General features: G+C 37.5%; 56 protein-coding genes and 3 pseudogenes (2 of these 59 only partly in view). 7 read left to right on the top strand and 52 right to left on the bottom strand.

Going from position 1 to position 57,671, the window contains the following annotated elements; genetic code table 11:
* Both murB and IGL80_RS03365 read right to left on the bottom strand, forming a co-directional pair.
* Positions 1-68, bottom strand: the start of a protein-coding gene (murB, locus tag IGL80_RS03370) for a UDP-N-acetylmuramate dehydrogenase (protein ID WP_430598546.1). It extends 820 nt beyond the left edge of the window; 68 of the gene's 888 nt are visible here — the first part of the coding sequence; the start codon lies at positions 66-68; its stop codon lies beyond the left edge, outside the window.
* 86 nt (positions 69-154) lie between these two features.
* Positions 155-1,069, bottom strand: a complete 915-nt coding sequence (locus IGL80_RS03365; RefSeq protein ID WP_002359452.1) for a Gfo/Idh/MocA family protein — start codon at positions 1,067-1,069, stop codon at positions 155-157.
* A gap of 206 nt (positions 1,070-1,275) precedes the next feature.
* On the opposite strand from IGL80_RS03365, the gene IGL80_RS03360 reads away from it, so the two are divergent.
* The 3 genes from IGL80_RS03360 to IGL80_RS03350 all read left to right on the top strand — a co-directional run bounded on the left by IGL80_RS03360 (position 1,276) and on the right by IGL80_RS03350 (position 3,309).
* Positions 1,276-2,031: an exodeoxyribonuclease III gene (locus IGL80_RS03360; RefSeq protein WP_002367205.1), complete on the top strand. Its 756-nt coding sequence runs from the start codon at positions 1,276-1,278 to the stop codon at positions 2,029-2,031.
* 33 nt (positions 2,032-2,064) lie between these two features.
* Positions 2,065-2,598, top strand: a complete 534-nt coding sequence (locus IGL80_RS03355; protein WP_002356400.1) for a 3'-5' exonuclease — start codon at positions 2,065-2,067, stop codon at positions 2,596-2,598.
* A 120-nt stretch (positions 2,599-2,718) separates the two neighbouring features.
* Positions 2,719-3,309 (top strand): hypothetical protein, encoded by a 591-nt coding sequence (locus IGL80_RS03350; protein WP_010708031.1) that lies wholly within the window; start codon positions 2,719-2,721, stop codon positions 3,307-3,309.
* A 99-nt stretch (positions 3,310-3,408) separates the two neighbouring features.
* Here the strand turns inward: IGL80_RS03350 and IGL80_RS03345 are convergent, their stop codons facing one another.
* The 7 genes from IGL80_RS03345 to IGL80_RS03315 form a co-directional block, all read right to left on the bottom strand.
* Entirely contained in the window at positions 3,409-5,091 is a 1,683-nt protein-coding gene (locus IGL80_RS03345; RefSeq protein ID WP_002359449.1) for an FAD-dependent oxidoreductase, read from the bottom strand.
* Between the two features lie 96 nt (positions 5,092-5,187).
* A complete protein-coding gene (ahpC, locus tag IGL80_RS03340; RefSeq protein ID WP_002356396.1) occupies positions 5,188-5,751 on the bottom strand; it encodes an alkyl hydroperoxide reductase subunit C in 564 nt (187 codons plus the stop codon).
* A 240-nt stretch (positions 5,752-5,991) separates the two neighbouring features.
* Positions 5,992-6,681, bottom strand: coding sequence for an O-methyltransferase (locus IGL80_RS03335; RefSeq protein WP_002381418.1), 690 nt, complete (start codon positions 6,679-6,681; stop codon positions 5,992-5,994).
* A gap of 751 nt (positions 6,682-7,432) precedes the next feature.
* Complete coding sequence (locus IGL80_RS03330) at positions 7,433-8,650, bottom strand: tyrosine-type recombinase/integrase (protein ID WP_001291561.1); 1,218 nt, start codon at positions 8,648-8,650, stop codon at positions 7,433-7,435.
* Positions 8,651-8,731: 81 nt separating this feature from the next.
* Positions 8,732-8,935: an excisionase gene (locus IGL80_RS03325; protein WP_000814511.1), complete on the bottom strand. Its 204-nt coding sequence runs from the start codon at positions 8,933-8,935 to the stop codon at positions 8,732-8,734.
* Positions 8,936-9,395: 460 nt separating this feature from the next.
* On the bottom strand, positions 9,396-9,626 hold the full coding sequence (locus tag IGL80_RS03320; protein ID WP_000857133.1) for a helix-turn-helix domain-containing protein: 231 nt from the start codon (positions 9,624-9,626) through the stop codon (positions 9,396-9,398).
* Positions 9,623-10,045, bottom strand: coding sequence for a sigma-70 family RNA polymerase sigma factor (locus IGL80_RS03315; protein ID WP_000804885.1), 423 nt, complete (start codon positions 10,043-10,045; stop codon positions 9,623-9,625). The genes IGL80_RS03320 and IGL80_RS03315 overlap by 4 nt, the downstream gene beginning before the upstream one ends.
* A gap of 504 nt (positions 10,046-10,549) precedes the next feature.
* Between IGL80_RS03315 and IGL80_RS03310 the strand changes: the two genes are divergently transcribed.
* Entirely contained in the window at positions 10,550-10,903 is a 354-nt protein-coding gene (locus IGL80_RS03310) for a helix-turn-helix transcriptional regulator (RefSeq protein ID WP_001227347.1), read from the top strand.
* Between the two features lie 59 nt (positions 10,904-10,962).
* On the opposite strand, the gene IGL80_RS03305 is transcribed toward IGL80_RS03310, so the two are convergent.
* From IGL80_RS03305 to IGL80_RS03220, 18 genes and pseudogenes are all read right to left on the bottom strand, one after another.
* The gene (locus IGL80_RS03305; RefSeq protein ID WP_080120191.1) at positions 10,963-11,118 is read right to left on the bottom strand and encodes a cysteine-rich KTR domain-containing protein; all 156 of its coding nucleotides are present in this window, start codon (positions 11,116-11,118) and stop codon (positions 10,963-10,965) included.
* Positions 11,097-12,275 (bottom strand): MobV family relaxase, encoded by a 1,179-nt coding sequence (gene mobV, locus IGL80_RS03300; RefSeq protein ID WP_025193416.1) that lies wholly within the window; start codon positions 12,273-12,275, stop codon positions 11,097-11,099. The genes IGL80_RS03305 and mobV overlap by 22 nt, the downstream gene beginning before the upstream one ends.
* 563 nt (positions 12,276-12,838) lie before the next feature.
* The gene (tet(L), locus tag IGL80_RS03295; protein WP_001574277.1) at positions 12,839-14,215 is read right to left on the bottom strand and encodes a tetracycline efflux MFS transporter Tet(L); all 1,377 of its coding nucleotides are present in this window, start codon (positions 14,213-14,215) and stop codon (positions 12,839-12,841) included.
* 34 nt (positions 14,216-14,249) lie between these two features.
* Positions 14,250-14,312 (bottom strand): annotated as a pseudogene (locus tag IGL80_RS03290) (tetracycline resistance efflux system leader peptide).
* Positions 14,313-14,409: 97 nt separating this feature from the next.
* Entirely contained in the window at positions 14,410-16,329 is a 1,920-nt protein-coding gene (tet(M), locus tag IGL80_RS03285; protein ID WP_001574275.1) for a tetracycline resistance ribosomal protection protein Tet(M), read from the bottom strand.
* A 15-nt stretch (positions 16,330-16,344) separates the two neighbouring features.
* Positions 16,345-16,392 (bottom strand): annotated as a pseudogene (locus IGL80_RS03280) (hypothetical protein); the annotation flags it as partial.
* Between the two features lie 313 nt (positions 16,393-16,705).
* Positions 16,706-17,638 carry a conjugal transfer protein gene (locus IGL80_RS03275; protein ID WP_001224319.1) on the bottom strand — a complete coding sequence of 311 codons (933 nt, stop codon included), beginning with the start codon at positions 17,636-17,638 and terminating at the stop codon, positions 16,706-16,708.
* Entirely contained in the window at positions 17,635-18,636 is a 1,002-nt protein-coding gene (locus IGL80_RS03270; RefSeq protein ID WP_000769868.1) for a lysozyme family protein, read from the bottom strand. Before IGL80_RS03270 ends, IGL80_RS03275 begins: the two co-directional genes overlap by 4 nt.
* Positions 18,633-20,810 (bottom strand): CD3337/EF1877 family mobilome membrane protein, encoded by a 2,178-nt coding sequence (locus tag IGL80_RS03265; RefSeq protein ID WP_000804748.1) that lies wholly within the window; start codon positions 20,808-20,810, stop codon positions 18,633-18,635. Before IGL80_RS03265 ends, IGL80_RS03270 begins: the two co-directional genes overlap by 4 nt.
* A gap of 2 nt (positions 20,811-20,812) precedes the next feature.
* Complete coding sequence (locus IGL80_RS03260; RefSeq protein ID WP_000331160.1) at positions 20,813-23,260, bottom strand: ATP-binding protein; 2,448 nt, start codon at positions 23,258-23,260, stop codon at positions 20,813-20,815.
* On the bottom strand, positions 23,244-23,636 hold the full coding sequence (locus IGL80_RS03255) for a conjugal transfer protein (protein WP_000723888.1): 393 nt from the start codon (positions 23,634-23,636) through the stop codon (positions 23,244-23,246). The genes IGL80_RS03260 and IGL80_RS03255 overlap by 17 nt, the downstream gene beginning before the upstream one ends.
* A gap of 88 nt (positions 23,637-23,724) precedes the next feature.
* On the bottom strand, positions 23,725-24,222 hold the full coding sequence (locus tag IGL80_RS03250) for an antirestriction protein ArdA (protein WP_000342539.1): 498 nt from the start codon (positions 24,220-24,222) through the stop codon (positions 23,725-23,727).
* A gap of 116 nt (positions 24,223-24,338) precedes the next feature.
* Positions 24,339-24,563, bottom strand: a complete 225-nt coding sequence (locus IGL80_RS03245) for a hypothetical protein (RefSeq protein ID WP_032509114.1) — start codon at positions 24,561-24,563, stop codon at positions 24,339-24,341.
* Between the two features lie 103 nt (positions 24,564-24,666).
* Positions 24,667-26,577 carry a group II intron reverse transcriptase/maturase gene (gene ltrA, locus IGL80_RS03240; RefSeq protein WP_002286940.1) on the bottom strand — a complete coding sequence of 637 codons (1,911 nt, stop codon included), beginning with the start codon at positions 26,575-26,577 and terminating at the stop codon, positions 24,667-24,669.
* Between the two features lie 783 nt (positions 26,578-27,360).
* A complete protein-coding gene (gene mobT / locus IGL80_RS03235; protein ID WP_000398284.1) occupies positions 27,361-28,566 on the bottom strand; it encodes a MobT family relaxase in 1,206 nt (401 codons plus the stop codon).
* Positions 28,567-28,743: 177 nt separating this feature from the next.
* Positions 28,744-30,129, bottom strand: coding sequence for an FtsK/SpoIIIE domain-containing protein (locus IGL80_RS03230; protein ID WP_000813488.1), 1,386 nt, complete (start codon positions 30,127-30,129; stop codon positions 28,744-28,746).
* A gap of 28 nt (positions 30,130-30,157) precedes the next feature.
* Positions 30,158-30,544 (bottom strand): YdcP family protein, encoded by a 387-nt coding sequence (locus IGL80_RS03225; protein WP_000985015.1) that lies wholly within the window; start codon positions 30,542-30,544, stop codon positions 30,158-30,160.
* A gap of 15 nt (positions 30,545-30,559) precedes the next feature.
* The gene (locus IGL80_RS03220) at positions 30,560-30,874 is read right to left on the bottom strand and encodes a YdcP family protein (RefSeq protein WP_000420682.1); all 315 of its coding nucleotides are present in this window, start codon (positions 30,872-30,874) and stop codon (positions 30,560-30,562) included.
* A gap of 417 nt (positions 30,875-31,291) precedes the next feature.
* On the opposite strand from IGL80_RS03220, the pseudogene IGL80_RS03215 reads away from it, so the two are divergent.
* A pseudogene (locus tag IGL80_RS03215) lies at positions 31,292-32,694 on the top strand (IS3 family transposase).
* Positions 32,695-32,768: 74 nt separating this feature from the next.
* On the opposite strand, the gene IGL80_RS03210 reads toward IGL80_RS03215, so the two are convergent.
* The 11 genes from IGL80_RS03210 to IGL80_RS03160 all read right to left on the bottom strand — a co-directional run bounded on the left by IGL80_RS03210 (position 32,769) and on the right by IGL80_RS03160 (position 44,285).
* Positions 32,769-33,773: a lipoate--protein ligase gene (locus IGL80_RS03210; protein ID WP_002356394.1), complete on the bottom strand. Its 1,005-nt coding sequence runs from the start codon at positions 33,771-33,773 to the stop codon at positions 32,769-32,771.
* A 32-nt stretch (positions 33,774-33,805) separates the two neighbouring features.
* The gene (locus tag IGL80_RS03205; protein ID WP_002356393.1) at positions 33,806-34,546 is read right to left on the bottom strand and encodes an MBL fold metallo-hydrolase; all 741 of its coding nucleotides are present in this window, start codon (positions 34,544-34,546) and stop codon (positions 33,806-33,808) included.
* Between the two features lie 145 nt (positions 34,547-34,691).
* The gene (locus tag IGL80_RS03200) at positions 34,692-35,483 is read right to left on the bottom strand and encodes a DUF975 family protein (protein ID WP_002356392.1); all 792 of its coding nucleotides are present in this window, start codon (positions 35,481-35,483) and stop codon (positions 34,692-34,694) included.
* 20 nt (positions 35,484-35,503) lie between these two features.
* Positions 35,504-36,586: a M42 family metallopeptidase gene (locus tag IGL80_RS03195; protein ID WP_002359448.1), complete on the bottom strand. Its 1,083-nt coding sequence runs from the start codon at positions 36,584-36,586 to the stop codon at positions 35,504-35,506.
* Positions 36,587-36,798: 212 nt separating this feature from the next.
* Positions 36,799-38,073 (bottom strand): D-alanyl-lipoteichoic acid biosynthesis protein DltD, encoded by a 1,275-nt coding sequence (gene dltD, locus IGL80_RS03190; protein ID WP_002359447.1) that lies wholly within the window; start codon positions 38,071-38,073, stop codon positions 36,799-36,801.
* Positions 38,073-38,309: a D-alanine--poly(phosphoribitol) ligase subunit DltC gene (gene dltC, locus IGL80_RS03185; RefSeq protein ID WP_002356389.1), complete on the bottom strand. Its 237-nt coding sequence runs from the start codon at positions 38,307-38,309 to the stop codon at positions 38,073-38,075. The genes dltD and dltC overlap by 1 nt, the downstream gene beginning before the upstream one ends.
* Positions 38,310-38,341: 32 nt before the next feature.
* Positions 38,342-39,547 carry a D-alanyl-lipoteichoic acid biosynthesis protein DltB gene (gene dltB, locus IGL80_RS03180; protein ID WP_002382500.1) on the bottom strand — a complete coding sequence of 402 codons (1,206 nt, stop codon included), beginning with the start codon at positions 39,545-39,547 and terminating at the stop codon, positions 38,342-38,344.
* Positions 39,544-41,064: a D-alanine--poly(phosphoribitol) ligase subunit DltA gene (gene dltA / locus IGL80_RS03175; RefSeq protein ID WP_002359445.1), complete on the bottom strand. Its 1,521-nt coding sequence runs from the start codon at positions 41,062-41,064 to the stop codon at positions 39,544-39,546. Before dltA ends, dltB begins: the two co-directional genes overlap by 4 nt.
* A gap of 14 nt (positions 41,065-41,078) precedes the next feature.
* Positions 41,079-41,228 carry a teichoic acid D-Ala incorporation-associated protein DltX gene (locus tag IGL80_RS03170; protein WP_002356384.1) on the bottom strand — a complete coding sequence of 50 codons (150 nt, stop codon included), beginning with the start codon at positions 41,226-41,228 and terminating at the stop codon, positions 41,079-41,081.
* A gap of 203 nt (positions 41,229-41,431) precedes the next feature.
* On the bottom strand, positions 41,432-43,528 hold the full coding sequence (locus IGL80_RS03165; RefSeq protein WP_002404416.1) for an ABC transporter permease: 2,097 nt from the start codon (positions 43,526-43,528) through the stop codon (positions 41,432-41,434).
* Positions 43,518-44,285, bottom strand: a complete 768-nt coding sequence (locus tag IGL80_RS03160) for an ABC transporter ATP-binding protein (RefSeq protein ID WP_085366652.1) — start codon at positions 44,283-44,285, stop codon at positions 43,518-43,520. The genes IGL80_RS03165 and IGL80_RS03160 overlap by 11 nt, the downstream gene beginning before the upstream one ends.
* Positions 44,286-44,690: 405 nt before the next feature.
* Here IGL80_RS03160 and nrdD point away from each other — a divergent pair, with 405 nt between their 5' ends.
* Together nrdD and nrdG are read left to right on the top strand one after the other, a co-directional pair.
* Positions 44,691-46,874 carry an anaerobic ribonucleoside-triphosphate reductase gene (nrdD, locus tag IGL80_RS03155; protein ID WP_430598485.1) on the top strand — a complete coding sequence of 728 codons (2,184 nt, stop codon included), beginning with the start codon at positions 44,691-44,693 and terminating at the stop codon, positions 46,872-46,874.
* 32 nt (positions 46,875-46,906) lie between these two features.
* Positions 46,907-47,503: an anaerobic ribonucleoside-triphosphate reductase activating protein gene (gene nrdG / locus IGL80_RS03150; protein ID WP_002356379.1), complete on the top strand. Its 597-nt coding sequence runs from the start codon at positions 46,907-46,909 to the stop codon at positions 47,501-47,503.
* Positions 47,504-47,547: 44 nt separating this feature from the next.
* Here the strand turns inward: nrdG and dinB are convergent, their stop codons facing one another.
* The 14 genes from dinB to IGL80_RS03080 all read right to left on the bottom strand — a co-directional run.
* Entirely contained in the window at positions 47,548-48,663 is a 1,116-nt protein-coding gene (gene dinB, locus IGL80_RS03145; protein WP_301337053.1) for a DNA polymerase IV, read from the bottom strand.
* Between the two features lie 128 nt (positions 48,664-48,791).
* Positions 48,792-49,550 carry an ABC transporter permease gene (locus tag IGL80_RS03140; RefSeq protein WP_002356377.1) on the bottom strand — a complete coding sequence of 253 codons (759 nt, stop codon included), beginning with the start codon at positions 49,548-49,550 and terminating at the stop codon, positions 48,792-48,794.
* Positions 49,534-50,196 carry an ABC transporter ATP-binding protein gene (locus tag IGL80_RS03135; RefSeq protein ID WP_002359439.1) on the bottom strand — a complete coding sequence of 221 codons (663 nt, stop codon included), beginning with the start codon at positions 50,194-50,196 and terminating at the stop codon, positions 49,534-49,536. Before IGL80_RS03135 ends, IGL80_RS03140 begins: the two co-directional genes overlap by 17 nt.
* A 14-nt stretch (positions 50,197-50,210) precedes the next feature.
* On the bottom strand, positions 50,211-51,083 hold the full coding sequence (rsmI, locus tag IGL80_RS03130) for a 16S rRNA (cytidine(1402)-2'-O)-methyltransferase (RefSeq protein WP_002359438.1): 873 nt from the start codon (positions 51,081-51,083) through the stop codon (positions 50,211-50,213).
* 111 nt (positions 51,084-51,194) lie between these two features.
* Complete coding sequence (locus tag IGL80_RS03125) at positions 51,195-51,542, bottom strand: DNA replication initiation control protein YabA (RefSeq protein WP_002356372.1); 348 nt, start codon at positions 51,540-51,542, stop codon at positions 51,195-51,197.
* Positions 51,535-52,374, bottom strand: a complete 840-nt coding sequence (locus IGL80_RS03120) for a PSP1 domain-containing protein (RefSeq protein WP_002356371.1) — start codon at positions 52,372-52,374, stop codon at positions 51,535-51,537. The genes IGL80_RS03125 and IGL80_RS03120 overlap by 8 nt, the downstream gene beginning before the upstream one ends.
* 116 nt (positions 52,375-52,490) lie before the next feature.
* A complete protein-coding gene (holB, locus tag IGL80_RS03115) occupies positions 52,491-53,441 on the bottom strand; it encodes a DNA polymerase III subunit delta' (RefSeq protein WP_002404418.1) in 951 nt (316 codons plus the stop codon).
* A gap of 1 nt (position 53,442) precedes the next feature.
* Positions 53,443-53,772, bottom strand: a complete 330-nt coding sequence (locus IGL80_RS03110) for a cyclic-di-AMP receptor (protein WP_002356367.1) — start codon at positions 53,770-53,772, stop codon at positions 53,443-53,445.
* 19 nt (positions 53,773-53,791) lie between these two features.
* The gene (tmk, locus tag IGL80_RS03105; protein WP_002356366.1) at positions 53,792-54,430 is read right to left on the bottom strand and encodes a dTMP kinase; all 639 of its coding nucleotides are present in this window, start codon (positions 54,428-54,430) and stop codon (positions 53,792-53,794) included.
* Positions 54,431-54,638: 208 nt separating this feature from the next.
* Positions 54,639-55,235 (bottom strand): recombination mediator RecR, encoded by a 597-nt coding sequence (recR, locus tag IGL80_RS03100; RefSeq protein ID WP_002356363.1) that lies wholly within the window; start codon positions 55,233-55,235, stop codon positions 54,639-54,641.
* Between the two features lie 179 nt (positions 55,236-55,414).
* A complete protein-coding gene (locus tag IGL80_RS03095) occupies positions 55,415-55,837 on the bottom strand; it encodes a hypothetical protein (protein ID WP_002359435.1) in 423 nt (140 codons plus the stop codon).
* Between the two features lie 31 nt (positions 55,838-55,868).
* Positions 55,869-56,552 carry a thiaminase II gene (tenA, locus tag IGL80_RS03090; protein ID WP_002359434.1) on the bottom strand — a complete coding sequence of 228 codons (684 nt, stop codon included), beginning with the start codon at positions 56,550-56,552 and terminating at the stop codon, positions 55,869-55,871.
* An 11-nt stretch (positions 56,553-56,563) separates the two neighbouring features.
* Positions 56,564-57,217, bottom strand: coding sequence for a CbiQ family ECF transporter T component (locus IGL80_RS03085; protein ID WP_002359432.1), 654 nt, complete (start codon positions 57,215-57,217; stop codon positions 56,564-56,566).
* Positions 57,208-57,671 carry the 3' portion of an ABC transporter ATP-binding protein gene (locus tag IGL80_RS03080; protein WP_002356358.1) on the bottom strand. 895 nt of this gene lie beyond the right edge of the window, so the window shows 464 of its 1,359 coding nt (coding positions 896-1,359); its start codon lies off the right edge, out of view — the gene reads right to left on this strand; it ends in the stop codon at positions 57,208-57,210. Before IGL80_RS03080 ends, IGL80_RS03085 begins: the two co-directional genes overlap by 10 nt.

The following is a 57,671-nucleotide window of genomic DNA, read 5'->3' as shown; positions in this document are numbered from 1 at the left end:
TTGGTAAAGGTTACGTTTTTTAATGGTTCATCTACTAATAAAGTAATTTCGTTTAATGTTTCTAACATAGCTTTAGTGTTCACGAAAGTTAGTCCTTTCTTTTCAAAATATCTGTCTTATTCTAGCATGATAGAAAGAAAGTTGCTAGTCCTCTTTAAAGAACATGCCGTTGTTGTTGGCGTAGCATTTCTTCACATAACGCATGACTTTCATAGACTTTTTCTTGCTTTAACTCTTGCTCTTGCGGTTTTTGAATGGCCTGAATGAAAGCAGTAACCATTTGGTAAAAACCTCTTTTTTCCAATGTTGGCGTCCAATCCCCCATCTCTTTTACTTGGTATTCTTCTTCTGTTTGGATGGTCAAATGCGTTAAATTTTCCAAGCGATAAGTACCTGTGGGGCTGGTGACTTCAAAAGTTTCTGTATTGGCCCCAGAGTGTAAATCCATAGAACAAACAATTGTTGTCTGTTCGGTTTCTAATTGTAAAATTGCTCGTTTTAAATGACCGTTTTCTTCCACTAATTTTGACTGCACCACGTGGAGCGGTCCTTCCGCTAAATAAACGGCGGTATCAACGACATGTAAAAATAAATCATACATCATAAAACTTGTTTCTCTCGTTGTATTGATGCGGTTCTTTTTAATAAAAATTGTTTGTTTTTCAGGAATATTTTTCAATACTTCCGTATAAGGGGCAAAACGACGATTGAAGCCAACCATCAGGCGCAGATTTTTGGCTGCTGCCAATGCTTGTAATTCTTTGACTTCAGCAAGCTCTTCACTTAAAGGTTTGTCCACAAAGACGTGAATACCAGCCTGTAATAATTGGCGAACGACTGCACCATGCACTTTTGTGGCTACATGGACAAAACAAGCATCAATCTTTGCTTCAATCAATTCTTCTATGGTCCCAACGGTTTCTGTAAAGCCATACTGATCAGCGATTTTTTGTCGTGTTTCTGGGTTTCTAGTTGCTAATACAAACTCTGCCAAGTGGCGGCATTCACTATAAGTTGGCAAATACGCTTTTTGTGCAATATTTCCTAAACCAATGACTCCAATTTTCATTCGTTTGTCCTCATTTCTGCTCTTTTTACTATTTTATCATAGACTACTTCTTTCCAAAAATCAGTCATTTTCTCTTTTTCTTTTCAAGTATTTAAAACTTCTTTAAAAAGTATTAGAATAGAAGAAAGCACCAAGCGACCTTTTCTTTGGTTCTGGTTTGCACTGAAACGAGCAAAAGCGTTTCTTATTTGAAAGGAGTTTCAACAATGAAATGTATTTCTTGGAATGTCAACGGCTTACGAGCGGTTGTTAAAAAGAATTTTATGGATGTTTTTAATGAATTGGATGCAGATTTTTTCTGTTTACAAGAAACAAAATTACAAGCTGGACAAATTGATTTAGAACTTCCTGGCTATCATCAGTATTGGAATTACGCCGAAAAAAAAGGCTATTCTGGCACAGCAATTTTCGCTAAAGAAGAAGCGTTAAGTGTTCGCTATGGCTTAGGTATCGAGGCTCACGATCAAGAAGGCCGCGTGATCACTTTAGAATATCCAGAATTTTTCATGGTCACTTGCTACACACCAAACTCACAAGCTGAACTAAAGCGTTTAGCTTATCGAATGACATGGGAAGATGCTTTTCGTGCCTATTTAAACGAATTAAATCAAGAAAAACCCGTCATTCTTTGCGGTGATTTAAACGTAGCTCATCAAAAGATTGATTTAAAAAATTGGAAAACCAATCAAAAAAATGCGGGGTTCACGCCTGAAGAACGGCAAAAATTTACTGAGTTATTAGACAGTGGTTTCACTGATACATTCCGTTATTTTTATCCAGAAGCTGAGGGCATCTACTCATGGTGGAGTTATCGCTTTAATGCACGAAAAAATAACGCAGGTTGGCGGATTGACTATTTCGTTGTGTCAGAATCCTTGAATGAACGTTTAGTCAGTGCTAAAATCCATACAGATATTCTTGGTAGTGATCATTGTCCAGTGGAAGTTGTACTTGATTTTTAAGTGTTACTCAACGCGTTGAAAGGAGTTTTTTTAATGAACTTTTACGCTTTTGACTTTGAAACAGCTAGTTATGATAAACATAGTGCCTGTTCCATTGCAATTGTTAAAGTAGAAAATAGTCGGATTGTGGATGAATTTTACACGTTAATCAAACCAGAAACACCTTTTTTCTGGCGGAATACGCAAATTCACGGCATTCATGAATCAGATGTTGTCAATGCGCCCAAATTCCCTGAAGTATGGCAACAAATTCAGCATTGTTTTCAACCAAATCGGTTAGTGGTCGCTCACAATGCAAGTTTCGATTGTAGTGTTTTGGCTGGCTGTTTAGATTACTATGGCTTAGAACAACCTAATTACCTTTCTTTATGTACAGTCAAAACGAGTCGCAAACTGTTTCCTGAATTTCCTAATCATAAATTAAATACCGTTTGTGAAAACCTCAATATCACTTTAAATAATCATCATGATGCTTTAGAAGATAGCCGAGCTTGTGCCGAAATTCTTTTACAGCAAGAACAACGATTTGGGGTTGAACCTTTAAAAAAATTAGTATTGGTGAAATAATCCAGTTCTTGTTTCCAGCGAAGGCGTTATCTCTTTCAGTGGCTAGTTGGCAGGAGATAACGTCTTTTCTTTTACATAACTTTTCCTCTAGACCAAAAATTTTTCAGAAAGGACGCGATGATGTATTCGATTCTTTACTTATTCACAGACTCTCTCAAAAATGCGTGGCGCTCAAAAAACCAATTTAGTACGTTGATTCTTATCTTTATTATTAGTTTTCTGACTTTTTCTGCTCTATTATTGACTTTGTTGTTTTCTCGATGGCTTTCACAAATGATTCTTCTTGATAATTATGCAGTGATTCCTCCCTTGACAATTTTCAGAGGTTTGGCTGGAATCAGCGCTGGAACACTCTTTTTCTTCCTGATTAGTTATATTTGCCGAACTTTCTTCCTAACTTTTTTAGAGCAAAAAAACGACTTACTGATCTTAGCTCTTTTAGGTACGACAAAATTACAAATTTTAATTAGCTATGCCTTACAACCCATCTATTATTTGATTTTTATTTTGCCTTTAGCTGCTTTTCTAGCCAATAAGCTCATTCAACAGTTTATCCATGATTTTTTCAGCGAGGTACCTGGTTTAATGCATATCGATAGCTACATGCAAGGTATCTTTTTACCACTAACAGGAAGCCTATTGTTCATTTGCTGTTGTGTCTTTTTAATTCTTTTTAGGAAACTCAATCGCCTAATCAAAAGAGATACTTGACTAACTATGCGAAAAAAGTGAGAAATACGTCATCTCGACGTATTTCTCACTTTTTTGAATGACTTAGGTTCTTTAGGCTAATTACTTTTTCCGCCTCTTTTAAGCCAAGGCTTCAATAATTTCGGTCATTGTTTTTGAACCAAAAATCATTTGTTCTCCATCAATCAGCATTGCTGGAACGCTCATAATTTTCTTTTCTTTTTTCAACTCTGGAAATAGACTAATGTCCACCATTTCTGCTTCCACATGAGGATTAATTGATGCAATATGTTGGCAAGCGGCCACGACATCGGGACAGAAATGACATGTTAGTGAAACAAAGATTTCTATTTTTCTTTTTGGCAATGCAAGTATGTTCTTTTGCAGACTTGCTTCTAACGGCTGCCCCTCGCTGCCGACATTATAAACCGCCAAAACCAACGAGTTTACTTCATGGCCACTAGGAATACCACTAAATTTAATTCCTGTATAGTTTCCTGCCGTATCTAAGAGCACAACGCTAGGCATTTTTTCAATCCCATACAGCAATTCTTTGGCTGGCTCAGTATCTTTCAAAATCGTTTCTAAAGTAATCTTCTGATCCAGACTTGCAAATTCTGTTAAGAATGACTGAAGTTCCAATGATTTTTCATCACTTGCATCCAAAAACTGAAGCAATGTCACTTTTTTGGTTAGTTTAGCGAAAATACCGCTTAATTGTTGGCGCATACTTTCTGGGAACCACTGATGCTTACCAGTAACTTTCGCTGGCTGTTTTTCTTTTGGTTGCTGACTGCTTGTTTCAGGGGCAGATTGATTAGCTAATCGTTCAGTCATTCGCTTCGTTACAATCGATTGGCCCGCCTGTGTTTTTTGTTCTGTCACGTAACGTTGCGCATGAGTGGCGGCAATTGCACCGTCTGCAACCGCCGTCACAATTTGACGTAATTCTTTTATTCGTAAATCTCCTGCTGCATAAACTCCGGGAATATTGGTTTCCATATTTTCAGTTGTTGGCACATACCCACGGTCTAAGGCAATTTTTCCTTCAAAAATTTCTGTACTTGGTTTATTTCCAGCAAAAACAAACAGACCAAATGTACTGTCTTTTGGCGCTTCATAAACCGTTTCTTCTCCCGTCTGGTTATTGACAAACACAGCTTTTCGGACAAAATCATCTCCCGTAATTTCTTTCACTTCTGTGTTATAAACAATCTTAATTTTCGGGTGATTTTTAGCCGCCTCCGCAGTTAATTTTGCACATGTAAAATCAGGTTCTCGGATAATCATCGTTACTGATTTACCGTAACGTGTCAAATAAACGGCCTCTTCCGCTGCTGCATAACCGCCACCAATCACAAAAATATCTAGGCCTTGGAAAAACTCCCCATCACAAGTAGAACAATAGGCCACGCCGCGTCCTGTAAATTCACTTTCACCAGGGAAACCAATTTTACGAGCAGAGGCCCCTGTCGCAATCAATACTGCATATGCTTGGTAGGTTTGACTCGCCGATTGAACAGTTTTTATCGTTTGACTAAAATCAACATCAATAATCTCGTCTTTTGTAAAAGCTACACCGAAGTCTTGTGCTTGAATGCGCATTTCTTCCATTAGTTCTGGACCTGTTGTGTGACGAATCGCTGGATAGTTCACAATTTCAGAAGTCGTCGTTACTTGTCCACCAATTTTGTCTTTTTCAATAATTAAGGTATCCATCATTGCGCGACCTGCATAGATACCTGCAGATAAAGCAGCTGAGCCGCCACCAATAATAATCAAATCGTAGATTTCTTCTGTCACTTGCTTCTCCTCTTTCTTCTGTGTTTCAGAAAAAGAGCTGAACAAAACATTTTCTCTGTTTTATCCAACTCTTTGACCTCTATTTACAAAGCGAATTTAAATTTTACCAACTAAATCTAAGCTTGGCGCAATTGTTTCTTCTCCTGGTTGCCAATTGGCTGGACAAACTTTATCACCATGTTCTGCTACAAATTGAGAAGCTTCTAATTTACGAACAAGTTCTTCAGCATTACGACCAATACCCATGTCGTTGATTTCATAAGATTTGATCTCACCTTCTGGACTCACAATAAATGAAGCACGGTAAGCCATTCCAGAAGCTTCATCTAAAACGCCAAAGAAACGAGCAAGTTGACCGTTGGGATCGGCTAACATTGGATATTTAATTTTTCCAATCGTTTCTGTAGCGTCAGCCCATGCTTTATGCACATAATGACTATCTTCTGAAACAGAGTAAACCTCACAATTTAATTCCTGTAAATGCGCATAATGCTCTTGCATATCCCCTAATTCCGTAGGACACACGAAAGAAAAATCAGCTGGATAAAAGAAGAAAATACTCCATTTTCCTAAAATATCTTCTGTTGATACTCGTGTAAATTCACCATCGTGATAGGCATCACATTCAAAGTCAAAAAGTTTTTGATTAATTAAATTCATTGTCGTTCCTCCTCTGTTTTTTTACTCTTTAAGGATAACAGTTTATAATTATTCCGTCAATAGAATAATTATAAACAAATGAGGTTCTATTAGCGTATAATATTGTCCTATTGAGAATTTTATGATTATCATTCTCAATTAGAAATAGCGAGATAACTTTTTAAATAACATAAAAAAGAAAGCGAATCATTAAAAGAACTTGCTTTTTAATGATTCGCTTTCTTTTTGTGAAGACATTCTTTAACTATCTAAAATAATCGTTTCTTTCTCTTTGGTAATTAAAATAACTCCATCACCAAGAGGAACTAAAGTAGAAGTTAAATCAGGGTGAGCCATGACTACATCTAAAAATTGGTTTAATTTACGATGAATCGCTCGATTTTTTTTCGGTACTTCCTCAGCAGGGTCTAAAATTGTCCCAGCTTGAAATACATCATCCACCATCAAAACGCCGCCAACTGGTAGCAACCGTAAACATTCAGGTAAAAATTCAATGTATTTTGATTTGGCACTATCCATAAAAATAAAGTCATAAGGTCCTTCCAACGTTGGTAGAATCTCAGCTGCTTGTCCTTCTAAAAGAGTGACCTTTTCTTCTAAGTCTAGGCGTTGGTAGGTTTTCTTCGCTTTTTTTATCATTACGTCAAAACGATCAATCGTGGTCACGTGACCATCTTCACCGACAAATTGGGCCATCAAGCTTGAAGAAAAACCAATTGCTGCCCCGATTTCTAAAATATTTTTGGGCTTTAGTTGTCCTAGCAAAAATTGTAGAAAAACTACTGTTTCGTGCGGAATAATCGGCACCCCTGCTTCATTGGCTTCCGCCTCCACTGCACCTAATTCTCCGGGAAGTTTCTTTTGTTTTGTACGCATATACTCAACCAATTCTGGTTTAACGACTGGTCGATGCATCATTTCGTTTCTCATCACTTTCGCTCCTTTTCGTCCCTTTATTATACGAAGTCCTTGTTCCTCTGTAAAGGATTGAAATAGGATTCTTAGTATTTGTTTGAAAATAACATGCACATTCTTAACTTCCTAGCTAAGTGCGGATTACTTCTTGTAAGCACATTTTTTCTTTGTTTCTGCTATTTTTTATTAAGTTTTATTCAGAAAACGTCAAAAAGTAGCCCTCAAGAACATACCTATTGATTTTTTCTCGTTATTTCTTATAAAAATATTTCTACATATGTTAATATTTTCCCTTAAATCACTATTAATTCTTGCTATTTCAAGCCCCAAAACAAGCCTATAACCTTGCTAAAATAAGAAACGTCAATTTTTACTACTTTGTCTGTAAAAATTTGATATCACAAAAGAAAGGAAATCTTGTATACTCTTTACAGATAGTGATTTATAGTGAAGCACATAACCAAATTCCCGGACTTGACTTGGTTCAAGTACATATGCAGGCGAGCTATTTGATAGTTCCCTGATAAAAATCGTTTCGACGATTTTGCACATAGCACTACCTTTCTAAAAGCTAAAAATTATTTTTAGCTAGAAACAAAGTATAAATTTCTAATTATCTTTTTATATTTTCTTAAATGCTCGTAAAGCCTTATTCTATGTGCTTTCGAGTATTTTTACTGTAGGAAGATACTTCACGTTTCTTTGCATATTTCCTCATGTCTTAGCTGTCAGAAGTGGTAAATAAGTAGTAAATTCATTTGTACTACTAAGCAACAAGACGCTCCTGTTGCTTCTCTTTATTCAAGCGTTTCATTTCTGCCATTGCAGAATCGAATGTTGCATGTGCGTAATAGTTCAGCGTCATGGCTATATTAGCATGTCCCATAATGTACTGTAATGCCTTTGGATTCATTCCTGCATTTGCATAGTTGGTACAGAATGTATGTCGCAAACTATGTGGAGTGATGTGTGGCAATTTATCCTCGTTATACTTATTGTATTTCTTAACAAGACCTTTCATCATGCCGTTGTAATCACTTGCCACTTTTGGATAGTTCTTTCTATTAAGAAAGAGGAAATCACTATATCCATCAATCTCAACACGCTTATCATTCTTTCGATTCGCTAACACTCGCTTAAATGCTTGATAGGCTTCTTCAACCATAGGAACTTGACGTTCGCCACTTTTGGTCTTTGGTGTTTCAATGTAGTACCCAATTTCAGTATCTCTCAATAGCTGATGGTCTATATTGACAAGACGATTCTCAAAATCTAAATCTGGAAGTGTCAAACCACCAAACTCTGAAATACGAAGACCTGTTTTTAAGAGTATCAGAATTTCATCATAATTTTTGCTGTAGGTTTTATCAGCTTTTGCAAAGGCTAACAGTTTTTCTTCCTGTTCTTCTGTTAGTACGGTCTTAGGGACAGTATCATCATCAAGAACTGCTTTCAGTTGAAAGTCAAATGGATTCTTCCGAACACAATCATCTTGTATAGCAATATAGAATGAAGCCTTTAAAGAACGTTTGTAGTTATTGATGGTTTGATAAGCATAACCATTTTCACTCATTCTAATAGCCCATTCTTTAGCGTCTGATGGCTTAATACTGTCAATACTTCTTACACCTAACTTGTCTTTCTTCAAAATATCCATAAGATATTTGCGTCCAGTTTCAGTGTTTTTTCTAACCTTTGGTCTTTGAGCGTTCTGTTTTGCGTAAAGCTGGCAGAGTGTCATTTTCTTTCCTACAACATCAATACCATCATGAATGTCTTTCTGTAACTCTGCGATTTTCTCTCTAAGTGAGATACAATCACGCTTTCCTGCTGGTACTCGGTCTGTAGCCACAAGTTTCCACGAGTAAACAAATTGCGGTTCTCCAAATGAATCTATATATTTGTATAAGTATCTTCCGTCTTTTCGTTGGCTCTCTCCAGTCTTTAAGATTCGACCTTTATTGTCACGTCTTTTTTCTGACATGGCATTTGCTCCTTTCCTTTATGGAAAGAGCCTTGATACGACTTAATACTATTTTATCATATACAAGACCCTTTGGCGACGCTAGATTGCGTCCAATGTATCTATAATTTTTTCAAATTGTTTTCGTTTAATCTGAATACGATTGCCATTCATAATCAGCCAATTTGCATTTTTATTTTCCTCTGCCAAGCGTCGTAGCTTGTTTTCGCCAATACGAAAATATTTTGACGCTTCTTCAATGGTTAGGGTATAACGTTCCCAAATAGGAATGTCAGTCTGCTTCATAAAATCCTCCTTTCCAAATCACTTATTTGGATTTCATAAAAGTTGTTTTACCAGCAATCGAACAGCTTTAGCAAAGCTCACGGGAGTTCCACCCCTGCATGGTTCTCATGTAGCCATACTCATTGCCTGCGACGGTTTTATCACGCTCGGACTATTGACTGTATGGGAGTATCATTATCACGATAAGAATGTCGTTGCAGGCAATCCTGCTAAAGATTGCTTCTCGGATCACTAACATGAATCGCTCGCTATCTTTATAAGATAGGTCATGGCGGTTAGTTCCGTTGGCTCTTTTCTTATCGAAACGTATTCGATTACTTTTATTCAGTTTTCAAAGAACAATGGCTCGTTAGCCTATCAAAACACATTGAAAGCTCAATATGCTTTGGTGGAATAACAAACCTCCCTGTTCGGGAAGCGTGGAATGGTTTAGCACGCTTCCACGAAAGGAGAGAGGATATTACTTAATTTCAAATGACAAAATCTTTGTAATCAGTCTGGTTTCCATTCTTCCACGTAAGACTTCATCAACGACCATACTTTGATTGCCATATTCATCTTTCATAAGTCGTAGGGAACGCTTCGTTATGTACCCTCTGTAATGATGTAGAATCTGGTTAATCGCTTCGGTATCGCCATCTGTTGCCTTTACAATGAGAGGAAAGGGAATCATAGGATATTGTGTTTTCATTCTTCAAATTCCTCCATAAACTTTTTAATTAAGGCTAGTCCACTGGTTCTATGCCGATAGACAGTAGAACGGTTCAATTTCAACAGGTCTGCAATTTCTGAATCGCTCATGTCCATAAAGTAAAACAGCAGTAGAATTTCACGTTTCTTGTCTGGCAACTCACGTAATGCTTCACTCAACAAATCATTTTCAACGCCTACTGATAACCCATTGAGTGTAAAAATCTGAAAGTCAGTTGAATAGTTATCTGTTGTCGCAAACTGGCTAACAAGATAATCGCCAACATCCGAAAAGGACACCTCACGCTTTGCAATCCTTGAAAGATAAAGCATATAATTCTTTCGCTCGTCTTCCATAGCACGTTTACAGATATAGTCAAACTGATTTTCTATTGTGGTCTGAAAAGAAGATGGTTTCATGTTTCTCACCCCCTTTCTGTCTAGGAAAGGAAGTGAGCCTTGCTCGTTTATCTCCTTTCACTCTTAGTCCCAATGTGAAAGGGGGATTTGTTGCATTACTGATAAATAAACTTTGTAAAAAAGTTCTGAATAGCCAAAAAAGCATATAAACAGATTTATTTCTCTGTTTACATGCTTCTGTTATTCTATCTATATGATTTATAAAACCACATTGGTGGACGTACTTATCTATTGCAGATAGACGACTTTTTTTGACAAGAACCCAATGTAAGGAAATTTATTGTATATGATGTACTTCATGGCGACGTTGACCTCCAACAAACCGCCATTTGGAAGTAATATACAATATTTTAACAGCGTAAATAGCACTACCATATAACGGTTTTTTTTATTGGCGTTTAGTAGTGCTTTTTATTAAATATAAACCTATAAACCATATAACACGTTTTTCTATACCTGTTTTTAATTCAGTAGGAACAATAAAATGTATAGAGGTGGTCTACTATGCGTAAAAAAGAAGATAAATATGATTTTAGAGCCTTTGGTTTAGCCATTAAAGAAGCTCGATTGAAACGAGGTTTAACTCGTGAACAAGTGGGAGCATTGATTGAAATTGACCCACGGTACTTAACTAATATTGAAAATAAAGGGCAACACCCCAGCATACAAGTTCTTTATGACCTTGTATCGTTACTTCATGTTTCCGTTGATGAATTTTTCTTACCTGCTAATAACTTGGTAAAAAGCACCCGACGATTACAGATAGAGAAATACATGGATAGCTTTACAGACAAAGAACTATCCTTAATGGAATCTTTAGCCAGCGGTATCAACGAAGCAAGAAACATCGAAGACTAATTAAAAGAATCCATACATAACGGAAAGAGCCGATAAAATGAGATTGTATTAATCTCATTTTATCGGCTCTGCGTCTTTGCGTCTGGCTCTGTAATCACAGTTACTTTGAACTGCTTTATTTCAATTAAATTTTCTTGTCTGCATTTCGGACAATAGAGGGGGAATTTTTTTAATTCAGTATCTTCCCTTATCTTTAATCGTGTTTTTCTTGGAATTGTGCTGTTTTATCCTTTACCTTGTCTACAAACCCCTTAAAAACGTTTTTAAAGGCTTTTAAGCCGTCTGTACGTTCCTTAAGGAATTCCTTAGTGCTTTCATAGATTAAACTCACATCACGCTTTAAATCGCTTATTTTAGACTTTAAAGACTTGTTTTCTTCAAGCAACTCATTATAATCATTTACATTTTCATTAAATCGCTCTACAAGACCACTATATTTTTCTTTAACTTGCCCATGTTCTTTACTTAATTTTTTATATTCTCTCGCCATATCAGTACTCATGAGATTTCTAACATGCTGTTTTAACCTATCGTTATCTCTCGCAGCAGTCACTAAGTTTTTATAATCACGCTCCGATATAACAACATTTTTGGTTGGTTTCTTTTCTGTTTTCATTATTTCTTTTCCCAAACCAAACATGGACTTTTCACCCGTTGGCACTTCAACACTTTTCATGTGTCGTTTCGCTGGTACTTCTAAATCTGATTTAACTTTATCGCTATAAGCAGTCCATTCATCTTTTTTAACTGCTAAATTTTTTTCTAGAAAATCAATCTCTTTTTCCAAAGTTTGTTTTTTAAATTTAGCTGTCTCAATATGTTTACGGTCAGAGCCACGTTCACCACGCTTCAACTCAAAACCCTGTTTTTTCATATGCTCGGGGAATTTATCTTGTAGCCATAACAGTTCTTGACGATTAAACACATTTTTTCCTTGCAGTTTTCCATCACGCATAGGCACAACACCTAAATGCATGTGAGGGGTTTGCTCATCATTATGAACTGTTGCATAAGCAATATTTTGCTTGCCATATCGTTCGGAAAATAATTTATAACTTTCCTCAAAAAATCGTTTTTGTTCTCCTGGATCCAGTTGCTCAAAAAAATCTCGGTCAGATGTTACTAGCAACTCATTTACAAGAACAGCATCTTTCCTCGTTTTTCTTGTACCTGTTTTTTGTGATTCAATAATTTCTTTGACACGTTCGTTGTAATCAATATTTTTATCATTTTTCAAATCATAATTTTCACGTGTTCGCTCATGGTCAATATCATCATTCGTTCTACTTTTTCGCTCTCTTTGATTATGAAATTGCATGCCTTTTAGTCCAGCTGATTTCACTTTTTGCATTCTACAAACTGCATAACTCATATGTAAATCGCTCCTTTTTAGGTGGCACAAATGTGAGGCATTTTCGCTCTTTCCGGCAACCACTTCCAAGTAAAGTATAACACACTATACTTTATATTCATAAAGTGTGTGCTCTGCGAGGCTGTCGGCAGTGCCGACCAAAACCATAAAACCTTTAAGACCTTTCTTTTTTTTACGAGAAAAAAGAAACAAAAAAACCTGCCCTCTGCCACCTCAGCAAAGGGGGGTTTTGCTCTCGTGCTCGTTTAAAAATCAGCAAGGGACAGGTAGTATTTTTTGAGAAGATCACTCAAAAAATCTCCACCTTTAAACCCTTGCCAATTTTTATTTTGTCCGTTTTGTCTAGCTTACCGAAAGCCAGACTCAGCAAGAATAAAATTTTTATTGTCTTTCGGTTTTCTAGTGTAACGGACAAAACCACTCAAAATAAAAAAGATACAAGAGAGGTCTCTCGTATCTTTTATTCAGCAATCGCGCCCTTTAATGGAACAAAAAGATTTGAATTCCTGTTATAAAAAAAGGATCAATTTTGAACTCTCTCCCAAAGTTGATCCCTTAACGATTTAGAAATCCCTTTGAGAATGTTTATATACATTCAAGGTAACCAGCCAACTAATGACAATGATTCCTGAAAAAAGTAATAACAAATTACTATACAGATAAGTTGACTGATCAACTTCCATAGGTAACAACCTTTGATCAAGTAAGGGTATGGATAATAAACCACCTACAATTGCAATACCTGTTCCCTCTGATAAAAAGCTGGTAAAGTTAAGCAAACTCATTCCAGCACCAGCTTCCTGCTGTTTCAAGCTACTTGAAACAATTGTTGATATAACTGTTTTGGTGAACGAAAGCCCACCTAAAACAAATACGATTATAATTGTCATGAACCATGATGTTGTTTCTAAAAGAAAGGAAGCAGTTAAAAAGCTAACAGAAAGAAATGTAACTCCGATGTTTAACACGTATAAAGGACCTCTTCTATCAACAAGTATCCCACCAATGTAGCCGAAAATAATGACACTCATTGTTCCAGGGAAAATAATTACACTTCCGATTTCGGCAGTACTTAGCTGGTGAACATCTTTCATCATATAAGGAACCATAGAGACAAACCCTGCTACTGTTCCAAATATAATTCCCCCACAAAGAACTCCAATCATAAAAGGTATATTTTTCCCTAATCCGGGATCAACAAAAGGATCTGTTACTTTCCTGATATGTTTTACAAATATCAGGAATGACAGCACGCTAACGATAAGAAAAGAAATGCTATATGATGTTGTAAACAACATAAAAAATACAATGCCTACAGACATTAGTATAATTCCTTTGATATCAAAATGACCTTTTATCCTTACTTCTTTCTTTAATAATTTCATAAGAAACGGAACAGTGATAATTGTTATCATAGGAATGAGTAGAAGATAGGACCAATGAATATAATGGGCTATCATTCCACCAATCGCTGGACCGACTCCTTCTCCCATGGCTACTATCGATCCAATAAGACCAAATGCTTTACCCCTATTTTCCTTTGGAATATAGCGCGCAACTACAACCATTACGAGTGCTGGAAATGCAGCTGCACCAGCCCCTTGAATAAAACGAGCCATAATAAGTAAGGAAAAGAAAGAATGGCCAACAAACCCAATTACCGACCCGAAACAATTTATTATAATTCCAAATAGGAGTAACCTTTTGATGCCTAATTGATCAGATAGCTTTCCATATACAGCTGTTCCAATGGAAAAGGTTAACATAAAGGCTGTGTTCACCCAGTTTGTACTCGCAGGTGGTTTATTAAAATCATTTGCAATATCAGGTAATGAGACGTTCAAAACCATTTCATTTAATACGCTAAAAAAAGATAAAATGCAAAGCCAAATTAAAATTTGGTTGTGTCGTAAATTCGATTGTGAATAGGATGTATTCACATTTCACCCCTCCAATAATGAGGGCAGACGTAGTTTATAGGGTTAATGATACGCTTCCCTCTTTTAATTGAACCCTGTTACATTCATTTCACTTCATAATTAATTCCTCCTTTACACTTTAATTCAAATCTTTATTAAAAAATATTTCATCTTATTTAACAAGAAACCATATTTATATAACAACATAAAATACACTAAGTTATTTTATTGAACATATATCGTACTTTATCTATCCGACTATTTGGACGACGGGGCTGGCAAACAGGTTCACCGGTAGTAACATGGTACCCTTTTAACTCTGTTAAACAAACACTACGTCCATTTGTAAAGAAAGTTAAATCACTACGATATTCTTGAATACACCGAGCAGGGATTTCTCCACTAAGAATGACCTCATTATTTTTCAATTGAGTGTCTACGATGTTCGCACAATATTTAGGAGCATCGTTGTATGCTCGTGAAAGATATTCCTGTGGCGCATAAATTTTAAAACTAAGATATGGCTCTAACAATTCTGTTCCAGCTTTTTTTAAGACTTGTTCCAATACAATAGGAGCAAGCATCCGAAAATCTGCTGGGGTACTAACAGGGCTATAGTATAAGCCATACTTAAAACAGATTTTACAATCCGTCACATTCCAACCATATAATCCTTGTTCGCAACCATAGCGTATCCCTTCCATAACTGCATTTTGAAATGATTGATTTAAGTATCCAAGAGAAACCGAGCTCTCATACTGCATTCCACTTCCCAACGGAAGCGGTGATACAGATAAACCAATGGAAGCCCAGAAAGGATTTGGCGGCACTTCGATGTGAATGGTATATTCTGCATTTTTTAACGGTCTCTCCATATAAATGACTGTAGGCTCTTTTAGTTCTATCTCCACATGATACTTTTCTTGCAACAGTGCACTAATCACTTCCATTTGTACTTTCCCTAAGAAAGAAAGTATAATTTCATGTGTCGTAGAATCCACATAATATTGTAGAAGCGGGTCACTGTCGGAGATTTCTAAAAGTGCATCAAGTAACATTTCCCTTTGTTGAGGTTTGCTCGGTTCAACAGTTGTTTGCAGCAGAGGGAGCGGATTTTCAATTCTCTCTCTCTGTGGCAATAGCTTTGTATCTCCAAGAACACTATTTAGCTTCAAAAACTCATTTTGCAAAATAACAATTTCCCCGGAATAAGCCTTATCAATTTTACATAATTCACCATTTATTGAAGTATACATTTCTGTAATTTTTATTTTTTCCTTTTCCGATATTCTAACCGAATCCCGCAAATGCAGGATTCCGCCATAAAGGCGTACATATGCAAGACGTTGTCTTTCTTCCGAATATTCAATTTTGAAGACATTTCCGCAAAGTTCAGACTTCTTTCTGTATGTTGATGAATAAAATTTATTCGTTATCACTTCTATAAGCTGCTCAATCCCTATGTTGCTTTTTGCGCTTCCATGATAAACAGGGTACAAGGAGCAATTCTGAAATCTTCTGATTTCCTCTTGTTCGAGTTCTAATGCTTCTAATGATTTACCGGACATATATTTCTCTAAAAGGTCATCATTTCCTTCTATTACCACATCCCATTGCTCAGGTTCCGTACAGCTCATCACACACATATTAGGGTGCAGCTCTACTTTCTGTTTGATTATAATTTCCATAGAAAGTTTCTCTTTAATATCCTGATAAACCGTTGATAAATCAATTCCATTTTGGTCAATCTTATTGATAAAAAAGATTGTGGGAATCCCCATTTTCCTAAGTGCATGAAATAATATACGAGTTTGTGCTTGTACGCCATCTTTTGCAGAAATCAGTAGAATTGCCCCATCTAAAACTGATAATGAACGATATACTTCTGCTAAGAAATCCATATGTCCTGGCGTGTCTATGATGTTCACCTTCGTATTTTCCCACTGAAAAGAGGTTATTCCTGTCTGAATTGTAATTCCTCTCTGACGTTCTAAAAGCGTATTATCCGTCCTCGTTGTACCTTTGTCCACGCTTCCTAATTCTGTAATCGCTCCACTGTTATATAATAAGCTTTCTGTTAAGGTAGTTTTTCCTGCATCAACATGAGCTAAAACTCCAATATTAATAATTTTCATGTGATTTTCCTCCATTCAAAAACCCAAAAGGGCATAAAAATCCCAGTGATAAATACTTTTATCACTGGGATTTTTATGCATAACCATAGGTATACAAAGCATACAGATATTCTCTGGATACTTTAGAATCACATGATAAAGGTATTCTTAAACTGGGTACAAAAAACTAAGCCCTCCTAAAAAAGGACATCTAATTATTTGTTCCTGCTATCAAATTGACAGTTTATTTAAGAATACCTTGCCGCATATTTATTAACTCCTTTTAAATAGTCACTTAAATAATAGCACGTAAGAGCATATTTGTAAAGGAATCTCCAATTTTTTATCAAAAAGAGTACATGATTACAAAGTATCTGTAATCATGTACCAATATTTGTTATTTTACAATCTTCCAATTACTCCCGTTCTTTTCAAGTACCAAATCAAATTGAGATACCTGCGTTGCTTTGGTCTGCTGGTCGATATACTCCACTGTCAGCGATACCGTGACTTGATTATCCTTACGATTGTGAATAGGATTTACCAGTTCTTGAAAGATGTACTCTTTTCCGATTGGTTTTAATATCCCGTCATTCACATAGTAGGAAAGTTCACTGGCTGTCGCTGTAGGATAGAGCTTGAAGAACGTCGTTAAAAACTCATTGATTTCATTGGTTGTAATGGAATCAACCGTCCCCTCACTTTCAATGGCTTTTGGTTTATAACTTGATTTCTTAGGTATGTTGGTAATGGTCGGATTCTTAACCAGTACCATATTTCCAGAACCATCTACATAGACACTCACTATATAAGCAGAGTGGACGGTCTTTGTATTTTCTCCCTCTGTAATGAGCTGGTCTACACTGTAGGTTACATTAAACTCATTGTCGCCAGTTGGCTCTACCGTCCATATCTGAAATCCTCTTACAGAAGACGATACAGGAATATCTTTGCGTACTGTATCAACATTGAGAGCTTGAAGTTCATCTGTCAGATAGCCTTTTAGACTTTCCATTCGATTATCAATGGACTTATCGGATTGCTCCCATGAATAGTAGACTTTCGCAAAGTTCTCTACAAAATTTTCTACATGATGAGTATCAACGTATTCCTTTTCTATGATAGTTGTTTCGTGAATAGTATGAGTATCTATAGCTGTAAAGTGCTTGAATATCGCAAAGCTGAAACTAAGCCCTAAAAGTACCCACAAGGCAATCACAACCTTTTTATGAGGATTGACCTTATAGACACGAGGTTTCTTTTCCTTTGGTATCTGTTTTTCTTTATTCTGATTTTTTCTAAATTTCATCATTAAATCTTCCTTTCTCATTGTTTGATTCGTCCTGCTCCCACTAAATGCTGTTGCCAGTAGGGGCTTGTTAAGTCGGCATAACCGATTGGGTCGCCTGCATGAAACATACGGTTATTGCCAAGGTATATCCCAACATGAGTAATATAAGAGCCAGCGTTATAGGTAGAATGAAAGAAAACCAAATCGCCAGCTTGTGCTTCCGATAGTGGGATATGCTGGGTCACATCATATTGCTGTTGTGCGGTTCGTGGTAAGTTAATTCCAGCTTTTCCATACGTCCATTGTGTCAGTCCGCTACAATCAAAAGAAGTAGTCGGGGAAGCTCCACCGTAAACGTATCGCCAGCCCTCATATTTCAGTGCTTCGTCCATGATGGCTTGTACCGTATCATCATCAAACTCTGTTGTGACAAGATACTGCGTTACCAGTTGCACATAAAACATATTGCCATAGTTGTATCGCCAGCCCCCATTGATAGGTATGGCTATGGGATTGGGGTAAGACACTTTTTCGCCACCTGAATACTCTTTTGAGAAACTTTGAGCCAGTTCAAAGGTATATTTATTTCCACGATTAGCCACATACCCTAAGAAACCACCACCATAATTGTAGGACTGGATAACCGATTCTAAATCTACACTGAGCCTTTCGCTACTGGCTAATAATTCACTGAAATACTTCACACCTTGCTTAATGGATTCTTCTGTACTCAATGAATTAGGTGGAAGACCGAGGGATTCCGAGGACTGCATAACATCTTCCGCAGTACCGCCCGATTCCACCTGTATAATCGCAAGAAGTATGTTGACATATTCTTCAACGCCATATTCTTTGGCATATTTTTCTACCATAGGCTTATGAGCCAGCACTTCTGCGGAAACATTCACACCTCCATAATGAATATTGGAAATTCCGCTGTCCTGTTCATCTGAAAATAAAATGGCAACAAACAGAAGCAGTGAGAAGACCATCAAGAATAATCCAGAACCACCAATCACTAAAGTTTTCAACTTCATGGTTTCTTACCGACTTTCTTAATGGTGGCGGTTTTGATTGGTGGTCTACTTCTTGTATTTTGTAGTGGTACTCTTTGAACAGTAGACGGACGTTCTTTTGTGATTGGACGTTGTGAAGTTCTATCTGCTGTAGTGGTTGAAGTTGCTGGCTTTTGAACGGTTTTTTCTTGAACGGTATTGCCTTGGCGTTCCACTTTTGGACTTGAAAAATCGGACTTAACTGCTGGACGCTCTTGTTTGGCTTGTTGAGATTCCTTATATGAAGTCTGAATATTAGACTGTTTTGAGGTCTGTTCATCATGATATTGTTCTTGTCTTGTAGTCGGTCTTTCATGAACAGAAGAAGCAGGCTGTTTTTTCTGTTTGACCTGTTCCATTTCAGAGCGACGCTTCGCAATGGTTTTTCGCCTTTGTTCCTGCTGTTCCTTGCGTCCACTGGCTCTGTCCGCTTTGGTTTGAGAAATACTACTGGTTAAATCACGGACATTCTCTTTTACTTTGGATTTTCCTTGATATACTGCATATCTTGCATTGGTCGGCAAATCTTTAACCTGTTCTTTCAAACCACTAGCAGTGTCTACCATTCTGTCTTTGGTATCAGCTACTGTACCGATGGTTTGACCGATACGTTTTCCAAGTGTTGATTTTTCCTTTCCGTCTGGTCGGGAGTGATCTGCTTGTGTCCTTGCAGAACTCCCCGAACCCGACTGTCCTTTTTTACCTGTAACAATGGCAGACCCAGCCCCTAGAGTAGTCATGGAACGTCCAAGTTTCCGCTGTAGACGGTGCATGTGAGCGTGCATAAGCATACGAGGTTTTCTCATCACACGACTTCCCACACTTTGAGAATCGTTACTCTGTAGAGAAAACATACTCATTAAATCGCCCAGCTTGAAGTAGATTCCTGCAAAGGTCACAATCTGTAGAAAAGCAATCAAAAAGAACGGATAACCAGCCGATAAGGTATAGAGCATGGTTGAAATACTAAATGCTGTCGTAATAATCAATGTGATTCCAGCTCGTGTCAAAATGGTATTAAAGAGCTTTGTTATGGCTCGTTTTGACATACCATCAAATGATGGAATCATGCTTAAAATAAAGCTCACAGGCAGAAACATAGCATAGATGATAAAAAGTACCTGCGAGAAAATCATGATTCCTGTTAATAGGAATACAAATATGGAAATCCCAATATTGAAGACAAATAGGAAGAAGACTGTACCTAAACGGTTAATGGTCTTTGTAATGGTTAGATTGGTATTGCTTCTGTCTTCAATTTCTTCCGCAACAATTTTTTCTCTGTCTTCGCCATTGTTGGAATCTGGGCTGGTGGAGAGCAGGCTTTCCACACGGTCAATACCGATACTTTCAATGTCTGAACTGTTGTATTGAAGCAGTAGCCACGGTTGCTGAACCTGTATGGAAAACAGGCTATCTCTGATTAAGTCCACGCTGTCCTTGCCTTGACTATCGGAATGGGGCATGACAATCTTCGTGCCAAGTGATAAACTGGCATTACTGATGTCTGATGAAAAGTCATTGATTTTTTTAATGTAGTCGGGAGCGTAGGCAATAAAGGAAGCCGATAGGATAAACACCAGCACAAAATTCATAATGGCATGAATTGCCTTTGTGGTTTCTCTCTTTATCAGTCCCGTATAGGCAACATAAACCCCAAGAACCAAAATCAAGAGTAAGAGGAATCCAACATAGAAACCCTCTGTTGAAAATCCGTTTGCACTCACACCAGCTAAGGTCTGCATATTCTTACCAATGGAATCTGCTGTAGCGGAAATGAAGTCTAAGGAATAGGCTTCCTGTACTAAGTAACCTGTCGCATTGGAAACATACAAACTGATTGTCCAAATAAAATTGGTAATGGCATATAGTCCATACATGACCTGTTTTCCAATCCCGTCCGACCAGTTCCACGGAAGCCAGCCCCAGCTATTATCCACATAAAAATCCAGTTGATAGTTTTCAAGTGGGTATCGGCTGTATTCATTTGCCACATTGACCGTATCATCTACCAAGCCCGCAGCTTGAACCACCGTTCCCAGCATGGCTAAAAGAAAAATGGCAATCACAAGTGTGAAAGCCACTGTCATTGCCACTTTACCTAGACGTTTCAGCGTCCAGTTTGATTTTATTCTGTTTACTATTGATGGTTTCACATTTACACCTCTTTTCGCACAGGTGGTCTGGTATCAAAGGCATGGAGCAGTTCTTCAAATACAGGGTGGAACTGTATCACACCGACACGACCATATAAATCACTGATAAGGCATTGCCCGTTTTCCAAATCACGCAATCGCTTCTGATTGTTTTCGTCCTCTGGGTCTACACCAAAAAAGGCTAAGGTCTTTTTAATCTCGTTAAGGTCAGTGGAACGAAATGCAAATTTTAAGCCGAGGTTATTTTTCAGTTTTTCATCTAAGAGGTCGTCTGTATTTTGGGTCACGAAATATACCCCAGCGTTCATAGCACGACCAGCCCGAACCAGCTTCATAGATAGTGTTTTTCCTTGTGCTACCTGTAAAAAGCTCCATGCTTCGTCTAAATCTACAATCTTGAAAATGCTTCGGTCTGTATGGATAAAGTCTAAAGCAAAGGTACTAATGACAATCAGCATAGCAACGGATAAAAGCTCCATAGTGGTATATTCCTCAAAGGAAGTTTCCTTGTCGGGAAGTACCAAGTCCGCAACCTGTATAATGTTCAGTTGTTTTTCTAAGCTGATAGACTGCTCCACATAACCATTACTGAATAATAAATGTGCAAAGTCATAGTCTGTAAAACTTTCGATATGGTCGGCTATACTGGTACTTAGTGGCGTATTCTCAACCCGTAATTCCTCAATCACTTTCATCAACCCTCGTACTTCACTATTGGTTACTGCACGAATGGCTTTTCTAAGGATTGGGAAGCGTTCCCCATCACGAGAGGAAATCCCCGTAAGGAATGTCAGAATATCAATAGCCAGTGATTCAGAATCTTTGGGATTTTTCATAATCACATAAGGGTCAAGTAAGCCTTTGTTTTTCTCATCAGAAGTCAGAGTGACGATATTGATTTCATGGGAAATCTCTGGCAAGGTTTCTTTCCATCTGCCACGTTCTGCTTTTGGGTCTACAATCACTGCTTGTGCCCCATAAAGCACCGCATAATAGACGATAAGGTTATTCGCAAAGGATTTACCACCACCCAGCGAACCAACAAAAGCCGACGCTAACGCATTGGTTACTGAACCCTTAACCCCTTGACTGGCAAGAGCAGGTTTCAGATAGACATTGCGTCCAGTATCTAAGCTGTAGCCAACATAAATCCCCTCATTTTCCCCCAGCATTTGAGTAGCACCAAAACCTAAACCAGCGAGGAAATCAGAGGTCACGTATTGAATATAATCATTCATATAACGCTTGCTGGCAGGTAAAAATTCTTCATGTAAGCCGAGCATATCCCCAAATGGTCGTACCAGTTTTACGCTTAAATCGTCATAAAAATCTTTCACTTCATTACAACGACGTTTGAGTTCGTCAAGATCATTTGCTGATACCCTTACCACATAAGACAGCTTGTACATAGATTCCTTGCTTTGGTCTAAATTGGTTTCCAGCTCATTCACACTTTCCAGAGCTTCCGCCACATTGGAGCTGGTTTCATTATCACTTTGCCAAGCGTGGTTATCCAAGTCTTTCAGTTCTTTCTTTTTATTGCGGACAGTAGATAGGGCTTTACGATTCGCTACAATTTCCACATTCATTGACGTATCAATCGGGAATGTAAATTGCTGTTGCTGGTAGTAGAAGATTTCAGAGGACGGGAAGTCCAGTTCTCCGACAATGCTGTTAATGGTAAAGTAAGCTACATAGACGGTTTCATCTTCCTGCTGGATTTTCAAATATCGCTGTTTTTCTTCCACCAAACAGCGAGTAGGCTTAATCAAGTCATAGTATTTAATCAGCGTTTCATTATCCAGCTTTTTCTTTGATAGATGGTACTCATACTCTTCATAGGCAGTGCCTGTCTGTCCGTAAAGGTGTTCAATCAGATAGCCGAAGTCGTCCTTATCTAACCTGCGGATTTTGAAACGACGAGAGATTTTATTTTCTAAGAGCTTTTCCATCTTCTGAAAACGCAGGATTTCATCATTACTCATACTAACAAAATCGCCCATCAGCTTATGGTTCACATCATAGACAAAATCAGACAAAGCATTTTTTGCTTCAACGGTAAGACTTTTCATAGAAAACTCCTGATCGTTGAGAAGCAACTTAAAGCCGATAAAGAAACGGTAGTTCACTTGATTTTCGCCAATCATGGATATTAAAGCGTCTGTCTGTTGGTCGATTTTGTCATAGGCAACCGCTTTGAGCTTGCCAGTGACTTCATTTTTGGAACGCTCTTGTGCAGAACGTATGCTGGATTCTGTACTGATTTGTAAAGCATGAATTTTGCCATCACGATTTTGTGCGATAAGCTGTCTGAAAGAATCATGCACTTGTATTTTCTGTTCTGGACTTAGAAATGAGTAATTGTAAGGAACAAGCTCATAGTAAGCATAACATTCCCCGTCTTTATTCCAGACGAGATTGTTTTCAATGTATTTAATTGGATATGCCATAAAATTCACTCCTAACTGCTGTAATGGCTTCTTGTGGCTGGTTTCTGCCAAGCGTTACTTTTTTTCCTGCATAGGTCAGCTTTGGTCGCAGTGCATAAGCAATGACAGACTTCAAAAATCCATAAGGCTTTTTACCATCAAAAGTTTTTGTAGACATAAACCATGTGAAAGCCACAGGAATCCCAAAGTATTTGAGAAATGCTCCCTCTATCATGGAAAGAGGGGGCAAGTTGCCAAGTATCATCACTGCAAAGAGTGACACGACAAACCATGTCATTTGCGTAAAGGTTATGGGAAACGGAAGTCTAAAATCATTGATAGAATACAGTACCTTTTCCACAGACCAGATACTGGTATAGCTTCGTATTTTCTTCATGTAATCAATCCTTTCATAAAAAATAGGGGTAGCTGATTGAGCCACCCCGTAAAATAGAAAATCTGCCAGTAGTAATGTACCGACAGATTTAATAGACGATTTCAAAAATCCCATGATTGGTTGAGATAAACGTTCCTGAAAGGTCTAAATCCCGACCATAGGCTTGATAATCAATATAGTTTTGAAGACTAGCTGGTACTTCGCCTAAAGCACCCGTTTCTTCAATGTAGTAGCGTGCCACGTCATACATATCATCACAATCGGAATGAATGATAATATCCTCTTGATGTTCGCTTAGTTCTTCAATGCTTGAAAAATGAGTGAGCAGAGCAGATAGCTCCGATTGTAATTCTTCGGGTAATTCCGATACCATTTCCCATAGTCGATTGAGTTCGCCAATGGAAGTGTATTCGTCAACCGTAAAGGGTAACTCGTAGTCATGAATGGCGTATTCCTCATATTCATCATTCAAGCCGATTTTCTCTTTGACTTCCTCAAAGTCAATGGGAAAGGTAAACCACGCACCGACCAATTCGCCCTCATTGTATTTGCCTAAATTCGCAATATAGACTTGCATATCGTCCATATATTCACGTCCTTTCTTTGTAGAGATTCAAAAATCCCTACCGCACTTCGTTTGGTGTACCATTCCTTTGCGGAACATAAGAAAACCACTTATATTCCACAAAAGAACGGTTTTATTTAAGCACCAATAATGCGATTGAATAGCTCTAGTAAAATGTCTTTTACTCCAGCAGCGTTGAAGACTAAGCCAACCGCAATAATCGCAATAATTAAAAAGCCAATCAGTTTGCTAAACTCACGCTTGAAGCCAAGATACAAGCCAATCACAACGATTGCTAAAAGCACCAGTGATTGAGCGTTTGATAGAAACCAGTTATATATGGATAGGTAAGTTCCTGATATTATAAATATCTCAAACTTTTCCCCCCATTCACACGGAGCGTGCGACTTTCACCGCACTCCGCGTTCCATCGTGTTTATATTGAAAAGTATTTATGTAGTAGACCTATATCAAGTTTAATTCTTGATTGCCAGCTAATACTCTATATTTATTTAGTCTTATGAGCTGGACTTTATTTAGCTTCAATAGAGCTATATATTTTTGTATTGTTTCTTCTGTTTTAGCGTGTATTAGACGGTGTACCGCCTCTTTTACCAAAATAAGATTTTTATAATCGTCATTTCCACCAGCTCCAGTTGGTACAATATGATGACAATGTATTTCATTAGCTTGTTGAAATTCTTCCAGAGTTATAGCACATTTTCCATGTTGAGCAGAAAATAGCGAAATTCGATTGTCTGCGTATTCTATTGTGCGATTTTCCAAAGATAATTTCATTAACTGGTACATCAGTAATTTATCAACACTTAGATTGGTGTGGATAAATTTTCTTCCCTCTAGAGTGTAGCAATTCGCTAAATACACCTTTGCCATTGGTTTTCTGTGTTGGATATATCCAACAGGGAAAATAGGTTCGCCCTCGCCAGCAACATACCGAAGCATTTTAGATTTACCATATCTTGTTGCCTCCTTTGTCGTAAGTTGTCTGCCTGTTTTTCTCAATCTGCCCCTTTTGTTTGTACCTAATCTGTTAGTGAAGATAGCCATTACAGCTCTATTCAGTTTCATACAATCCAGATTTACATTCGTTGCAATCTGATAATAATTTTGCATACCTAATACCATTGAATTATAAAGTCTTGTTTCTTCTAATTCCGTTTTCCCTTTTGAGGGAGAAGCAATTTTCTTTGCCTGTGATACCAGCTTGTCTTTTTGGTTTTTGAATTGTTTATCACTTATATGTGATTTAACAACTAACTTCTTTCTTCTCGGTATCATTTTAATCTTGAAACCAAGAAAGTCGGAGTATCTTTTTCTAACATTTACAATTCTTGTTTTTTCTTGTGATACTTCCAATTTTAATCGTTGTTCAATCCATTGAGTGATTGCTATTTTGGCTTTTTCAGCACTTTCCTTGTAGCGGCAGAAAACTCTAAAATCATCTGCATAACGAACCATATACATTTCCTTTAACTTTGTTTTCTTCATTTCTTTGTAAGCGTTGCTTTTACATGGGCTACCGCTTTTATTGATATGAACCACATAGTTTTTTGTAACAGGATTTTCCTGCCATTGGCTTTCTACCCAATGGTCTAACTCATTAAGAACAATGTTTGCTAGTAGTGGGGATATTATTCCCCCTTGCGGAGTTCCTTTCTCTGGATATGTTATTGTACCGTTAGTCATTTTGATTGGAGCTTTTAATATCCTTTTTAAAATGAATATCAAGTGCTTGTCCCGTATTCCCATAGCCCATATCTGTTTTATCAGCTTGGAATGGTTCACGTTGTCAAAGAAACCCTTAATATCAAATTCAATCACATAATGTAGCTGGCTGATTTGTAGGCGGTTATAGGTTGCTTTTATTGCATTTTCAACTGACCTATTAGGTCTAAAACCATAGCTGTTTTCACTAAATTTAGCTTCGCAGATTGGTTCTAATACTTGTTTTATACATTGTTGTATAAGCCTGTCCCACATACAAGGAATACCTAGAGGTCTGGTTTTACCATTTGGTTTTGGTATTTCTTTTCGCCTCACTGGCTTAGGTCGATACCCATGTGGACTGCCTGCAACAATGTATCTTACTTTTTTGACAACTGTTTCTGCTGGCAATTTGCCAATATCTTTAATTATTGTACCGTCTGTTCCTGCTGTTTTACTGCCTGCATTTGCTTTGATATTTCGATATGCCAGTAATATATTTTCTCTCGATAGGATAATATCCATAAGATGAGTGAAAATATCTCCATTCTTACTTTTGGCATATAAATCATCAAAGGTGTTTTGCATTTCGTAATATTCAGCGTGTCTTAAATCTTCTACACACAATGTTTCATTTTTATTTTTAGGCATAAGGCTTCACTCCTTTACTTGAAATTGAGTGAGCTTTTTTATCTTACTCGTAATCCTTATTGAAACAACATAATACTTTTCTAATATATACACGACTTGAGGGCATTCCTCCATTCTCATTACAAGAATTTCTTAGGTTCGCCCTCTGCTTTTCAGCATTAGTTCAACTGCTTATTGTTCTTCGTCAGTTTATTCTCTTGATGAGAACCCAATACCTTTCCTCGTTCCGATAATCTTATCTATACATATATATCCTTAGGTCACTAGCTATAAGCCTGCTGGCTTGATACCGCCTGTAACGTTATATGGCATTTCATAACCTATATTCTTACTTTGCCACACCAGCTACGATTTCTCGTACCTTTGCATTTCTACAAAGTTCAAATTTAGACCCGTACATTCGCTGTTTCGTCAGTTCCTTATAGAACATTCTAACCATAGATATTTTATAGACCCCCGACCTGTTGGATACGCTACCCACCTCTGGATAGTTTTCGATAGAAGATATATGTTCATCAACTATTACGGTATCTTTCAGCCGTCTTTACCGAGCTTCAAACATTCTGAGTTTCCTCATACAATGCTTGTCGGAGGCTCAGGGCAGGCGTTTCAGAGCGTTACTTCATCATTCCACCTGTCAGATTATCAGTTCTCCTAATAACCAAACTTTTTCGTTCTTTTATTAGTGCCTTAGCTTTTCACTAAGGAACGAGTCGCACAAAGGTTTTGTCCAAAATTCATAAAAATGTTCTCCTCTCTATATTCAATGAATTTGTATTTGAGTTATTTTTTTGTTGTTATCACGTCCTGTTCTTTTACTGACTGTTGCTTCAAAATCTGCTTGTGTCGGTCTGTCAGTTTCGCATGGTCGAGAATGTCTTTTACAACCTGCGTCTGGTTGATTTCATCAAGTTTAATCGCAACCTTTAAGGTCGGGGCAACTTGATGAGATAGCCAGTTCAGCGTCCTTTGGAAGGAGTAAGGCTCTGGTTTTGTGGTTAGTTTTAATCGTTCACGATTGTTCCCAATAAACCAAGCCCATTCTTCATTCAGTTTCCAATCAGAACGAGGTTTGGAATCGTCTTTATCTACAAAACGGATATACCGATTGATAATTTTAAAGGCGGTATGCTCTGGATTGTCATAGACGAGTAAATCACGGACTGCATAATAGGCACGCTCATTTTTCAATCGAATCTCAAAACGGTTTTTTACTTCTGCGTCTTCAATGGGAATATCATTTTTCTTGTACTGCTCGTAGTCCTTTTCATAGATACAGAAATAAACTTCACTTTGTAATGAACCGATATAGAGGGTGTTTCCCATACATTCCTTTTCCTCTTTGCGTACCAGTTCGCCACTGCGATAGCTTTTAAAACTGCGGAAGACGGAGATACATTCTTCCTGTTGGCACTTTTCAGTGAGTACAGGGATATTTAAAATCCCTGTCTTATCGTTAATGGCAAGGTCAAGGCGTTTCATCACACCGCCAGCCACCAAAACGTCCATAAAGAACTCATACCAGCTTCTTTGTTGTGCCAGAAGATAGCTTTCAAATTGTCTGCACCCACGACCTTTCAATTCCACCAGAACTCCTTTGTCCAGTTCATGGGAGCAAAGGACGAATATGTCGCCTAAAGCATAATGCTCTGAATAAGAATAGAAACCATAGTCCTCATGAAGAAAATAGGACAGTTTCAGTTGTAAGATGTTTTCGACCACCTGCTGTACGTCTGTTGTCGGAAAGCGAATTCTTACATAATCAAACAGCATTTCAAGGGGAGCGTCGGGATTGAAGCGTTCCAGAGCTTCCCAAAGGGACTGCTGTAAATCCTCTGATGGCTTGACTTTTCCTGTTTCAATATCGCTTAGATACTGCCTTGTAATACCAGTCGCAACAGCTAAACGGTTTTGAGATAGTCCATAAGCCAAGCGTTTTTCTTTTAAATGCTGTAACCAAGTTTGTTCATTCAGTAAAAATCCCTCCAATCAAAAAGGCGTATGTCAACTTTTAAAGCCCATTTGACATACGCTGAAATTTTGTAAATCCCTTGTAACCAAAGGATTTTCTAATGTTTTTTTGACTGTTTCCTGTCGATTTGTACCCCCCTGTTAGATACGGGGGGGTAAGTGCTGGCGTGGCTATTGCCACACCAGCCAGCAAGATCAGTCCACACCTGCGACTTCCGCTTCGCACGTCGCCTGCGTGGACTGTCTGCTGTTGGATAACTTTTTAATTTCCTCCAAGAAATCATATCCTTTTGGTACAAGGGGAGTATAAAACTCTGATATGACACTTGTTCCTACATCAACATAGCCACGACCTTTGATTCGCTTTAAGAAGAAATCCTTTTGTACGTCACTGCCAAACATCATGCCATAGCCCATTTCAGACATACGACCTAAAGCCACTCTGAAATTAAACTGATCACGGATTCCGTCGCCTAAATATTTTGCGTCTGGACGTTGACAAGCCAGTATTAGAAAGAAGCCAGCTTGACGACCTAACATGACAATCTGTTTCAGCTTATTCATAACTGCGGTGTTTTCTTTTGTTCCCAGCATTTCCATGAAAGCGACGTATTCATCAAAGATTAAGAAGTGTGCCGGGAGACCTAAGTAAGCATAATTTTTGCCAGTCTTATAGTTCTTCATCTGCTTCATTTCCTCACTACGTTTCATCATTTCTTCATAGAATGTTTCAATGCAAGAAAGCAAGTCTTCTTTTCTATAGTAGACATTTGCCATCACAGAACCTAAGTCCGCAAGATCAGCATTTTTCGGGTCAAGAATATACAGTTTTGAATCTGTATGAAGCAAGGCTTCAATCAGTGTCAGTATAAAGTAAGTTTTACCGCCACCTGTACCACCAGCAATCAACATATGAGGGAGCTTATCATATTCCCACCATACGTTTTTCATTAAGCGAAGTTTACCATCTTTAGCTTCTACTTCATCAATAGAAATACGACTGGCTATGGTGTCATAGAGCAAAGTATATTCCACATAGGAATCCTTTAACTCTTTATCCGTCAGCTCACAGTACAAGCCACTCTCTAATTTCTTTTCCAAGTGTAAGAGTTGGTCTTGATATTTTCCCAGCGTGATTTCCACCCGTATCTGTATCAAGCCATTTTTAAGTCGATAATACATTTTAGGGAAGTAGGTTATCTTTTCCTTTGTACGACCAGCACTATCTTTAAAGAAACCCTCTGTTTTGACCTGTTCAGATTCATACCACTTGTTTTCAAGTATCATCTTTGCCAGTTTTTGACGGTGGTAAAGTTGTTTAACCGTATCATAGCGAACCCGTTTGAATACAAACGCTACCAGCAAGCAGATAAGAATTGCGACACTGAAACTGATAATTAAATAGGGAATGTCAATCTTATCTGCTTGTGATAGGTTAAAATCCTGCCAGTTGATCTGCTGGATTGTCTTCACATGAAACAGTCCGACAACCAGCAGGAAAACAGGCAGGAGTGACGCTATCGTAAAATGAAAGACTAAATCTTTACCAGATGGGCGAATCCTTTTACCACGCTGTTTCATGCGAAAAAGTCTCCTTTCTACCTAGCGACTATTTGTCTTGTGTCGGTTCTTTCTTTGCTTGTGGTTGAGCTTTGAATGAACTAGAATCCTTTGTCAGCACAATATCGTCTGCCTTGATATACCAGTCAACATCTGCTCCTTGATAGGTGGCAGTAGCAACGGTGTCCGCAATGGGATTGATAAGTTCCACCCGTGCGTTATAATCAAACTCTTTCAAAGGCACGCTGGCAGGAATACTTACTTGAATCATGCGTCCTTGTCCTTTGGATTTTAAGTCATAGGTACGTTCCTTGATTTCATCTGAAACCGACCCGTCTTCATTTTGGATTCTCACTTCACGACGTAGAGCAGAGAATTTCAATTCTCCAAAAGTCGTGTCTTTATCTAATACAATGCCATTTGCTAATCTCATCATTTTTCCTCTCTTTCTTTATTCTTTTATCATGTCGTCAGCATGTAAAAGGTAATTTGTAAAACCACGAGTGCCGATTTTGTAGCCCTCTGCGGTAATACGTGGATTGACTAACTTCACACGTTCCTCAAAGCCGAAATGTTTTTCGCCAGCTTCAGCAGGAAGCACCACCACAATATCATCTGCTCTTTGAACATCAGAATAGAGATTATAGCTTCTTGATAAGACAGTTAGCCGTCCGTTGATTCTTCGCTGAACGACTTTATCCTCGCCAGCAAATTCTAAATTGCCGAATGTTTTTTCCATGTTGGGAATCACAAATTTAAGTTCCATATTTTTACCTATCCTTTCTTTTTTATTGGCTGAATGAATGTTTGATGGTCTTAAAGAGTGGGGAACGACCTTTTGATTCTTGATTTTTTGTTTTCATAAGTTCACTTCCTTTCAAAATCGGGTAAAAAAATAGACACCTCATTTTTTGAAGTGTCTACCTATTAAATATTCAAATTTTATTGGAAGTATCTTTATATCTTCACTTTTCAAGGATAAATCGTCGTATCAAAGCTCATTCATAAGTAGTAAATTAGTAGTAAATTGAGTGGTTTTGACCTTGATAAAGTGTGATAAGTCCAGTTTTTATGCGGATAACTAGATTTTTATGCTATTTTTATGCTTAAAAAAGACAACCGTTTGAATGAGCCGACCCCCAAAAGTTAGACCTAGAAATCTAACTTTTGGAGGTTTTTTTGTATGGCAAAATACAGTTTTGAATTTAAACTTAAACTTGTTCATGACTACTTATCTGGTCAAGGAGGTCTAAGGTTTCTCGCAAAGAAGTATGGGTTTAAAGATAGTTCTCAAATAAGCAAATGGATAAATGCCTATAAAGAACTTGGTGAAGAAGGCCTACTTCGCAGTCGAAAAAATAAGAATTACTCTGTTCAATTTAAGCTAGATGCGATAGAGTTATATTTAACAACAGAGTTGTCCTATCAAGAAGTAGCTAATCTTCTAAAAATTCGCAATCCATCATTGATTGCGAATTGGCTTAGAACGTATCAGAAGTTTGGTATAGAGAGACTCTCTAAACAGAAAGGACGTCCACCTACCATGTCTAAAAAGAAACGAAATGAACCCCAACCACTACCAAGTGAACGATCTCAAGTAGAGAAACTAGAAAAAGAAAATAGAATGTTAAAAATTGAGAATGCCTATTTAAAAGAATTGAGGAGACTGCGTTTAGAGGACGAACAAAAAATGAACGAATCGCACGAATCATTCACAGTCTCCGAAGACACTTTCGATTAAAAGATATTTTGGAAACCCTAAGGTTTCCAAAATCTACTTACATGTACTGGCAAAAACGCCTCGACAGAACAGCTTCAACACAAATCATTGAAGAAGAAATTCAAGCGATTCGTAAAAAACATCAACATTATGGCTATAGAAGGATAACCCAAGAATTGAAACGACGTGGATTTCAAGTGAATAAAAAGAAAGTCCAGCGATTAATACAAAAGTTAAAGTTACAAGTCAAAGCTTTTACTAAGAAATCCAGAAAATATAATTCCTATAAAGGAATCGTTGGTAAAATCGCTAAAAATTTGATTCGTCGCCGATTTAAAACCTCTGTTCCTCATCAAAAAATTACAACTGATACAACTGAATTTAAGTACTTTGAAGCAGATAACGCAGGCATCTTTCGTCAGAAAAAACTATACTTAGATCCATTTATGGATATGTATAATAGTGAAATTCTAAGCTATAGCCTTTCTACTCAACCAAATGGTAAAACAGTTATGGAAGGTCTGAAAGAAGCAATTTCTCAAACAAATGATTGTCCCTATCGGCGCACCTTTCACTCTGATCAAGGCTGGGCTTATCAAATGAATGTCTATATACAAACATTAAAGGACAACAATATCTTTCAAAGTATGTCTCGAAAAGGAACCTGTTTAGATAATTCTCCTATGGAGAATTTCTTCAGTATCCTAAAACAAGAAGTGTATTATGGAAAAATCTATCAAAGTCAAAATGAATTGATAGAAGCAATTGAGAACTACATTTATTATTACAATCATCACCGAATCAAGGAAAAACTTAACTGGAAAAGCCCAGTAGAATTTCGACAATTCAATCAAAAAACTGCATAAAAATAGAGTGGAAAAATCCACTCTACAAAAAGTCTAACTTTTTGGGGTCGCTACAGAAACGGCTGTCTTTTTTTTTAATAAATTAACCCAAGCAAATCTTCTTTTTCGATATTGCCAAAGTATTTTTTAACGTCAATTTGATCAATGGCTTCTTCTAAAGAAGCTTTATCATATTTCACGCCGGTTAAAATATCTTCAACATCTTTAATTTCACCAAGCCCAAAGAAGTCCCCAAAGATTTTAATTTCTTGAATGGCACCATCCGCCACATTCATTTTCATTTCAATTGAACCAATTGGAAAACGATGGCGACGTTCTAAGTTAAATGCAGGTGATTTACCATAATTCCAATCCCAATTGCGATAGTATTGCTCTGAAATTTTGTTAATAGCCGCCCAGTCTTGATCAGTTAATTCATACGTTTTAACTTGGTCGATCGAATCTACGCCGAAAATTTTCAAAAGAATTTCTTGGCGGAATTCTTCCGTTGTCATCTCTTGTTTATCTTCAGATAAAAATGGTTTAATGTTTGTTACCCGTGAACGAACAGACTTGATACCTTTAGATTCGATTTTATCTTTCCGTACTTTCAATGTATTTACAACTTCATCAATATCACTATCAAACATTAAGGTTCCATGTGCAAACATGCGGCCGTTGGTAGCGTACATCGCATTTCCTGAAAACTTCATATCATTAATCACTAGGTCATTGCGCCCTTTTAATTCGGCACCTTCAACGCCTAAGTCGTGCAATGCTTGGATAATTGGTTGGGTAACTTTCGCAAAATCACGGAAAGAGTTGCCGTCATCTGGCATAATAAAACTAAAATTCAAATTACCATGATCATGATAAACGGCGCCGCCGCCACTTAAGCGACGAACAACATGAATGCCGTGCTCATCTACATATTCTTTGTTAATTTCTTCAATTGTATTTTGGTTACGGCCAATAATGATTGACGGCTCGTTAATGTAAAATAAAAGAATGGGCTCATCTAAAGGCATTTCTGTTAACAAATATGTTTCAATTGCTAAGTTCACTCGTGGGTCATTATTTTCATTCGGTACAAAAATCACAATCGGTTCTCTCCCTTGGTATAGTTACTTTTTTAAATCTCAACTGTTAAATCTGGTTGGGCTAATGTCACTGGAATTTCCGTTCCAGCATAGTTTTGCGCTTCTTCACGTAGTTGTTCCAATGACCCATGTTGTGGTAAATGGGTCAACATCAATTGTTTGACTTGTGCTGCTTTGGCAATTTCACCCGCTTCTCTTGACGTAAAATGTGCATGATGTCGTTCATTACCTTCAAATAAGTACGTATCCGCTAAGAATAAATCAGCGTCTTTTGCAAAGTCTTCAAAACTTGCTAAGTAACCAGAGTCTCCTGTAAAGACAAAGACTTTGCCAGTCGCTTTTTCAACAATCCGCATCGCGTAACAAGTGACAGGATGAATCGTTTCCATGAAAGTAATTAAAAATGGTCCTACTGCCAACTCTTCTGCTTCAAAATACTCTTTCCCTTCGGAAACGTTAGGAAGCGTTAGTTCTTTGAAATGCATTTGATCTTGTGTATGGCCATATATTGGCAAAATAGGCGTCGGTTCCAGCGTTGGATAAAGCTGACGATAATATTGTAAAACACCTAAATCTGCGATATGGTCATGATGGTAATGCGACAGAATGACAGCATCTAATTTCAATGGATCTAGATAGTTTTCTAAACGCACTAATGTCGTACTGCCTGCATCAATAAGCAAATGAAAGCCTTCAGATTCTAACAAATAGGAACTCGTTCCTTCTCCTTTGTATGGATAAGCACCTAAACAGCCTAAGACAGTCAATTTCATGTGTGGACAACCTCCTTCAATACGATACTTCCATGTTACCATAAAATAACGGAAAAACGAGGTTAAAACGCTTAAATTTTCACAAAAAGACCAAAGAAAAAACCTGAACCCTTTGTCGAGATGACGAAGGATTCAAGCTTCTATTTTATTCTTCGGCTAAACCTTTTTCTTCTAAGGCAGTTTGATAAAAACTAGCTAACGCTACATAGTTATAAGGAATCACCCATAATAGACCGATACCAATAGCTAAAAAGCCCACAATATACCAACCAATAAAAGAAAATTGTAAACATAAATATTGCCAAAAACGATTTTTCATTAAATATAACGCCTGTTTCAATGCCATCATAATTGGCAGTTCTGGATTATCAAAACGTAGCCACACAGCAAATTGAAAAACGCCACTCACAAATAAGCCAATTAAAAAGATCAAGATAGAGGCAACGCCAAACGCTAGGAAAAAGGAAAAATCATTTAAGAAAAAGGCTTGGATTTCCTCTGGTGTAACTGTATTAAACATCAATTTGAAATACAAGGTTGTCCCTGCCCCAAATAAAATTGGTAACAAAAATAACAAACCAATTACACGTTCAAGTACTTTTTGAAGTAGGTTGACCACAAATAGCGGACCATAATATTTTCCTTGAAAAACACTCATTAAAATATTGACCCGCACCTTTTCACCACGCAACACCTTCAAGGCTGCGTAATATAGCGCATAACTTAACGCGAATAAAACAAAAATTTGCAGTAATACTGCGGCAAAACTACTTTGAAAAACTTGATTTTCACCAGAAAATAAATTTTGCACAATCGATGTTAAGAAGCTCTGTAAAACCACTCCTAAGAAAGTTAACCAAGCCATGATCCCCCATTGCCCATCAAGGGCTCTGCGAGCATTGGCACGATGTTGCGAATTTGTTACTAAACTTTTCATTCATTCCATCCTTTCTGAAACTAATAACTAGTCAATTTAGCGACTGTTTCTTTATCTAGACGTTTCACCACTTCTGTGACTAATTTGACTGTGTTGAAATAATCATCTTCATGAATAACTGAGGTATGTGAATGCAGATATCTAACAGGCACCGTGATGGCTAATGATGGAATCCCGTTGCGCGTTAAATGCATGCGGCCAGCATCCGTACCTCCCCCTGTAATCACTGTATATTGGAAGGGAATGTTATTTTCTTCCGCCACTTGAATAACAAAATCACGTAATTTTTTATGCGGAATCATTGATGCATCATAAATCAAAATTTGTGGCCCTTCACCTAAAACAGAGTCGGCTTCTTTAGGTGTCATTCCTGGTGTGTCACCAGCTGTTCCTGTGTCTAAAGCAAACGCTATGTCTGGATTCACAAGATGCGTACTTGTTTGCGCACCGCGTAGCCCGACTTCTTCTTGCACATCACTGCCTGCAAATAAAATATTGGGGTGCCCTTCTGTCGCTAAATTTTCTAAAACTTTTAATGAAACGGCCGTACCAATTCGGTTATCCCACGCTTTTGCCAATAAAAATTTTGTATCATTCATGCGACGATAGTCAATATATGGTGTCACCATATCCCCTGGATGAATCCCCCATTCTGCAACTTGTTGATCGCTACTTGCACCAATATCAATAAACATATCTGCAATCTCATAGGGTTTTTTACGAACTTCCACTGTTAACACATGCGGTGGTTTAGACCCAATGACACCATGGTAAACCTTACCAGTCGTGGTTTTAATCTGAACTTGTTGGGCCAACATCACTTGCCCCCACCAACCGCCAACGGTTTGAAATTTTAAAAAGCCTTTTTCTGTGATTTGGGTAACCATGAAACCGACTTCATCCATATGCCCAGAAATGTAGACTTTTGGTCCTTCTTTATCACCAACATTTTTTGCAATAATACTGCCAAGGCCATCATATAAAAATTTATCCGCATACGGTGCTGCATACTTTTTAAATAACGAACGTACTTCGTCTTCATTCCCAGCAATCCCTTTAGCACTTGTTAAATCAATTAACATTTTTTCTTCTTTTGCATCCATAAAAATAACTCCCCTCAAAAACCAATTTTATCCATTATACCACGAACTAAAAAAATACTTACAAAAAATAAATTGAGCAACGTTCTCCACTAAAAATAAACGAAAAAACAGCCTGCACGCTCGTTATTCAACGGCAGGTACAGGCTATTTTCATTGTTACGAAGCGCTTCTAGTCCGCTTCAGATAATTGGTACTTGATCCATCTTGCCTTCTTAAAATTGAGGTAAGACCAATGGATTTTGTTGTTGCCAATCTGTCTGATAAAAACGATCATCAATTTGATACGCTAACTTTTTAGGCGCAGGTTGTTTCATAAATTCATCTACTTGACGATCAACAGCGAGCCAACCACGCCAACCTAAATGAATCGTGTCCGCCATAAAGTAACGTTCATTACTACATGTTGAGAAGTCAGCAATGTTAGTAAAGCCTTGCTCTTGAAGTTGATATTTCAGCTTGCGTGCTACTTGTTGCAACATATCTTGTGACAAGCCCGTATAGTCCGACCAACGTTTGTTAACAGGTGGGATTACAAATAAAACATCGACATTTTTTTCTGCTAACTGTTCTAACGCAGCTTGGAAATCACCATATTCTGGAGAAAAACGATAATCCCATTTCTTTTGTGAATGAGCTAATTTCGGTAAAACTGGTTTAATCCGTTGGCGATAAAAACCGTTACTAATTTCAAATTTATTATTATTAATGGCTTTTGCCGCAATTTTTCCAGCTAGCTGATCTAATTCATTAAAATTATAAGTAGCAGGTAATTGTTTCATATCTTTTTCAACAATTGGTTCTCTGCTAACCATGCCAATTTGGCTAAACAATTCATCTTCACGATTCAAGAAACGGAGATTCATTATAAAATAATCTCGTTGAGAGCGTTGGGGAAGTTGCCCTGCCTGCAGATTTGCCAAGGTTTCCATTAAGACTTTGTCTTTTTGAACAACAGGAAATTTAGTCAAACGTTGTGCTAGATATTGGTCACCGCTGGTTAATTCGGTTAAATTAGCTAACCATTGATAGGTTTGTAATTGTGAATAGTGTGCACCAAAACTATCATTAGGTACACCCTTTTTGACAAACCATTGCGGAGATAAAATAAAGACCGCTTTCTTATTGGCAATCGCATCGCCCATCGAATGAATGACCATTGCTTGGGTTAATGACTGTGTGCCCGCTTCTCCTAGTAAAAACGGTCGGTAGTTCCGTTGATACTTTTCAGAGAGCACACTAGGGTGGAAAGCACTAAATCGACTTAATTCAGAAGAGCCAAAAAAAGGAACATATTTACCAGAAGCCACTGCTTTGTTTTTAATCACATTGCCTTTTAAAACGTTCGGTGCCATTGACGTTGATGCTTCCTTCAACGTTTTTTCGGAAGTTAAATTGATTCTGAACGGTGCAAAAAAGAACACTGCAACCAAGACCGCTGAACAAAGCACTGGACCTAAGATTCTGATTAGTCGTTTTTTTCTAGACATTATTGTAAAGCTTCCACTTGTTGAATGATTTGTTTTGGTGTTCCCCATACTTCACGGTCAAAGTCTGATACAGGAACTTGGATTCCTAATTGTCCTTCAATTTCTACTAATAATTGAACCGTTGCTAAAGAGTCCAATAATCCTTCTTCAAATAATTGAATGTCTTGATTGTTCACAACTTCGTCTGTTCCTGTAATATCTTCTAAAATGTTTAATACTGTTTCTTGAATGTTCATTGTAAATTGCCCCTTTATATTTTTATTTTTGTTTATTTAAACCATAGTTTGTCTAAAAATCCTGAGAAAATCAGGAAGCTGACACAAACCGCTTGGAAAGTTAAAAAGACTGCAAATGCATGTGTAAATTTGTTTGATGGTATCTTGTCTTTATGTTTTTTCTTAAAACGTAGCCAAGCATCTGTCACACAAATTAGTGTTGCATGGTAGAGCCCATAAGCGATGTAGAACCACGTTAATCCATGCCAAATGCCCATGATTAAGAACAACGCAAAGTAACCAATATTAGAAGTCACGATCCGACTTTTAAAGACTTTCTTTTTCATTAAGAAAAACATTAAGCGCATGTAAATGTAATCACGGAACCAAAAAGATAAGGTCATGTGCCAACGATTCCAGAATTCTTTAATATTCCAACTTAGGAACGGTTTGTTAAAGTTCATTGGTGTATCATAGCCCATTAAATAACTTGTGCCAACGGCCAGTAAACTATAGCCTGCGAAATCAAAGAATAGATACAAACTGTAATTATACATATAGCCGACTGTCCACCAGGATAAACCACCTTGTGCCAAGGCCATTTTTTCCACATGTGGTAAAAAGACACCACCAAGATAATGACTGATAATAAACTTATATAAAAATCCTAGAAATAAATAAAAAATTCCTTTTTCTAAAAAGTCTAAATATTTCTCCGCACTCGGCGGGTTTTTCAAATCTTTTTCAAAGCGCCGATAACGATCGATGGGTCCTGAAGAAATAGTCGGGAAAAACAAGAGAAACTGAATGTAACGAAACGGATGATATTCTTTCATTACGCCATCCCGTAAATCCATGACCACTTGGACCGCTTTAAAGGTTAAATAAGAAATCCCTAAAAAGCCAAGTAAGGTTGTTTTGCCTGTCATGAAGGGAGAAACTTTCACCCAAACAAGCGGTAATATAGCTAAAAAGACAGCCAGATAAAAGACCCAACCTGCATTTTTATTTTTTCGATAAGCCGCATAGCCCCACGTTAGTAACGTTTGATAAATAACATATACAATCAGAGCGACTCCTTGTTGCCAAAATTCGCCACCAAAACTGATATATAGAAAGACCAGTGTCACGAGCGTTTGATACCAAGGCCAACGTGTCCCTTTAATGGCTAAAGTTAAAATCATCGGCAACAAGGCCGCAATTAGCAGAACAAAGTAATACGGTGCATTATAGGGAATCATATGAGGAAAATTCATCATGTGGCATTCACCTCATTCATCAACCCTTTCCGATCAATTTTGCCATTACTTGTCAAAGGTAATTGTTCAACATATACAAATTTTTGCGGAATCATATAGTCCATTGTCAACGTGGCTAATTCTTGTTTAATTGCCTTAGTTAATTGAAAATCACTTGAAAATTCATGTGCTTGCGGAACGACATAGGCAATTAATTGTTGGACTTTATTTCCTTGATATTTCGGCACAACGACTGCTTGTTTCACGTAGGAAACATTCGTTAAGTGATGATCCACTTCTTCTAACTCAATGCGGTAGCCATGCAATTTAATTTGAAAATCTAAGCGTCCCTCATACTGCAATAGGTTATCGACTAACTTTCCAGCATCGCCTGTGCGATAAGCTGGTACGCCATCTAATTGGAAAAAAGCTTCAGCTGTTTTCGCAGGATTATTTAGATAGCCTTTGGAAACACTTGGTCCAGCAATGACGATTTCACCAATTTCACCTGCAGGTAATTTTGACATGCCTTCCATAATATAAATTTGCGTATCTTCTTTCACATACCCGATTGGTAAACGTTGGACACTTTTTAAAACTTCTTGAGTGATTTCAATGGCACTAATCGCTACAGTCGCTTCTGTCGGCCCATACGTATTATAAATATGCGCAGTTGGGAAACGAGCGGCTAATTTCTCAGCCGTTGGTTTTGGTAATTCTTCTCCACAGAATAAAAACGTGCGCAGTGCTGGTAGATGTTCACCATCGAAGCTTGGTTCCATTAGACACAATTCAATAAAAGACGGTGTTGAAACCCAGACGTCGATTGTTAATTGTGGCAAACGCGTAAATAATTGTTTAAAATCGTTAATGATTTCATTGGGTAACGGAGTTAATGAGCCACCTAACGCCAATGCGGGATAAATAGACATCACTGATAAATCAAACGAATAAGGTGCCTGTGCTAAAAAGCGGGCCCCTTCTTCTAAACCAAAATCTTGCAACAACCAATTCGTAAAGCTAACTAAATTATCATGGCTGATTTGCACACCCTTTGGTACGCCAGTTGTCCCTGAAGTGAAAATGATATAGTAATTACTTGCTCCTGTGACAGGTATTAACGCAGGCGCATGCCGGGGTGCATGCATCATCATTTCCGTTAATTCTTCCGCCGTAATTACTGGCACTTCGGTGGCTAATTCAGGCCATTCATGCACAGCAATCACTGCGGTTGGTTTGGCTACGTTTAGAATTAGTTCAATGCGTTCTTTTGGTGTATGTGCATCAATGGGGATATAGCTAAAACCAGCTTTCGATGCGCCTAAAAAACTCACAATCATTTCAAAATCTAATTCTCCGTATACGACAATCGCTGACTTGTCCGTTTTCAGCTCAGCTAAATAAGCGGCTAGATTGTCTGACTTTTCTTTTAACTCTCCATACGTAGAGACTTTTTCTTCGGTTAAATAAACAGGACGTTGGGGTTCTTTACGTGCCCATTCATCAATCGTTTGAATCATATTAATTACTTTTTCCATGTATAGCCGCCTCCTTAAAACTCGTTATAAATGAAGGTTCCTCCATTGATATTCTTGTAATGATAAAGATAAATTAATGCAATGACAATGAAAGAATAAAATAACGTTTTACCGATGAATTTAAGACTTTCGTTATTGAGAATTTTCTGAAAAGTTGTTTTCATTATCATTCACCTCCTAAGGTTAATCGCTATCCATTATTTTATGCTATATTTCAGCAAAGTCCATTGAAATTTCTTACAATTTAATAAAAAAACTAACAATTTCGTCACTTCTTAAATTTTCATGATTTTCATAAACGGAACTCTCATAATTTTTTCGCATAAAGAAACTGTAAAAACCGCTTCACAACGGCTTTTACAGTTTTTTAAAAATGGATGTGTCGAATCATCCGCACATAAATGGCAGATGTTAAAATATAAAAAATTAGATAAACAATTATTAAGATTCCACAAGAAAGATATACTAACAAATATCCTGGACTCTTAATAAATTGGCTTAGCAAATAAATGGCAAAGGTAGTATGCAAAATCCCAATGACCATCGGCGGAAAGAAAATCAAACTATTCTGTCGATAAATTTGCTTAGTTATCGCTTTACTAGAAACACCCATCCGTTTTAAAGTCACGTAATCTTGACGCTCACTTACAGCTGAAAAGAGTTGTCGTAACATCAAAATACTGCCCGTAATAAACAACGCTAAAATTGCCACAAACATGGAGACATATAAAGTCAAGCCGTTAATTTTTCGTTCATAGCGTAAAGAGGCGTAGCGATCATTCATATTTAGCCGCCAAGTTTCTGTGACATCATCTTGCGTATTCTTTACCTCTTCGTTAGGCATTTGTTTGGCAAAACCACTCAACTGCTGGTTATTTTTTTCATACTTATACAAAATTGGCGCTTGCCATTCTGTGGCAATCTGTTTATTTACGGCTTCATAAAGTTTTTCACGGCTTTTCGTGTCAACATTTACGGCGTTAATCTGATACTGAATGGAATTTTTTGTCACTTTCTGATAAAGGGCATCGGAAACGACAATCGTTGGTAAGGAATATTGCAATAAAAAATTACCTAGATAGTTAGGCAGCACTTGTTGCAGTTGTGCCTTCTCTCCTTCAACAAATTGCAGTTTCGATTCATAACGAGACATACCACTTAAAATATTGGTAAAGCTATCCATATAGATAACACTTTGGTCATTTTTTAAATGTAAATCGTTTAAATAAGGATTAATTTTTTGATAGTTGCGGTAATTTGAGAAGGATAAAACATTAACTGCTTCAATCGTTTCTTGTTCCTCTTGCGCTTGACCAATTCGCAAACTTCGTTCAATTCCAGTAATTTTATAAGAAAGTGTCACTTCATTTTTTATTTTGGTGTCCTTAGCTTCATCGAGAACTTTCTTCAATTTAGGATAGCTTTCCTGTGAAACTAAAAAGTCCACGGGGCCATCACTGTTGACCGTGTGCATACTAATCGTATACACAAAAACCATCACGCCGATCCCACTCAAGGCTGTCGCAATTAACAAGGTCAAACCAGTGAGTGTTTTGCTACTTTTAAATAAGTAGCGTTTGGCATTGCCTAAAGTAATCATGCGTAAATCTTGGTAATACCATTTTTTTCTATGATTAAATAAGCGAATGATAAAATACATGGTATAACGGAAAAATAAATAAGTTCCCACCACACATAGACCCAAAATGATAAAAGGCGTCAATGTAATAATCATCGGAATCGAGATATCCAATGAATCATTTAATTGTTTATACACAATACCTGTCGCTAAATTACGAAAATCAAACGCGATAAAATAACCGGCCAGTAAACAAATAGGACCTAAAATACCTAGAAACTGCCGCCGTTTCGTTAAACGACTATAATTAATTTGACCAATTTTTTCTTGGTGCATAAGCTGCGACAATGGATAACGATAAATCATCCAAATACTTCTTAAGCAGACAATCAAAATCATAAATGCAAAAGCTACACCGGTTTCAATAACGGAACGCCAAGAAATATAGAAGAAACTGGGCACTTCTAAAAACATAACTTTGGCTAAAATCATTGAAAACAACTTGGTGAAAATCACTCCTAAAATAATCCCATTAATTAGTGAAACAAAGCCTAAAACTAAATTTTCCACTAAAAAAATTAGTGAAACTTGGCTCTTTCTCAAGCCAATTAATCGATACAAGCCAATTTCTTGGCTACGTTTTCCTATAAAAAAACGATTTGCTGCCAACATAAAGCCCAAAATAATAATGGTGACTAAGGTACTACCGAGTCCTAAAGATCGCTTAATTTCGATATCACGGCCTGCACCTGCGACAAGAGGCTGGTTGTAAGCAATCGCACGGAAACAATAATAAACGACCGCTGCAAAAGTCATACTAATGTAATAAACCAGATAATTAGGTACATGAGCTTTTAAATTTTTTAATGATAGTTTAAAAATCATTTGCGCGCCCGCCTCCACCAATCGTTGCTTGCATATCTATCACACGATTAAAAAATTGCTTACGTGATCCTTGACGAACAACTTCTGAGAAAATCGCACCGTCTTTAATGAATAAGATGCGATTGCAAAAACTAGCCGTGTACGGGTCATGTGTCACCATCAAAATTGTGGCATCATCATGTAGATTAATTTCAGCTAAATATTTCAACAATTCTGTTGCTGATTTTGAATCCAACGAGCCAGTTGGTTCATCTGCAAAAATAATTTTAGGGTTCGTAATCAAAGCACGAGCAGCTGCTACCCGTTGTTTTTGTCCCACAGATATCTCTGGTGGAAAAGCAGATAAAAGCTCCTGAATCCCCAAAATCGAAGTCACATGTAACAAACGTTTATCCATTTCTTCTAATGAAACTTTTTCTACAGCTAAAGGCAACAGAATATTGTCCTTCACATTTAACGTATCAATTAGGTTAAACGATTGAAAAATAAACCCCATTTCGTTTCTCCGAAAATCACTTAATTGATTATCTCGCATTTTTAAAATATCTTGTCCGGCGATGCGCACGATTCCTGCGGTTGGCAAAATAATCGAGGATAAGACATTCAACAGTGTCGATTTCCCAGCACCGCTGGGACCCATAATCCCCACAAATTCGCCTTCATCAACGGTAAACGAAATATTATCTAATACTTCTGTTTTATTATTTAAACGACCATATGTCTTGCTGACATGGTTTACTTCTACAATTTTTTTCATTTTTCTCGCTCCAACGTTTTGTTATTACTCTTATTTTACCAAGAAAAAATCTGAATGAACATCGTTTTATCTTACAATATCGTTCGGTAGTCAAAGAATAATTGGCATTTCGTGAATAAATCCGCAAACAATTATTATTTAATAATTGTTATTTTTTAGTGTTGTTTTTAGCAATTTGGCAAAAAAATCTTTGCTGTTTTTTAATTTGGACAAAGAATTTTTTTCACGCAAAAAAATTTGCTCAATCCTTTTCTTCATTTGTTTTCATATTTTTTCAAAACAGTGCAAGCACAATATATAGTGTTTGTCTAGTGATATTTTACTAAAAATACGCAATATATCGATTGAATTTAGCCGACCTTTGTATTAGGATAGTTACTAACGAGATATAAGGAGCTGGATAAAATGATGAAGATTACTGATGAAAAAGCCGAGGATGTTAATCTCTCAACAATTAAAGTCGTCAAACGGGATGGTCGTTTAGTGACTTTCGATGATCAAAAAATATACGACGCTTTGATCAAAGCTGAACAAAAAATACATGACCAAGTCACTCCTTTGACACATCAAAAAGTCCAATCGATTGTTGCCGATGTCAATCGAGAAATTGCCGAACGTTTTACCAATAACGTAAAAATTTATGAAATTCAAAATATTGTGGAACATACTCTGCTATCCAACAATGAATATGCCTTAGCCGAAGAATACATTCATTACAGAACCCAACGTGATTTTGAGCGTAGTAAAGCGACTGATATTAATGTATCTATCGGCAAATTAATTAATAAAGATCAGACTGTCGTGAACGAAAATGCCAACAAAGACAGTGACGTTTTTAATACGCAACGTGATCTAACCGCTGGGATTGTTGGAAAATCAATTGGTTTAAAGATGTTGCCTTCACACGTGGCTAATGCCCATCAAAAAGGCGACATTCATTACCACGATTTAGATTATCATCCATATACGCCCATGACAAACTGCTGTTTAATTGATTTTAAAGGCATGCTAAACAATGGCTTTAAAATTGGGAACGCTGATGTCGAATCACCAAAATCAATTCAAACGGCCACTGCACAAATTTCTCAAATTATTGCCAATGTAGCTTCCAGTCAATATGGTGGTTGCTCTGCCGATCGGATTGATGAATTATTAGCGCCTTTTGCGGAACGTAATTATGATAAACATTTAGCAGATGCGCAAGAATGGATTGAAGGAGAAGAACGCCAAAAAGCATTCGCTCGGAAGAAAACGAAAAAAGATATTTTTGATGCCATGCAAAGTCTTGAGTATGAAATTAATACCTTATTTACTTCCAATGGACAAACCCCTTTTACTTCTCTGGGATTTGGTTTAGGTACCAACTGGTTTGAGCGAGAAATTCAACGGGCGATTTTACAAATCCGAATTAATGGTTTAGGGATTGAAAAACGAACAGCTATTTTCCCAAAACTGATTTTCACAATTAAACGAGGCGTCAATGCGCAACCTACTGATCCAAACTACGATATTAAACAACTGGCACTGGAATGCGCAACGAAACGCATGTATCCTGATGTTTTAAACTATGATAAAATCGTTGAACTAACAGGTAGTTTTAAGGTACCAATGGGCTGTCGTTCCTTTTTACAAGGCTGGAAAGACGAACAAGGTGAAGAAGTAAATGTTGGCCGAATGAATTTAGGCGTTGTGACCTTGAACTTACCAAGAATCGCTTTAGAAGCGCAAGGAAGTCAAGAAAAGTTCTGGCAAATTTTAAATGAACGTTTAGCGATCGTTAAAGATGCTTTGGTTTATCGGGTTGAACGTGTTAAAGAAGCTAAACCAGCGAATGCACCGATTTTATACATGTATGGTGCATTTGGAAAACGTTTAGCTACACAGGATGCCGTAGATGAACTGTTTAAAAACAAACGTGCCACGGTTTCGCTTGGCTATATTGGCTTGTACGAAGTGGCTTCTGCCTTTTACGGCGGTGCTTGGGAGGACAATCAAGAGGCCAAAAACTTTACACTGGATATTTTAAAAGAACTGAAAAAAAATGCCGACAACTGGGGCAATGAATACGGCTATCATTTTAGTGTCTACTCTACACCGAGCGAAAGCTTGACTGACCGTTTTTGCCGTTTAGATACTGAAAAATTTGGCATCGTCGAAAATATTACAGATAAAGAATATTACACAAATAGTTTCCATTATGATGTACGCAAAAATCCAACGCCTTTTGAAAAACTTGATTTTGAAAAGGATTATCCAAAATACTGTTCTGGTGGTTTTATCCACTACTGTGAATACCCCATGTTACAGCAAAATCCCAAAGCACTTGAAGCTGTCTGGGATTACGCTTATGACAAAGTTGGCTATTTAGGAACCAATACGCCAATTGATCATTGTTATGCCTGTGGTTTTGAAGGGGACTTCCATCCAACTGAACGTGGCTTTGAATGTCCAGAATGTGGCAATCATGATCCTAAGACTTGTGATGTCGTTAAACGGACTTGTGGTTATTTAGGTAACCCGCAAGCTCGCCCAATGGTACACGGTCGTCACAAAGAAATTTCCTCTCGTGTGAAACATTTAAAAAATTAAACTCGATTATTCTATAGAAAGAAGTTTTGCTGATGCGTAATCCGAAACCACAAGAATGGAAAACCGAAGACTACAGCCAAAAAAAGATTGCCGATTACAAAGCGTTCAACTTTGTTGATGGCGAAGGTGTACGCAATAGTTTATATGTGAGCGGCTGTCTCTTTGCTTGTGAAGGTTGTTTTAACAAAGCTGTCCAAAATTTCAATTACGGTACGCCGTTTACAGAATCTTTAATGAATCAAATTATTGAAGATTTGTCCCATGACTATGTCCAAGGTTTGACTCTTTTGGGTGGTGAACCTTTTCTGAATACAGATGTTTGTCTTAGTGTGGTCAAACGTGTGCGGGAAACATTTGGCTCAGCCAAAGATATCTGGTCTTGGTCTGGGTATACCTTTGAAGAACTACTTTTAGAAACGCCTGATAAGCTTGAACTACTCCATTCAATTGACATTTTAGTTGATGGGCGCTTTGAACTGGCAAAACGTAATTTAAATTTACAATTTCGTGGCAGTAGTAATCAACGGATTATTGATGTACCCAAATCACTTGCTGCTGGCAAAGCTGTTATTTGGGAAAAATGTCATGACGCCGAAACGTCTTATGAACAAATCAAAAAATCAATTTAAAAAAGTTAGCCCTTTAGCCATCTCTTGAGGATGTGTCTAAAGGGCTAACTTTTTTCCCATAAAGGTAAAACAATGTTTTCATACGCTAGTGGATCTAAATTCGTTAAAGTAATGCCTAATAAACGGATTCCTTGTTCTAAACCTAAAATATCTTCCCAAATTAAATTCGCTTGATAGAAAAGTTCTTCTTTTTTAGAAATATATTCAGGTAATGTCACACGTTTCGTAATCGTCGTATAGTCAGTATAACGAACTTTCAGGACTACTGTTTTGCCATGTTTTTGCACTCGTTGCAATGCACGCTCAACACCTGCTGCTAATTGTCTCAATTGAGCCGTAACCTGCTCTTCCGTCGTTAAAGGGGTGCCGTAAGTATGTTCCTTGCCTACCGACTTACGATCTCTAGTCACTTGAACTGGCGCATCATGGATACCGCGGACTTTACGATACAATGAATAACCCATTTTACCGAATAACCGAATCAACGTCATCTCATCTTGCTTGTATAAATCTGCTCCAGTAAAAATCCCTAGTTCATGCATTTTAGGCACTGTTTTTTTGCCGATTCCGTGAAAATCTTCAATCGGTAATGCTTTCAAAAAATCTTCGGCCTCTTCTGGTAAGACAACCGTCAGGCCCTTTGGTTTCTGAAAATCTGATGCTAACTTGGCTAAAAACTTATTGTAACTAACACCTGCCGAGCAAGTTAACTGCAATTCATGCCAAATATCATATTGGATCATTTTCGCAATTTTAATAGCCGACTTACTGTTGACCTTATTTTCAGTTACATCTAAATACGCTTCGTCAATAGATACTGGTTCAATCACATCTGTATAGCGGCGAAAAATTTCACGGATTTCTTGAGAAATTTCACTATATTTCTGATAATTACCTGGCTTAAAAATGGTACTTGGACATAGTTCATACGCCTTTTGAGCACTCATAGCCGAGTGAATACCGTACTGTCGAGCAATATAATTCGCTGTAGTCACCACTCCTTTGCCCCCAGTATCACTTGGATGGCGCGCAATAACTAACGGATGTCCTACTAGCTCTGGATGATCTCGTTCTTCAACTGAAGCAAAAAACGCATCCATATCTATATGTATAATTTTTCTCGACGTATCTTTTTTTAAGGGAAAACGTAATTCGCTCATCATTTTGATTCGCCTCCTCCCTCCATTATATACGAACGTCCGTTCTTTTTCAAATTGAAACTTCTTTATTTCAACCAGAAAAAACTGAAAATCCGTGAAGTTATAAACACAGATTTCCAGCTTTTTAATTAAACAACCAATTGTTTTTGTTGATTATAGTAACCTTTATAGGCAAGATAAGTTGCAATTACTGAACCAATACTTGTTGCTGATAGCAACATAAAAGTCACCATAATCTGATATTTTATCGCATGGACCGGATCAACGCCCGCAAAAATCAAGCCTGACATCATCCCAGGTAAACTAACAATTCCGACAGTTTTGGCAGAATCAATCGTCGGCGCCATCCCGGTTTTCACACTTTGTTGGATGATTGGTAAAGAGGCGAGTTTGATAGTTGCACCTAATGCTAGCTTCTCCATTACCGCTTGCCGTTGGTTTTGAAAAAGAGTATCTAAATTGCGATAGCATAAACCAATTGCCACCATCGAATTGCTGGCAATCATCCCACTGATAGGAATGATTTGAGAAGGAATAAATTTAATAGAACCAGAAAAAATCAAAATACCAATGGTAATTCCTGTACTACAGCCAATTGCAATGAAAGAAATCAAAAAGCCCTTTTGTAATTGCTGGCTGCGTTTTTTTGCATTAAAGGCTGCGTTGGAAACAATCACCAAAACCATGATGAGCGTTAAAATCAGGTTATTGACTTGAAAAACATATTTTAATAAATAGCCGACTGCGACTAATTGAATGACTGCTCGAATCACACTAATAATAATATCTTTGGTAAAACCTAATTTTTCTTTAGTACTAATAATTAATGCGACCACTACTAGCATGGCTGAAAAAAATAAGGATAAATTATTAACTGCTAAATCCATCTGTCGGCGCCACCTTTCCTGCTACAATACGAATCACTTGCTGTGCTTGCTGAATTTCTTCGGTATCATGCGTGATACGAACCAGCGTGACTCCTTGCTCTTTGTTTAATTGGTTTAACAATTGATTGACAATTTGTTTGCTTTCTTCATCTAATCCCGTTGTAACTTCGTCTAATAATAAAACATCTGGTACAAAAATAATGTTTCGTAGCAAAGCAACCCGTTGTCGCTCACCACCAGAGAGTTCGGCTATTTTCTTTTCAAGATAAGCAGCGGGCAATTTCACTTGTTGGAGCAATGCCACGACTTTTTCCTGATTAAACGCTTCTTGTCTGACGGTAAATGGAAATAATAAATTATCATACACGGTTTCACCAAATAAAGTTGGCTGCTGAAAACAATAAGAAACCTTTTGGCGGTATGTTTCGATTGGCATTGTAGTAATTGGCGCTTCTTGATAAAAAATTTCGCCTTCTGTAGGACTTAATAATGAAGATAAAATTTTTAAAAATGTACTTTTCCCGCTACCTGAAGGACCAACAATTGTTGTATTGCTGCCTGTTTCAAATGACAAATCAATATCAGAAAGAATGCTACGACCATTTACTTGATAAGACACGCCTTCTGCTCGCAATAAATTACTCATGTTTCTCTCCTTTTTTAAATGGAATGATATTCTTTATATACTTCTTGTTTTTTTACATTTCTCAATTTGGCCACTTCTTTGATTGCCTCTTTTGAACTCCGTCCCTCTTCCTCCATTAAAACTTGTACATGTTCTTTGAGGGAAATAGCTGGCATTGCTGCTATTGTCTCTTTCTCACCAGTAAATCCGCTAACTAATAAACAACACTCGCCTTTTAGCGTATTTTCTGCTAAATATTCTGTTAGTTCTCCTAAGGTACCACGCAAATACTCTTCATGAAGTTTCGTTAATTCTCGACAAATCACAGCGGGACGTTCTTGACCATAGACTTCAGCAAACGTTGCGACCGTTTTAGCAATCCGATAGGGGGACTCATAAAAAATCTGTGTCGGCCGTTCTTCTTTTAATGCTGATAACACGTCTTTCTGTTCCTTTTTCTTTCTTGGTAAAAAACCATAAAACGTAAATGGCTGTGGTAAAAGGCCCGAGGCAATCAAGGCGGTCATTCCTGCCGTAGGTCCTGGCAAGGCAATCACTGCCAGTTCTTCTTCAAGACATGCTGTAACCAATTCATGACCAGGATCACTAATTGAAGGCATACCTGCATCGCTAACTTGGGCAATCGTTTCACCATTCAGCAATCGTGTAATCAGTTGAGGAATTCGCTCTTTGTAATTATGTTCGTGTAAACTAATTTGTGGCGTTGTAATCTCAAAATGATTTAGCAATTTTTGTGTGTTTCTTGTGTCCTCACTAGCAATCACCGTTGCTTCTTTCAATATGTTTAAACAACGAATACTCATATCTTCTAAATTGCCGATCGGTGTTGGGACAAGATACAATTTTCCTTTTGTTGTTTGCTTATCAAAACTTTTCTGTTTTTGCATAGCGCATCCCTCATTTTCCTTTTTCGTTCTATAAATAGATAAAGGTTTGATTTGACAATCGATTGACTGTCAAACCAAACCTTTCCTTTTTATTTGCAGTGTCCACTAGACTTAACGCGTACGTTCCCCATAAATAACATCAAGACAAAAGGCACATTCTTCATCATTTTCACGTCTTGAACCATATAAAATATTGCAGACATGGAAGCCCTCTTCATAAAGTTTTTCCAAATTCATACGTGATTTTGATAGCTCTTGTTTTTCAGTTTCAGTTGTATTTCCTGCTAACTTATTCAGTTCTTGGAGATGCTCCCGTAAGCGTTGGTTTTCGATTTCCAACGTGGTATTTTTTTCTACCAACTCATGGAGTGCTGCTTTAATTTCTCTTAATTGTGTCACGGAACTGTCTAAATCAGTTTCCAACGAATTTAATCCATCATAGAGCGAACGTTTATCCATTTTGATCACCTTTTTCAGCAGCAACTTTCGCAGTAGCTTCTTTGATTTCTTCGTAATCATAATCCGCTGCGATTTCACGACCATGCAGACGAACTTTGACAATCCGACTTAATAGATTCAACCCGACGACTTTACCTTTGCCATCTGGTGTTATTACTTCTTTTCCATAATCTGGTAATTCTTTTTTAGCGGCTTCATATTCGTCGTTTTCGTATTTCAAACAACACATTAAGCGGCCACATAATCCCGAAATTTTAACAGGATTTAAAGATAGCCCTTGATCTTTAGCCATTTTGATTGAAACTGGCATAAAATCTCCTAGAAATGTTGAGCAACATAGTTGTCTGCCACAAGGGCCAATGCCACCTAATATTTTCGCTTCATCTCGGACACCAATTTGACGTAACTCAATTCGCGTCCGGAAAATAGCCGCTAAGTCTTTGACTAATTCACGAAAATCAATTCGCCCATCTGCCGTAAAGTAAAAAATCATTTTGCTACGATCGAAGGTATATTCTACTCGCACTAATTTCATTTTTAAGTCATGAGCTCGAATTTTTTCATTGGCAATGCTTTTGGCAGCTTCTGCATCAGCCAAATTTTTTTGTTCTTTTTCTAAATCATTGGCTGTTGCTTTATTTAAAATGGGTTTTAGGTCCTCTGGTAAATCGTCTGAATCGACTGTTTTTTTAGGAATAGCAACAGTAGCTAATTGTTTTGACTGTTGAGATTCAACGAGTACTTTCTCATTATAAATATACTCAGATTTTCCAGGAGCAAAATAATAGATATGACCGGCTTCACGGAAGCGAACTCCTACTACTTCTACCATTTTATTCCTCCTAATCTAGTTCAAGTGAACGTCGCTTCAATCGGTTAAGGAACTTGCTGAAACAACTAAGTTCCTACTATATTATGAAACTGAATGCCACTTGGCACTTTTTTCCTTTATGATTTAGGGTGAATCATTTGGATAACTAATTGTTCACAAACATTTTGCCAACTAACATTGGCAGTCCATTTTTGGCGTGCTTTCAAAATTAGCGCCAACCGTTCCGCCTGCTCTTCCGTTACTTTTTTGGCTTGCTGTGTCGCAACACTTTCTTCCAATAATTGACGGTAATAAACCATGAGCAAGTCAAAGCTAAGCGCTTGTTGTTCTTTTTCCTTAAATACTTTGACCATTTTCTTCTGAACGTAGATAAATGCCTGTAAATCATTACTTTTTAGATAATTAAACCATTGCAAAATGATTTCCCTAGCTTCATTAAACCATTCATCTTGAGAGATTTCAACTGCTTTCTCAAAACTATTTGTCAGCTCAGCTAAAAGGATTGCAGTCTTTTCACCAATCCCCTGTTTGATTAAGCGATCAATTAATGTTTTTTTGACTAATGGTTGAAAATGTAAGGTTTGGCATCGTGATTGAATCGTTGGTAAAATTCGAGAAAGCGAAGTGGTTTCTAAAATAGCTAAAATTTGTCCTTCTGGTTCTTCTAAAAATTTTAAGAGACTATTGGCTGCGCCGGTACTCATTTTATCTGCTTCTTGAATTAAGAAAACTTTTTTAGCAGTCTCGACCCCACTTTTAGAAAACTCCGCTTTTAATTCACGGATTTGGTTCACTTTGATGGTTTGCCCATCTGGCGCAATTCTTAAAACATCTGGATGTTCATTTTCATTAATCCGCACACAATTATGGCATTCGTTACAAGGTTGTTGATTTACTAAATTCGTACAAAAGACATGTTTCGCCATCCATAAGCCAAATTCTTGTTTTCCAGTTCCTGTATCTCCTTCAAAAAGATAAGCATGGGCAAGACGACCATGCTCAAAACTTTTTTGGAGTTGCTTGTACAGCAAAGGTTGCATTTGCTGTAGCTGTTGTGCTTCATTCATCTTAATATTGATGGAATCCTTCAACTGGTAAGACGAAGCAAGTAGCGCCGCCTACTTCAACTTCCACAGGATAAGGAATTTGGCCATCCATTGTGATATCTAAAGTCACAGGTGTTGAAACATATTGTTTTCTTGATTGACATGTTTCTTTAATTAAAGCTAATGTTTCGTCGACACGTTCATCATCAATCCCAATAATAAATGTGCTGTTTCCCGCTTTTAAGAACCCACCTGTTGAGGATAATTTTGTAGCACGAATATTGGCATCAATAAATTCGTTGGCTAATCGGTTACTATCTTTGTCTTGTACAATGGCTAAAATAATCTTCATGGTCTACACCTTCCTATAATTAAAAGTTTTCTGGATAACGTTCAATAATCGCCTGATACGTTGCTTCTACGACAAGTTCTAAACTCATCCGTGCATCAATCTTTTTGATACGTTGTGGATTTTCTTCTGCTAATTTCAAATATTCATGACGAACACGTTGATGAAATTCTAATCCTTCTGAATCTAAGCGATCAATTTGCTGTGTTCGATTTTCTTGAATCCGCCGTAAGCCAGTATCTGAGTCAACGTCTAAATAAATTGTAAAATCTGGTGAGACACCTTCTGTCGCAAACGCATTAATTGAAGCAATTGGTGCAATCCCAATTCTACGCCCAGCGCCTTGGTAGGCTAATGAGCTGTCAACAAAACGATCACATAGGACTAAATGACCTGCTTCCAAAGCTGGCAAGATTTTTTCCACTAAATGTTGACGACGAGCAGCTGCGTAAAGTAAAGCTTCTGTTCGCTCATCCATTCTGTCATTTCTTGGATCTAAAATAACTGTTCGAATCTTTTCGGCAATCGGTATGCCGCCTGGTTCTCTTGTAGTGACAATTTTTCGTTTTGACTCTTTAGCTAATCTTTCAGAAACTTCCTTCAAAACACTGGTTTTACCAGCGCCATCTGGACCTTCAAATGTGATAAAAATACCCTGCACGTGCGAAAACTCCAATCAATTTTTACTTGTATCTATTATACTTCATCTTGCTCTATCAGTCTAATTGAAATCCTTATGTCCTATTTAAAGTGATGCATCCGCTGAAAAAAAGAAACTGAAAAAGAAGTACGGAAAAGCTTGAACTGCGACATTTTCTCACAGAAACGACCTACTTCGATTTCAACTTCTTTTTCCAACGATGTTTCTTTTAAATTTCTCGACGCCCTTCGACTGCTTTTAGCAAGGTTATTTCATCTGCATATTCAATATCGCTGCCGACAGACAAGCCGTGTGCCAAACGAGTAACGGTGATTCCAGCTGGTTTAATGAGCCGTGATAAATACATCGCCGTCGCTTCTCCTTCAGTGGTAGCGTTTGTTGCTATAATGACCTCTTTCACTTCATCATCGTGCAATCGTTTGATCAAAGAGGCAATATTAATATCTTCTGGTCCTGTTCCTTCCATCGGTGAAAGCACCCCGTGGAGTACGTGATACAAACCTTGATATTCACGCATTTTTTCCATTGCCATAACGTCTTTTGGTTCTTCCACTACTAAAATAATACTACGGTCACGATTTTTATCTTGGCAAATTTCACAAGGATCTTCTTCAGTAATATTTCCGCAAATACTACAGAAATGGAGATCTCTCTTGACACTAATTAGCGCTTTTGCAAAAGCATTAGCATCTTCTTCTTTCATATCAATTGTATAAAAAGCAAGCCGTGTCGCTGTTTTTTGACCAATTCCTGGTAATTTCATATAACTTTCAATCAATTTTGCAATCGGTTCTGGATAATTCATGAGGCTTCTACAGTCCTTTCTTAGCAAGGCGTTTCTGTTATTACTGAGCGAGTTATAACAGATTTTGCGTCACTGAATATCTTATCATGCCCTGTCAAAAAAGCAATATTTAACCGCTATTTAAAGAATCAAAAAAACTTCCACTTTGTTGTGACAAAATGGAAGTTTTTTTATTTTGCTCAAATTAAAAATCGCAATAGATAACGTACTAGTAATAATGGTAATACACCTTTCAAGAAAAAAAGAACTAATTCTCTTAGCTGAAATTCTGTACCTTGATACCGAATTCTACCTTTCAATTTGGTAATATTCAAATCATACAATCGTTCCTGAAATTTTTTTTCACCACAGATTGGACAAATAAATTTGTACAAGCTTTTTTGTGTATTCAACGTCTCTTTGCGGATATGAATACTCCACTTGATTTTTTCCTTTGTTTCCACAGTACTTAACTCATATTTTTCACCACAAGCCGTGCAACAAAACCTATGCGTTGTGCGTACCTCATTTGCTTCTTTACGCAGTTTCCGTAAGGTCAAAATCCCTTGATAAACAAAATTTCCAATGCCAACAATGAACAATAGTATACCAACACTTTTCATAAATTTATCCTCCTATTTTGATAAATTTATTTTACCACATGTTCATCTCTTCTTTTTGTATCCAGGTTTCATGTGTATAGGCCATTTCCCAAAAAGCGTATTCCATCTCACTGCTGATAACAAAAGCGGTGATCATAGCTGCTTGTTCTTGTGGTGAACTTTCTTCATATAATTGGTCTAACAGTTGGCGTTCCTCTTGGACGTGTTGGTACGCTTCCTCCCCAGCATAGGTTTCAATCCAACGTTGGTACAGTGGCTCTGGTGAGTGTTGTTTGACTAACTGTGCACCAATTTCTTGATAGAGCCAAGAACAAGGCAACATACTTGCTGCGGCCGTCTTAGGCGTTCCTTCAATAAGTTGGCGATACATATGAGAAACATAGTGATAAGCGGTTGGTGCAATCGGTGTCGCTGCAACTTCTTCTTCCGTAATTGCTAGTTCTTCAAAAAAAGTTTCACGAATAGCTAATTCGCCCAACGCGAGATTTTCCGCATTTGTTAAGAGTAATTTTTTCAATCGAGGTTGTTGCGTTTGTGCCGCAATCAAGCGATAAAGCTGACTAAAATGTTTTAAATAGTAATGATCTTGAATTAAATAGTAGCGAAAAATCGTTGGACTCAAGGTTCCTTCATGTAACTCTGTGATAAAAGGATGCTGAAAACTTCCTTGCCAAGAAGCTTGCGCTTGATCTTTGGCTTGTTCTGTAAATGTCATAGGTTTCTCCTTTACGTTAGAAAAATAAACAAATTGGTAAAAATGATGATCAAAATAGCAAGCCCCAGACTGACTTTTGCTGACACAAAATGCTCTTTTCGACTTCTGGTGGCTCCTTCTTCATAGCCATGGGCAGACATTGCTTCCGTATATTTATCTCGCCAAGAAACAGCAACGAGCAGTGTTTTAACATAAAGCATCGGCGACCAAAAATGAAACGTTTTGCCACGGAGTAGGCTTGCTTCTTTTAAATCATTAATTTCTCTTTTCACTTCCGGTAAGGCGTGAACCACCACTAAAATTCCATAAACAAAGTTTGGTGCTAGCCCCTTTTGTTCCAATAACAACAATAATTCTTCAAAATCAACGCCTACAGCAAAAGCTAGTCCTAAACCGGCAAAGGCATACGTTCGACTAAACAAAAGCCAGGCTTGTTGACTACTCGTACCATGCAAATAAATAGACCAAAACGTCCCGATTGCTGGTAAAAGTGGCAAGAAAAATAACCAAAGCAGTAAGCGGGATTTTCGCTGGCCTATTAAAAAAATGATACAACCCATAAAAACCGCCAAATTTGCCAAAATTGACTGAGAAAAAGATAATTCAAAGGTCAAAATAAGAATCAAAGAAGCATAAATTGCTGCATTTGTTTGCTTTATTTGCATGTGGTTCCCTCCTGCCAGATATTCAGTTGTTGCTGCAGCAATTCTATTCGGTAATTGCTCACGCCAGAGAGAGGTTCTAGCCGATGCGTGACGATTAGAAAATCTTGTTGCGCACTTTTTTCTTTGATCCATTCAACAAAATAATTGCATGCTCGCTCATCTAATCCAGCAAAAGGTTCATCTAAAAGTAAACAGTCCAAATCTAAGCTCAGCAAACTAATTAATTGCACCATCTTTTTTTGCCCTTCACTTAGTTGAAAAACACTGTGCTCTAGTTTTTCTTTTAAACCTAAAAAAGTTAAGGCTTCCTCTTGTTTTCTTCTTTTTTCTGCTGTCATGTTCTGACCAAACAAAAGCTCTTCTCGTAAAGTCAACGTGACAAACTGACGATTGGCTTGTTGCACCGCTAATGTCATGTGTTGATACAATTTTTTTGAAGCCCGCAAGCGGCGGC

The organism is Enterococcus sp. DIV2467a, assembly GCF_050532945.1.
GTDB classification, from domain to species: Bacteria; Bacillota; Bacilli; order Lactobacillales; family Enterococcaceae; genus Enterococcus; species Enterococcus faecalis.
The sequence above is the reverse complement of the archived record's forward strand: the minus strand, read 5'-3'. Positions and strand labels throughout refer to the sequence as shown.

Coding starts and splice junctions, on each gene's coding strand:
- mobV (WP_025193416.1), bottom strand. CDS start 12,275: ATGAGTTATGCAGTTTGTAGAATGCAAAAAGTGAAATCAGCTGGACTA.
- IGL80_RS03335 (WP_002381418.1), bottom strand. CDS start 6,681: ATGAGAAACGAAATGATGCATCGACCAGTCGTTAAACCAGAATTGGTT.
- IGL80_RS03250 (WP_000342539.1), bottom strand. CDS start 24,222: ATGGACGATATGCAAGTCTATATTGCGAATTTAGGCAAATACAATGAG.
- IGL80_RS03320 (WP_000857133.1), bottom strand. CDS start 9,626: ATGAAAACACAATATCCTATGATTCCCTTTCCTCTCATTGTAAAGGCA.
- IGL80_RS03165 (WP_002404416.1), bottom strand. CDS start 43,528: ATGATTTTTAAACTATCATTAAAAAATTTAAAAGCTCATGTACCTAAT.
- IGL80_RS03225 (WP_000985015.1), bottom strand. CDS start 30,544: ATGATGAGATTAGCAAATGGCATTGTATTAGATAAAGACACGACTTTT.
- IGL80_RS03255 (WP_000723888.1), bottom strand. CDS start 23,636: ATGAAGAAAATACGAAGCTATACCAGTATCTGGTCTGTGGAAAAGGTA.
- nrdG (WP_002356379.1), top strand. CDS start 46,907: ATGCGTAATCCGAAACCACAAGAATGGAAAACCGAAGACTACAGCCAA.
- IGL80_RS03140 (WP_002356377.1), bottom strand. CDS start 49,550: ATGGATTTAGCAGTTAATAATTTATCCTTATTTTTTTCAGCCATGCTA.
- IGL80_RS03160 (WP_085366652.1), bottom strand. CDS start 44,285: ATGAAAAAAATTGTAGAAGTAAACCATGTCAGCAAGACATATGGTCGT.
- IGL80_RS03125 (WP_002356372.1), bottom strand. CDS start 51,542: ATGGATAAACGTTCGCTCTATGATGGATTAAATTCGTTGGAAACTGAT.
- IGL80_RS03110 (WP_002356367.1), bottom strand. CDS start 53,772: ATGAAGATTATTTTAGCCATTGTACAAGACAAAGATAGTAACCGATTA.
- rsmI (WP_002359438.1), bottom strand. CDS start 51,083: ATGCAAAAACAGAAAAGTTTTGATAAGCAAACAACAAAAGGAAAATTG.
- IGL80_RS03270 (WP_000769868.1), bottom strand. CDS start 18,636: ATGAAGTTGAAAACTTTAGTGATTGGTGGTTCTGGATTATTCTTGATG.
- IGL80_RS03095 (WP_002359435.1), bottom strand. CDS start 55,837: ATGAAAAGTGTTGGTATACTATTGTTCATTGTTGGCATTGGAAATTTT.
- nrdD (WP_430598485.1), top strand. CDS start 44,691: ATGATGAAGATTACTGATGAAAAAGCCGAGGATGTTAATCTCTCAACA.
- IGL80_RS03135 (WP_002359439.1), bottom strand. CDS start 50,196: ATGAGTAATTTATTGCGAGCAGAAGGCGTGTCTTATCAAGTAAATGGT.
- IGL80_RS03120 (WP_002356371.1), bottom strand. CDS start 52,374: ATGGTAGAAGTAGTAGGAGTTCGCTTCCGTGAAGCCGGTCATATCTAT.
- IGL80_RS03205 (WP_002356393.1), bottom strand. CDS start 34,546: ATGAAATTGACTGTCTTAGGCTGTTTAGGTGCTTATCCATACAAAGGA.
- dinB (WP_301337053.1), bottom strand. CDS start 48,663: ATGAGCGAATTACGTTTTCCCTTAAAAAAAGATACGTCGAGAAAAATT.
- IGL80_RS03315 (WP_000804885.1), bottom strand. CDS start 10,045: ATGAAACCATCTTCTTTTCAGACCACAATAGAAAATCAGTTTGACTAT.
- IGL80_RS03325 (WP_000814511.1), bottom strand. CDS start 8,935: ATGAAGCAGACTGACATTCCTATTTGGGAACGTTATACCCTAACCATT.
- holB (WP_002404418.1), bottom strand. CDS start 53,441: ATGAATGAAGCACAACAGCTACAGCAAATGCAACCTTTGCTGTACAAG.
- IGL80_RS03355 (WP_002356400.1), top strand. CDS start 2,065: ATGAACTTTTACGCTTTTGACTTTGAAACAGCTAGTTATGATAAACAT.
- ahpC (WP_002356396.1), bottom strand. CDS start 5,751: ATGAATTTAATTAATCAAAAACTTTTTGACTTTGAATGTGATGCCTAT.
- IGL80_RS03350 (WP_010708031.1), top strand. CDS start 2,719: ATGTATTCGATTCTTTACTTATTCACAGACTCTCTCAAAAATGCGTGG.
- dltA (WP_002359445.1), bottom strand. CDS start 41,064: ATGGAAAAAGTAATTAATATGATTCAAACGATTGATGAATGGGCACGT.
- IGL80_RS03200 (WP_002356392.1), bottom strand. CDS start 35,483: ATGAAAAGTTTAGTAACAAATTCGCAACATCGTGCCAATGCTCGCAGA.
- ltrA (WP_002286940.1), bottom strand. CDS start 26,577: ATGCCTAAAAATAAAAATGAAACATTGTGTGTAGAAGATTTAAGACAC.
- IGL80_RS03275 (WP_001224319.1), bottom strand. CDS start 17,638: ATGAGAAAGGAAGATTTAATGATGAAATTTAGAAAAAATCAGAATAAA.
- IGL80_RS03365 (WP_002359452.1), bottom strand. CDS start 1,069: ATGAAAATTGGAGTCATTGGTTTAGGAAATATTGCACAAAAAGCGTAT.
- dltB (WP_002382500.1), bottom strand. CDS start 39,547: ATGATGAATTTTCCTCATATGATTCCCTATAATGCACCGTATTACTTT.
- IGL80_RS03220 (WP_000420682.1), bottom strand. CDS start 30,874: ATGGAACTTAAATTTGTGATTCCCAACATGGAAAAAACATTCGGCAAT.
- IGL80_RS03260 (WP_000331160.1), bottom strand. CDS start 23,260: ATGGCATATCCAATTAAATACATTGAAAACAATCTCGTCTGGAATAAA.
- tenA (WP_002359434.1), bottom strand. CDS start 56,552: ATGACATTTACAGAACAAGCCAAAGATCAAGCGCAAGCTTCTTGGCAA.
- IGL80_RS03085 (WP_002359432.1), bottom strand. CDS start 57,217: ATGCAAATAAAGCAAACAAATGCAGCAATTTATGCTTCTTTGATTCTT.
- dltC (WP_002356389.1), bottom strand. CDS start 38,309: ATGAACATTCAAGAAACAGTATTAAACATTTTAGAAGATATTACAGGA.
- IGL80_RS03230 (WP_000813488.1), bottom strand. CDS start 30,129: ATGAAACAGCGTGGTAAAAGGATTCGCCCATCTGGTAAAGATTTAGTC.
- dltD (WP_002359447.1), bottom strand. CDS start 38,073: ATGTCTAGAAAAAAACGACTAATCAGAATCTTAGGTCCAGTGCTTTGT.
- IGL80_RS03310 (WP_001227347.1), top strand. CDS start 10,550: ATGCGTAAAAAAGAAGATAAATATGATTTTAGAGCCTTTGGTTTAGCC.
- IGL80_RS03195 (WP_002359448.1), bottom strand. CDS start 36,586: ATGGATGCAAAAGAAGAAAAAATGTTAATTGATTTAACAAGTGCTAAA.
- IGL80_RS03360 (WP_002367205.1), top strand. CDS start 1,276: ATGAAATGTATTTCTTGGAATGTCAACGGCTTACGAGCGGTTGTTAAA.
- IGL80_RS03170 (WP_002356384.1), bottom strand. CDS start 41,228: ATGAAAACAACTTTTCAGAAAATTCTCAATAACGAAAGTCTTAAATTC.
- recR (WP_002356363.1), bottom strand. CDS start 55,235: ATGAATTATCCAGAACCGATTGCAAAATTGATTGAAAGTTATATGAAA.
- IGL80_RS03330 (WP_001291561.1), bottom strand. CDS start 8,650: ATGTCAGAAAAAAGACGTGACAATAAAGGTCGAATCTTAAAGACTGGA.